The sequence below is a fragment of the Streptosporangium sp. NPDC049248 genome, assembly GCF_040678965.1.
Taxonomy (GTDB): domain Bacteria; phylum Actinomycetota; class Actinomycetes; order Streptosporangiales; family Streptosporangiaceae; genus Streptosporangium; species Streptosporangium fukuiense.
This window is the reverse complement of sequence record NZ_JBFAQY010000025.1, coordinates 1-57,671: the sequence shown is the minus strand read 5'-3', so window position 1 is coordinate 57,671 and position 57,671 is coordinate 1. Positions and strand designations below refer to the sequence as shown.

General features: G+C 71.8%; 43 protein-coding genes (1 of these 43 running past the window's edge). 21 read left to right on the top strand and 22 right to left on the bottom strand.

All coding sequences use genetic code 11. From position 1 onward, the window contains the following. On the top strand, positions 1 to 734 hold the 3' portion of the coding sequence (locus tag AB0K21_RS33510) for a hypothetical protein (protein WP_364155662.1). 292 nt of this gene lie to the left of the window's left edge; the window shows 734 of its 1,026 coding nt (coding positions 293-1,026); the start codon falls outside the window, past its left edge; it ends in the stop codon at positions 732 to 734. A gap of 35 nt (positions 735 to 769) precedes the next feature. On the opposite strand, the gene AB0K21_RS33505 is transcribed toward AB0K21_RS33510, so the two are convergent. The 4 genes from AB0K21_RS33505 to AB0K21_RS33490 form a co-directional block, all read right to left on the bottom strand. Next, complete coding sequence (locus tag AB0K21_RS33505; protein ID WP_364155759.1) at positions 770 to 1,114, bottom strand: VOC family protein; 345 nt, start codon at positions 1,112 to 1,114, stop codon at positions 770 to 772. A gap of 63 nt (positions 1,115 to 1,177) precedes the next feature. Continuing rightward, positions 1,178 to 1,654 carry an NUDIX hydrolase gene (locus AB0K21_RS33500; RefSeq protein ID WP_343962065.1) on the bottom strand — a complete coding sequence of 159 codons (477 nt, stop codon included), beginning with the start codon at positions 1,652 to 1,654 and terminating at the stop codon, positions 1,178 to 1,180. A gap of 179 nt (positions 1,655 to 1,833) precedes the next feature. Next, entirely contained in the window at positions 1,834 to 2,379 is a 546-nt protein-coding gene (locus tag AB0K21_RS33495) for a GNAT family N-acetyltransferase (protein ID WP_364155660.1), read from the bottom strand. 82 nt (positions 2,380 to 2,461) lie between these two features. Next, positions 2,462 to 4,285, bottom strand: a complete 1,824-nt coding sequence (locus AB0K21_RS33490) for an ABC transporter ATP-binding protein (protein ID WP_343962070.1) — start codon at positions 4,283 to 4,285, stop codon at positions 2,462 to 2,464. A gap of 342 nt (positions 4,286 to 4,627) precedes the next feature. Here AB0K21_RS33490 and AB0K21_RS33485 point away from each other — a divergent pair, with 342 nt between their 5' ends. After that, positions 4,628 to 6,676, top strand: a complete 2,049-nt coding sequence (locus AB0K21_RS33485; RefSeq protein ID WP_364155658.1) for a M6 family metalloprotease domain-containing protein — start codon at positions 4,628 to 4,630, stop codon at positions 6,674 to 6,676. Positions 6,677 to 6,847: 171 nt separating this feature from the next. After that, positions 6,848 to 9,412: a tetratricopeptide repeat protein gene (locus tag AB0K21_RS33480; RefSeq protein WP_364155656.1), complete on the top strand. Its 2,565-nt coding sequence runs from the start codon at positions 6,848 to 6,850 to the stop codon at positions 9,410 to 9,412. A gap of 92 nt (positions 9,413 to 9,504) precedes the next feature. Here the strand turns inward: AB0K21_RS33480 and AB0K21_RS33475 are convergent, their stop codons facing one another. Beyond that, positions 9,505 to 10,377, bottom strand: coding sequence for a hypothetical protein (locus AB0K21_RS33475; protein WP_364155654.1), 873 nt, complete (start codon positions 10,375 to 10,377; stop codon positions 9,505 to 9,507). A gap of 160 nt (positions 10,378 to 10,537) precedes the next feature. Between AB0K21_RS33475 and AB0K21_RS33470 the strand changes: the two genes are divergently transcribed. Then, positions 10,538 to 11,335 (top strand): tyrosine-protein phosphatase, encoded by a 798-nt coding sequence (locus tag AB0K21_RS33470; protein ID WP_343962078.1) that lies wholly within the window; start codon positions 10,538 to 10,540, stop codon positions 11,333 to 11,335. A 90-nt stretch (positions 11,336 to 11,425) separates the two neighbouring features. Here the strand turns inward: AB0K21_RS33470 and AB0K21_RS33465 are convergent, their stop codons facing one another. Together AB0K21_RS33465 and AB0K21_RS33460 are read right to left on the bottom strand one after the other, a co-directional pair. Then, complete coding sequence (locus AB0K21_RS33465) at positions 11,426 to 12,472, bottom strand: Gfo/Idh/MocA family oxidoreductase (RefSeq protein ID WP_364155652.1); 1,047 nt, start codon at positions 12,470 to 12,472, stop codon at positions 11,426 to 11,428. Further along, the gene (locus tag AB0K21_RS33460; protein ID WP_364155650.1) at positions 12,465 to 13,373 is read right to left on the bottom strand and encodes a PAC2 family protein; all 909 of its coding nucleotides are present in this window, start codon (positions 13,371 to 13,373) and stop codon (positions 12,465 to 12,467) included. Before AB0K21_RS33460 ends, AB0K21_RS33465 begins: the two co-directional genes overlap by 8 nt. A gap of 372 nt (positions 13,374 to 13,745) precedes the next feature. Here AB0K21_RS33460 and AB0K21_RS33455 point away from each other — a divergent pair, with 372 nt between their 5' ends. After that, complete coding sequence (locus AB0K21_RS33455; protein ID WP_364155648.1) at positions 13,746 to 14,735, top strand: 4-epi-cubebol synthase; 990 nt, start codon at positions 13,746 to 13,748, stop codon at positions 14,733 to 14,735. Position 14,736: 1 nt separating this feature from the next. On the opposite strand, the gene AB0K21_RS33450 is transcribed toward AB0K21_RS33455, so the two are convergent. Beyond that, entirely contained in the window at positions 14,737 to 16,851 is a 2,115-nt protein-coding gene (locus AB0K21_RS33450; RefSeq protein WP_343962086.1) for an ATPase, read from the bottom strand. After that, positions 16,851 to 18,206 (bottom strand): RNA-guided endonuclease IscB, encoded by a 1,356-nt coding sequence (iscB, locus tag AB0K21_RS33445; protein WP_364155645.1) that lies wholly within the window; start codon positions 18,204 to 18,206, stop codon positions 16,851 to 16,853. Before iscB ends, AB0K21_RS33450 begins: the two co-directional genes overlap by 1 nt. 506 nt (positions 18,207 to 18,712) lie before the next feature. Here iscB and AB0K21_RS33440 point away from each other — a divergent pair. Continuing rightward, positions 18,713 to 18,895 (top strand): hypothetical protein, encoded by a 183-nt coding sequence (locus AB0K21_RS33440; RefSeq protein ID WP_030918684.1) that lies wholly within the window; start codon positions 18,713 to 18,715, stop codon positions 18,893 to 18,895. Positions 18,896 to 18,981: 86 nt separating this feature from the next. On the opposite strand, the gene AB0K21_RS33435 is transcribed toward AB0K21_RS33440, so the two are convergent. Together AB0K21_RS33435 and AB0K21_RS33430 are read right to left on the bottom strand one after the other, a co-directional pair. Then, on the bottom strand, positions 18,982 to 19,890 hold the full coding sequence (locus tag AB0K21_RS33435; RefSeq protein WP_364155643.1) for an ABC transporter permease subunit: 909 nt from the start codon (positions 19,888 to 19,890) through the stop codon (positions 18,982 to 18,984). Continuing rightward, positions 19,887 to 22,493 (bottom strand): alpha/beta fold hydrolase, encoded by a 2,607-nt coding sequence (locus tag AB0K21_RS33430; protein ID WP_364155641.1) that lies wholly within the window; start codon positions 22,491 to 22,493, stop codon positions 19,887 to 19,889. Before AB0K21_RS33430 ends, AB0K21_RS33435 begins: the two co-directional genes overlap by 4 nt. Before the next feature lie 227 nt (positions 22,494 to 22,720). On the opposite strand from AB0K21_RS33430, the gene AB0K21_RS33425 reads away from it, so the two are divergent. Next, positions 22,721 to 23,881: a hypothetical protein gene (locus AB0K21_RS33425; protein ID WP_364155639.1), complete on the top strand. Its 1,161-nt coding sequence runs from the start codon at positions 22,721 to 22,723 to the stop codon at positions 23,879 to 23,881. Here the strand turns inward: AB0K21_RS33425 and AB0K21_RS33420 are convergent. The 5 genes from AB0K21_RS33420 to AB0K21_RS33400 form a co-directional block, all read right to left on the bottom strand. Beyond that, positions 23,839 to 24,870, bottom strand: coding sequence for a CopD family protein (locus AB0K21_RS33420; protein ID WP_364155637.1), 1,032 nt, complete (start codon positions 24,868 to 24,870; stop codon positions 23,839 to 23,841). The genes AB0K21_RS33425 and AB0K21_RS33420 overlap by 43 nt on opposite strands. Then, positions 24,867 to 25,466: a copper resistance CopC family protein gene (locus tag AB0K21_RS33415; RefSeq protein WP_364155635.1), complete on the bottom strand. Its 600-nt coding sequence runs from the start codon at positions 25,464 to 25,466 to the stop codon at positions 24,867 to 24,869. The genes AB0K21_RS33420 and AB0K21_RS33415 overlap by 4 nt, the downstream gene beginning before the upstream one ends. Before the next feature lie 98 nt (positions 25,467 to 25,564). Beyond that, positions 25,565 to 26,752 (bottom strand): 2-oxo acid dehydrogenase subunit E2, encoded by a 1,188-nt coding sequence (locus AB0K21_RS33410; RefSeq protein WP_343962107.1) that lies wholly within the window; start codon positions 26,750 to 26,752, stop codon positions 25,565 to 25,567. Then, the gene (locus AB0K21_RS33405; RefSeq protein ID WP_343962109.1) at positions 26,749 to 27,735 is read right to left on the bottom strand and encodes a transketolase C-terminal domain-containing protein; all 987 of its coding nucleotides are present in this window, start codon (positions 27,733 to 27,735) and stop codon (positions 26,749 to 26,751) included. Before AB0K21_RS33405 ends, AB0K21_RS33410 begins: the two co-directional genes overlap by 4 nt. Continuing rightward, on the bottom strand, positions 27,732 to 28,661 hold the full coding sequence (locus AB0K21_RS33400; RefSeq protein WP_343962111.1) for a thiamine pyrophosphate-dependent dehydrogenase E1 component subunit alpha: 930 nt from the start codon (positions 28,659 to 28,661) through the stop codon (positions 27,732 to 27,734). Before AB0K21_RS33400 ends, AB0K21_RS33405 begins: the two co-directional genes overlap by 4 nt. A 493-nt stretch (positions 28,662 to 29,154) precedes the next feature. Between AB0K21_RS33400 and AB0K21_RS33395 the strand changes: the two genes are divergently transcribed. From AB0K21_RS33395 to AB0K21_RS33350, 10 genes are all read left to right on the top strand, one after another. After that, positions 29,155 to 34,761, top strand: coding sequence for an amino acid adenylation domain-containing protein (locus tag AB0K21_RS33395; RefSeq protein ID WP_364155632.1), 5,607 nt, complete (start codon positions 29,155 to 29,157; stop codon positions 34,759 to 34,761). Next, positions 34,758 to 34,937, top strand: a complete 180-nt coding sequence (locus AB0K21_RS33390) for an MbtH family NRPS accessory protein (RefSeq protein ID WP_030918650.1) — start codon at positions 34,758 to 34,760, stop codon at positions 34,935 to 34,937. Before AB0K21_RS33395 ends, AB0K21_RS33390 begins: the two co-directional genes overlap by 4 nt. After that, positions 34,934 to 35,182 carry an acyl carrier protein gene (locus AB0K21_RS33385; protein WP_343962116.1) on the top strand — a complete coding sequence of 83 codons (249 nt, stop codon included), beginning with the start codon at positions 34,934 to 34,936 and terminating at the stop codon, positions 35,180 to 35,182. Before AB0K21_RS33390 ends, AB0K21_RS33385 begins: the two co-directional genes overlap by 4 nt. After that, complete coding sequence (locus AB0K21_RS33380) at positions 35,179 to 36,672, top strand: class I adenylate-forming enzyme family protein (RefSeq protein WP_364155629.1); 1,494 nt, start codon at positions 35,179 to 35,181, stop codon at positions 36,670 to 36,672. The genes AB0K21_RS33385 and AB0K21_RS33380 overlap by 4 nt, the downstream gene beginning before the upstream one ends. An 8-nt stretch (positions 36,673 to 36,680) precedes the next feature. After that, positions 36,681 to 38,279 (top strand): condensation domain-containing protein, encoded by a 1,599-nt coding sequence (locus AB0K21_RS33375; protein WP_364155627.1) that lies wholly within the window; start codon positions 36,681 to 36,683, stop codon positions 38,277 to 38,279. After that, positions 38,276 to 39,790, top strand: a complete 1,515-nt coding sequence (locus tag AB0K21_RS33370; protein WP_364155625.1) for a condensation domain-containing protein — start codon at positions 38,276 to 38,278, stop codon at positions 39,788 to 39,790. Before AB0K21_RS33375 ends, AB0K21_RS33370 begins: the two co-directional genes overlap by 4 nt. Further along, positions 39,777 to 41,273 (top strand): condensation domain-containing protein, encoded by a 1,497-nt coding sequence (locus AB0K21_RS33365; RefSeq protein WP_364155623.1) that lies wholly within the window; start codon positions 39,777 to 39,779, stop codon positions 41,271 to 41,273. The genes AB0K21_RS33370 and AB0K21_RS33365 overlap by 14 nt, the downstream gene beginning before the upstream one ends. A gap of 59 nt (positions 41,274 to 41,332) precedes the next feature. Then, positions 41,333 to 43,180 carry a non-ribosomal peptide synthetase gene (locus tag AB0K21_RS33360; RefSeq protein WP_364155621.1) on the top strand — a complete coding sequence of 616 codons (1,848 nt, stop codon included), beginning with the start codon at positions 41,333 to 41,335 and terminating at the stop codon, positions 43,178 to 43,180. After that, positions 43,177 to 46,314, top strand: coding sequence for an amino acid adenylation domain-containing protein (locus tag AB0K21_RS33355; RefSeq protein WP_364155619.1), 3,138 nt, complete (start codon positions 43,177 to 43,179; stop codon positions 46,312 to 46,314). Before AB0K21_RS33360 ends, AB0K21_RS33355 begins: the two co-directional genes overlap by 4 nt. Before the next feature lie 152 nt (positions 46,315 to 46,466). Further along, entirely contained in the window at positions 46,467 to 47,738 is a 1,272-nt protein-coding gene (locus tag AB0K21_RS33350) for an MFS transporter (protein ID WP_343962132.1), read from the top strand. Positions 47,739 to 47,815: 77 nt separating this feature from the next. On the opposite strand, the gene AB0K21_RS33345 is transcribed toward AB0K21_RS33350, so the two are convergent. Together AB0K21_RS33345 and AB0K21_RS33340 are read right to left on the bottom strand one after the other, a co-directional pair. Further along, positions 47,816 to 48,613, bottom strand: a complete 798-nt coding sequence (locus AB0K21_RS33345; RefSeq protein ID WP_364155617.1) for an SDR family oxidoreductase — start codon at positions 48,611 to 48,613, stop codon at positions 47,816 to 47,818. Continuing rightward, positions 48,610 to 49,617: a diiron oxygenase gene (locus AB0K21_RS33340; RefSeq protein ID WP_343962136.1), complete on the bottom strand. Its 1,008-nt coding sequence runs from the start codon at positions 49,615 to 49,617 to the stop codon at positions 48,610 to 48,612. The genes AB0K21_RS33345 and AB0K21_RS33340 overlap by 4 nt, the downstream gene beginning before the upstream one ends. A gap of 180 nt (positions 49,618 to 49,797) precedes the next feature. Here AB0K21_RS33340 and AB0K21_RS33335 point away from each other — a divergent pair, with 180 nt between their 5' ends. After that, positions 49,798 to 50,730 (top strand): DMT family transporter, encoded by a 933-nt coding sequence (locus AB0K21_RS33335; RefSeq protein ID WP_343962139.1) that lies wholly within the window; start codon positions 49,798 to 49,800, stop codon positions 50,728 to 50,730. On the opposite strand, the gene AB0K21_RS33330 is transcribed toward AB0K21_RS33335, so the two are convergent. After that, positions 50,675 to 51,277 (bottom strand): TetR/AcrR family transcriptional regulator, encoded by a 603-nt coding sequence (locus AB0K21_RS33330; protein ID WP_343962141.1) that lies wholly within the window; start codon positions 51,275 to 51,277, stop codon positions 50,675 to 50,677. The genes AB0K21_RS33335 and AB0K21_RS33330 overlap by 56 nt on opposite strands. Before the next feature lie 17 nt (positions 51,278 to 51,294). Next, positions 51,295 to 52,122, bottom strand: a complete 828-nt coding sequence (locus AB0K21_RS33325) for a HAMP domain-containing sensor histidine kinase (RefSeq protein ID WP_364155614.1) — start codon at positions 52,120 to 52,122, stop codon at positions 51,295 to 51,297. A 273-nt stretch (positions 52,123 to 52,395) separates the two neighbouring features. Between AB0K21_RS33325 and AB0K21_RS33320 the strand changes: the two genes are divergently transcribed. Genes AB0K21_RS33320 through AB0K21_RS33310 form a run of 3 tightly spaced genes read left to right on the top strand, consistent with a single transcriptional unit; the run spans position 52,396 to position 56,074 of the window. Next, entirely contained in the window at positions 52,396 to 53,574 is a 1,179-nt protein-coding gene (locus AB0K21_RS33320) for an acyl-CoA dehydrogenase family protein (protein ID WP_343962146.1), read from the top strand. A 31-nt stretch (positions 53,575 to 53,605) separates the two neighbouring features. Further along, entirely contained in the window at positions 53,606 to 54,586 is a 981-nt protein-coding gene (locus AB0K21_RS33315) for an acyl-CoA dehydrogenase family protein (RefSeq protein ID WP_364155611.1), read from the top strand. 12 nt (positions 54,587 to 54,598) lie between these two features. Beyond that, positions 54,599 to 56,074, top strand: a complete 1,476-nt coding sequence (locus tag AB0K21_RS33310) for an AMP-binding protein (RefSeq protein WP_364155609.1) — start codon at positions 54,599 to 54,601, stop codon at positions 56,072 to 56,074. 39 nt (positions 56,075 to 56,113) lie between these two features. On the opposite strand, the gene menC is transcribed toward AB0K21_RS33310, so the two are convergent. Beyond that, the gene (gene menC / locus AB0K21_RS33305) at positions 56,114 to 57,214 is read right to left on the bottom strand and encodes an o-succinylbenzoate synthase (RefSeq protein WP_343962157.1); all 1,101 of its coding nucleotides are present in this window, start codon (positions 57,212 to 57,214) and stop codon (positions 56,114 to 56,116) included. A gap of 11 nt (positions 57,215 to 57,225) precedes the next feature. Continuing rightward, on the bottom strand, positions 57,226 to 57,671 hold a 446-nt coding region (locus AB0K21_RS33300; protein ID WP_364155607.1), incomplete at its 5' end, for a membrane dipeptidase.

Genomic DNA, 57,671 nt, shown 5'->3' with positions numbered 1-57,671 from the left:
GTCCGGGCCTGTTCGTCCAGGACGCGGTCACGGTGGGCGAGGAGATCTGGTTCCTGGCCAAGCACGGCCCGTACGACCCGGAAAGCCCTGCCGTGGTCAAGCGCCTGACCGGAGGAATCTGGGTGGACACCAAGGTGCCGATCCCGGCGGAAGGGCTCGACGGACAGGCCCCCGGCGAGGTGTGGGCGGTCGGCCGAGGCCGGGAGCGCGTGGACACCGGCCCGGAAGATCGGCAGCCGACCGCCGCCAGGTGGAACGGCCACAGGTGGGAGACGGTGCCCCTGCCCCCGCTGGAACAGCTACCACAAGATGGCCGCGCGATCTTCTGGGACGTCCTGGTACGCGGCCACGGACAGGTGTGGGCCGCCGGCGGGATCTTCGGCAGCTCGGGCGAGGAGCAACCCGGGTCGCGGGCCCTGCTGGCCCGCTGGGACGGTCGCACCTGGCGGATCGAGGTGGAAGCCGACGGGGTTCTTGAGGGAGCTGGCTTCATGGAGATCGAGGCCGACGGCAGGGGCGGAGCCTGGCTCAGGGACTCCCACGACACCTACCTGCGGCACCTGGACGCGACGGGACGCACCATCCAGAGGCAACGCCTCGACGGCGGCCAGAACTGCAGCCAGAACATCACGGCCATCGCGCGAAAGCCGGAAACGACCATGCTGTGGGGAGCCGGAGCGTATGCGGACTGTTCGGGCGGCGTGTACCGCGCCGCCCTCTATCAGGTCGACTGAACTCGGGGGTCGAGGCGCGCCGTCCTCGGGGCTGGTCACGCTATCGGGGGGGTCAACACACAGAACTCATTGCCATCGGGATCGGCCATCACCACCCGACTGCCCCCACGCTGGTCGATGTCGATTCGAGTCGCTCCGAGGGAGACGAGACGGTTGACCTCCGCTTGCTGATCATCGTGCACAGGTGGAGCGAGGCCGAAGTGCAGCCTGTTCTTCCCTGACTTCGGCATCAGTGGCGGACCGCCCCACGTGATCTTCGGACCGCCGTGCGGCGAGCGGATCGCGGTCTCCTGGTCTTGGTCCCAGACCAACGGCCAGCCCAGCGCTTCGCTCCAGAAGTACCCGACCTCTTGCAAACCGTCGCACGCTAGCGCTCCGATGAATCCGCAGTCAGCAAGGAAGTTGTTGCCCGGCCCGATGACGCAGAACTCATTGCCCGCCGGTCACTCGTCCGACAGGTAGATGGGACGTCCTTCGTGCCGGGCGAGGCGGGCGGTGAGCAGGCGGGTGGTGATGTTCCCCGAAAGGAGGGTGACGGCGGTGTGCCACGGGAGGAACGCCACCTCGTCAAGCTCCTCGGCCTCCGGAGTGATCTGGTCGGCATCGCTCAGCACGCCGCCGTCGAACACGAAGCTGATCAGCGGGCGGGGGCGTTCCCCCGACGGCGGGCTCCAGTGGACCACGAGGAGGTCACCCACCTCGACGGGCACGCCGAGCTCCTCGGTCACCTCGCGCCTCGCGCACTCGTGGGGCGCCTCATCCTCCTCCACGACCCCACCGGGGAAGTCCCAGGTCGGCCGGTAGTTGGGCTTGACCAGCAGCACCCGGCCCTCGGGGTCGGTGATCAGCAGGCAGGCGCAGACGAACACGGTGGGCAGGGTGGCGTACCAGGTGACGGGGTCGAGGTAGGGCTTGCTCACTCTCGCCACGCTACCGCCGAGAGCCGTCCGTCCCCGGCAAGGCCCGCCGAGGCGTCATCGGTCGCTCACATCCGGAAGGCCGGGCGTCACCGCCGCCGCTCGGTCGAGTCTCCCAAGCCGGCGTGCTCCCCTCCTCGGCCCTCCCCAACGGCAGGTGCCCCGGTGGACGATCCTTCTGCTCAGCCGAGCTTCTTGACCAGCACCTCGAACTCCAGGTCGTCCCTGGTCGGCAGGCCGAAGCTCTCGTCGCCGTAGGGGAACGGGGCCGTCTCGCCGGTGCGGACGTAGCCCCGGCGCACGTACCAGGCCAGCAGTTCCTCGCGGAGCGAGATCACCGTCATGTGCATCTCGTCCACCCCCCACTCGTCGCGGGCGAGACGCTCGGCCTCGGCGAGGACCGCCTTGCCGAGGCCACCGCCCTGCAGCGTGGGGCGTACGGCGAACATCCCGAAGTACGCGTGCCCGTCCCGGCGCTCCACCTGGCAGCAGGCGATGATCTCGCCTTCCGACTCCACGACCAGCACCTGGCCGTCCGGGTTCAGCACCGCGGCGGCCACGCCCCCGGCGTCCGTCCGCTGCCCGCCCAGCAGGCTCGCCTCGCTCGTCCAACCGGCCAGGCTCGACTCGCCCCGGTAGGCCGACTCGACCAGGGAGACCAGGGGGACGACGTCCGCGTCGGTGGCGGCGCGGAAGGTCGGTTGGGCGGTCCGCGAGGGGCTGTTCATGCGTGTTGTCCTTCAACAGGGGATGGCGAGGCGTCCGATGCCGTGGAACGAATCTAATCGAGGGGGGCGCCGCTCACCCCGGTCAGGCCGTGGTGAGGGAGCGGTCGCGGTTGACCAGGGCGGCGTAGGGGCCGCCGGCGGCGAGGAGGTCGTCGTGGCCGCCGCGTTCGACGATACGGCCCCGGTCGAGGACCACGATCTGGTCGGCGTCGCGGATAGTGGACAGGCGGTGGGCGATGGTGATGGTGGTCCGGCCGCGCGACAGGGTGTCCAGCGCCTCCTGGACGGCGCGTTCGGTCTGGGTGTCCAGGGCGCTGGTGGCCTCGTCCAGGACCAGCACGGGCGGGTCGCGCAGCAGCGTCCTGGCGATGGCCAGGCGCTGCTTCTCGCCGCCGGAGAAGCGGTAGCCGCGCTCGCCGACCACGGTGTCGTACCCCTCGGGCAGCGAGGCGATGTGGTCGTGGATCCGGGCGGCCCGGGCGGCGGAGACGATCTCCTCGTCGGTGGCCGAGGGGTTGGCGAACCGCAGGTTGTCGGCGATCGAGGAGTGGAACAGGTAGGTCTCCTGGGAGACCACGCCGACCGTCTCGGCCAGGGCCTCGAAGGTCAGCTCGCGCACGTCCACCCCGTCGATGGTGATCCGCCCGCCGGTCACGTCGTACAGCCGGGGCAGCAGGTAGCTCAGCGTGGTCTTGCCCGAGCCGGTCTCACCGACCACGGCCAGGGTGGTGCCCGCGGGAACGACGAGGTCGATGTCCGACAGGGTCGGGGTCTCTCCGTAGGAGAAGTCGACGTGCTCGAAGCGGATCTCGCCGCGTACCGTCTTCGGCGTGTGGGTGCCGGGGTGGATGTCCACGGTCAGGTCCAGGTACTCGAAGATCCGGGCGAACAGCGCCAGGGAGCTCTGCACGTCGACGCCGAGCCGGAGCAGCGACACCGAGGGGCGGAACAGGTTCAGCTGGAGGGTGGTGAAGGCGACGACGGTGCCGATGGAGATCGCCGAGGTCAGTCCGGTGGCCCAGTAGATCATCGCGGGCATGGCCGCCATGATGATCTGGATGGTGGACTGCCGCCAGCGCCCGGCCATGCTGGAGCGGAGCTCCAGGACGGCCAGCTCGTCCGAGGCGGCGGAGAACCGTCTGGCGAGCTCGGGGCCCTGGCCCATCGTCCGGCCCAGCAGGATGCCGCTGATCGACAGCGACTCCTGGATCATCGACGACATGGCGGCCATCTTCCGCTGCCGCTCGGAGGTGATCTTCCTGCGTTCCCGGCCGACCCTGCGGCTGATGCCGACGAAGAGCGGGAGCAGCAGCAGCGACACCACGGTCAGCCGCCAGTCCAGCACGAGCATCGCGATGACCGTCGCGATCACGGTGGTCAGGTTGGAGACGATCGCGGCGGCGGTGGAGGTGACCACCAACTGCATGCCGCCGATGTCGCTGGCGATGCGCGACTGCACCTCGCCGGTCCTGGTGCGGGTGAAGAAGGCCATGGACATGCGCTGCAGGTGGCCGTAGACGGCGGTGCGCAGATCGTGCATGACGCGCTGGCCGACCCCGTTGGAGATCAGCATCTGGATGACGTCGAGCACGCTGGTGACGACGGCGACCGCGACCATGCCGAGTACGAGCAGCGTCAGCAGGCCGGTCCTGCCGTGCGGGATGGCGTCGTCGAGCACCGCGCGGAGCATGAACGGCGAGGCCAGCGAGACGAGCGAGGACAGTCCGATGAGGGCGCCCACGACGACCAGCCGGCCCCGATAGGGGCGGAACAGGCCGACGACGCGCCGCAGGGGCGCGCGGGGCTCGCTGTTCGCGGGGAGTGGTCCGTCTTCGGCAGGTGCCTCATCGCCGGGAGACGCCGTGTCTTTGGAAGGCGCTTCGTCCGCGCGGGGATCGTCGGTCATGTTAGGGGTTTCGTGCCGTTCGGCATTCCTGGTCTGTTCCGTCACGGAACTCCCATCTGAAGTTTGCTCGGACTAGAAGAGATTACTGTGCTGGTCAGACCCCTCCTTGGGCAGTCGGCTCGTCGAGGAGTTCACCCGGCGGGAGAGAACCGGACTCGAAACGGCCGTTCATCCGGGAGGCCCGGCCCGTGCGGGTGGGGATCTCCCGGCTTCGGCGCCGGGGAGGAACCGGCAACTTTCCTGACGGCGGATCGTTGATCTATCCGAAAGTGATCTATAACGTCATTTAGCGTGACTCGTCCCCCCAAGTTGCTTAAAGTACTGATCGCCGCAGTTGTACTGATGCCCATCGGTCTCGCCTCCCTGCCCGCCTCCGCCGACCCCGCCCCGGACCCGGAGCACCCCTGGCGCCTGGAGCAGTGGCCCCAGACCCAGCCCTGGCAGCGGGACGCCCCCGAGGACTCGGCCGCACGGCGCGCCGAGCCCGCCGGCCCGGCACCGATCGACCCGCAGAACTGGAAGAACCCGGACCACATGACGTGGGCCGACTACCGCAAACCACCCGGCACCAACTGGGCCGACCCCGCGGTCAAGGGGTCCAAGCGCACCTTCCGCGGCGCGCTCGTCCTGGCCGACTATCCCAACCAGCCGTTCGTGGTCACCCAGCCCAAGGGCTCGACGGTCTTCAAAAACCCCAGTGCCGAGGCCCACGACATCCCCCGCGACCAGGTCGCCGGCTTCTACCGGGACTTCCTCAACACCCCCAACGACCTCAACCGGGGCCACACCATCCACGAGTACTGGATGGAGGACTCTCAGGGCCGCTACGGCGTGGAGCTGACCGCGTTCGGCCCCTACCAGATGCCGGGCAAGTCACACGAGTACGCCATGGAGTTCCAGGGAGGCACCGCCTGCCCGGCCGGTGACGCCTGCAACCGCAACATCAGGACCGACGCGCGGGCGGCGTGGATCGGCGACGTCGGCCAGGAGGTTCCGGCGGGCTTCGACTTCGTCTTCTACCTGAGCGCGGGACAGGACGAGTCGGCCACCTGGCAGGAGTTCGGCTCGATCAAGTTCCCCACCAAGGAGGCGGTGACCGACGACTTCGGCCCGCCCGACCCGGCCCTGCCCAACTGGGCCAGGACCCGCTACGTGGAGTGGACGTCCTGGGCCTCGGCCGCCTCCATCTGGCCCAACGCCGGGGGCGGGTCCTCCACCCAGGCGGAGAGCTCGGGACAGGGCGTCTACGCCCACGAGCTCAGTCACATCCTCGGCATCGGCGACAACTACAACAACCCGTTCGGGGTACCGCCGCGCCGGGCGTACACCGGGATCTGGGAGATGCTCAGCCGGGGCAGTTTCAACGGCCCGGGTGGCCCGCACAGCCGCTGGCTGATCCCGCCCACCTCGGGTGGCTCCATGGGAGCCCAGCACATGCTCCGAAACAAGATCAAGCTTGAGATGGTGGACGAGAACAACGTGCTGCGCCTGTCCCGTGAGGCGCTGGCCGAGTCCGGGGTCGTCGTGGCGGAGGTGACCGCCCGGGTGATCCAGCCGGGACCGGCCGGCCTGTCCGGGGTCAACATCGCCTTCGGCGACGGCGACCGCAGCCCGGCCTGCGACGTGCGCACCGACCCGCTCTGCGACGGCGGCGGATACCAGAACTACACGCTCGAGGTCGTGGACAGGATGGGCGCCGACTCCTTCACGCCCGACTCGGGGGTGCTGCTGGCCAAGACCAAGAACGCCGACCAGGCGCCCTTCGAGTGGGTGATCGACGCCAACCCGCAGGACATCGGGATGACCGACTACGTCCTGCCGGACGGCACCGCCGTGCCCATCACGATCGGCGACTACCGCCAGCTGTCGGACGCCCTGTTCCACGCGGGCACCGGCTCGGGCTCCGAGTTCGAGTACGTGGACGAGGCCAACCGGCTGCACTTCTACGTCCTGGATCTCAAGCGCGACCGCAAGGGCGTGCTCTCCTACACGGTGGCGATCCGCTCGCTGGACGGCGCCGGCCCGAACAGGCGCGGCGTGAAGGTGCTCCCGTCCGTCGGCCTCCCGTCCGGCGACGGCCTTTCCACCTGCCGCTTCCCGCTGTTCAACACCGGCAGGGCCGCCCAGGCCGCCGGGCGGCACCCCGAGGATGTGAGCGCCTATCTCAAGAGTGACGTCTACCGGCTGTCGGTGAAGGTCGAGGGCCGGGGCTGGACCGCCTCGCTGCCCAACGAGCTCGCCACCGCGGGCTCGGGCAAGAGCACGCTGGTCGCCGTCAACGCCCTGCGGGCGGCGGGTGGCAGCCACCTCGCGAAGGTGACCCTGACCGCCACCTCGGAGAGCGACCCGGCCAAGACCGCCAAGGCGACCTGTCAGGTGCTGGGGCGCTGAGGCCCGGACTGTGTCACCCCGGCGTCACCCCGGCGGGGTGACGCCGGGGTGACACGGAAGTGTCCATCGCGAGGGCGCGCGGAGCGTCCCTTGTGATCGAATGGAGTCGATCGTCCGGCCACCGGACGATCGACTCCAGGGCGTGTCGTGGTCTTCCTGCGAGGAGTGTGAATGGCCGGGCCGTCGAACGTGCCTGATCGGCGTGGCTCCACAGCGCCGAGACGCCGGATCCCACTGGCGGCGCCCGCGGTGGCGGGGATCGCCGCGGCGGTGGCCAGCGTCCTGGCGACCTCGCTGGACGTGTGGGAGCTGCCCACCGAGGCCAAGATCGGTGCCACCGCGGTCGCCGGTCTCCTGGTCGGGCTGCTCACCTGGGCGACGACCGGCAAGCAGGCCGAGGAGCGGGGCGCGACCGCCACGACGGCGTCGCGCCCGCCGGACCAGTGGCCGCCGGTCTCCGCGCACTTCACCGGCCGCACCGAGTCGCTGGCCGAACTGCGCGAGGTCTTCGCCGCGCGCCGCCGCTCCAGGGACCACGCGGAGAACGCCTCGCCGCTGGTCGTCTCGGTGTACGGCAGGGGCGGGGTGGGCAAGTCCGTGCTCACCGCCAGGTTCGGCCACGAGATCGCCGGGAGCTTTCCCGACGGCCGCCTCTACGCGGACCTGCGCGGCGAGGTGGAGGCTCCGGTCGGCCCCGAGGAGGTGCTGATCGGCTTCCTGCGCGCGCTCGGCGTCCGGCTCACCACCGACCCCGGAGGTCTCGCCGAGCTCCGCGCGCTCTGGCTGACCTGGACCAAGGGCAGGCGCATCCTCATCTGCCTGGACAACGCCCACGACGGCGACCAGGTCAAGGACCTGATCCCGGCCGAGCCCGGGTGCGCGGTCCTGATCACCTCCAGGCAGCCGCTGTTCCTGCTCAACACCTACGACAAGCGGCTGTCGGTGTTCAGCGAGGCGCAGGGTGTCGAGCTGCTGGCCCGGCTGGCCGGGGACGACAGGGTCGCCGCCGACCTGGAGTCGGCCCAGGAGATCGTACGGATGTGCGACCACCTGCCGCTGGCCATCAGCATCTGCGGCGGACGCCTGGCCACCCGGGAGAACTGGACGCTGCGCCGGCTCGCCGACCGGCTGCGGGACGAGCGCCGCCGCCTGGACCAGCTTGAGCTCGCCCGCAGGCTGGACAAGAGCGTGCGGGCCTCCCTCCAGCTGAGCTACGACGACTGCACCGGCCTGCAGCGCCGCCTGCTGCGCCTGCTCAGCCTGCTGAGCGCTCCCGACGTGCCCGGCTGGGTGGCGGGGGAACTGCTCGCCACCTCGGAACCCGAGGGCGCCGACCAGCTGGAGGCGCTCATCGACGCCCAGCTCGCCGAGTGCTCGGGTACCGACCTCTCCGGGGTGATGCGCTACCGGCTGCACGACCTCGTCAGGATCTTCGCCCGCGAGCTGGCGTTCTCCGACGACGACGAGAGTCACCGCCGGGCCGCCATCGAGCGGGTCCTGTCCGGCTACCGCCGCCGCGCGGAGGCGGCGGCCGTGGCCCGCTGGCCACAGGACTGGGGCCGCAGGGGCAGGCCCGGTGGGCCGGGAGCGGTGACGCAGGCCCAGGTCTCGGCGGCCGACTGGCTCAACGCCGAGCGGCTGACCCTGGTCGCCGTGATCGGCCAGGCCAGGGGCATGGAGATGTGGGAGCTGGCCTGGGGACTCGGCCGGGCCTTCTGCTCGCTCTGCCACTCGCTGCGGGCCTACTGGTCCGACTGGCGGGCGGTCGCCGAGATCCTGTGCGAGGCCGCGGAGCGGATGGACGACCGGCGGGCACTGGGCATCGCGCTGCTGGACCGGGCGGCGGTGGCGGGCGGCCAGGGCGGCCATCACAGCGCCGCGGCGGACGCCGAACGGGCCCTGGAGATCTTCACCGACCTCGGCGAGTCCTGGTGGGCGGCGCGGGCGATGCGCACGGTCGGCATGACCCTGTTCAACAACGGCAACCTGGACCGGGGACAGGGCTACCTGATCGGCGCGGTCACCGCCTTCAAGGGCGAGGAGGACCGCTGGTGGACGGCCAGGACCCGGCGCAACCTCGCGGAGCTCAGGCTCGCCCAGCGCAGGCCCGAGGAGGCGCGCGAACTGCTGGAGGAGGCCCTGGGGGTGTTCGAGCACGACCGCAACCGCTACTCGGAGGCGCAGACGCTGCGCGCCTACGGAGAGGTGCTCGGCGTGACGGCCAGGGGGCTGCACGCCGCGGGTGATCGCCGGGCCGCCGAGGAGGACTTCGCCAGGGCCGGTTTCAGCCTGGACCGGGCGGCCGAGATGTTCCGGCTCCGCGGCGAGCTGTGGGAGGAGGCCAGGTGCCTGCGCGCGGCGGGGGAGGTCGGCAACCCGGCCAACGCGCTCCGAGAGCTCACCTACGTGCGCCGGGCCACCGAGATGCTGACCGCGCTCGGCGACTCGTGGGGCGTGGCCAGGGCCGAGCTGTCGGCGGGACGCGCCCACGGGCGGCTCGGCCGTACGCGAGAGGCGCAGGAGTCGCTGCTGCGGGCGGTGCGCGACTTCGAGGAGCTGGGTGACCGCTGGTGGATGGCCAGGAGCCTGCGCTACCTGGGGGAGGCGTATCTGGAGGCGGGGGAGCGGCAGCCCGCGGTGGACGCTCTGCGCCAGGCCCAGGACATCTACCGCAGCCTCGGCAACCAGGCGGGGATGGGCCGCACCCTGGAACTCCTGCGCCGCGCGGAGGGCTGAGCGTTCTTTGGGGAAATACGGCGGCTCGGGGTCCGCGCCGGGTTCTTCGGTCACAACGGCCGACGGAGGCTCGGAGCCCGCGTCCGACGAGGTCAGGGGTCGGCGGCCGTCAGCAGGTGCCTGGCGGCGTCGCGGGCCTCGTCGATGCTCCTGTGGAACAACTTTCTGATCTGCTGGGCCTGCTCGGTCAGGCGTTCCAGGTCGGGAACGGCCGGCGCGTCCTCCGCCGTCTCGGCGACCAGGGCCTCGTACTGCGGGGTCCGTTCGGCGAGCACCTGAAGCTGCCGGTGGGCGAGGTAGAGACCGTCGGCCCTGCGGACCTGCCTGGCGTACCCCTCAAGCGCGCGGATCCGCCTGGTCAGCGAGCTCTCGGCGGCCTTCAGCGCCCCGACGTAGGGGGTGAACGCCTCGGCCACCTCCGGCGGGGGCGCGTCCGGTACGAGCCGGTGGTGCTCGGCCCTCAGCTTCGACAACCGCACCAGTCTCGTGGCGATCTGCCAGGTCTGGGCGGGCAGCGTCACCATGTTGTCGATCGTGTCGAGCAGACCTGCCTGGTTGATCCGGGAGTCGAGCACCGTCTTGGTGGCGTCCTGCGCGCGGCGGAGCAGGTCGCCGCAGTCGGCGTCGAGATCCTCGGGCAGGATGAACCGGTCGCCGTGCTCCACGGCCAGCCGGACGCGCCGCCGCTCGCGCAGGCTCCGGGGGTCGTCGCTCAGGCCGCGCAGCACGGCGATGAAGATCAGGATGAGGGCGGCGAGGATGCCTCCCGTGCTGCTCAGCACCGCCATGAGCAGCAGGAGCCCGGCGATCGCGAACGACTTGACGAGATCGGGTCTCCTGGCCTCGGGGACCTGCCCCAGCCGGGCCGCGCGCAGTGCCTGCGGGTCGGCGCGCAGGACCGAGGAGATCGAGTCGGGCAGAGCCGGATCGATCAGTGGATGCGGGGGGCGTCTCCTCGGGTCCACGCGACCTCCTCGCGTCGGGACACAGGCGGGCACCTTCACTCTTACTCATCGAGAAAAATGTGGTGCATTTACGGACGCGGTACATGGACATCGGCAATTACGGAAATAGGTCCTATGTGTTAACTGGCCATACGTAAAGGGGCGTATAAACTTGGCGGCGATGAACGACTTCACGCGTTGGATTGATCTTGAAGGTGCCGTCAACGTACGCGACCTCGGCGGGCTCGCCACGGTGGACGGCGGGACCACACGCTTCGGCCGCATCTACCGGGCCGACAACCTGCAGGGGCTGACCGAGCGGGACATTCAGCTGCTCGTCGCCGACCTGAAGCTCCGCAACGTCGTCGACCTGCGCTCCGGTCCCGAGGTGCGCCTGGAGGGGCCGGGACCGCTCACCGGGGTGCCGGAGGTGAACATCCACCACCTCACCCTGTTCGCCGAGGGCGGCAGGTACACCGACGTCGAGGCCGACACCATCGAGGGCGACAGGGTGCTGCCCTGGACGGCGCGGGACGAGGAGGACCTCGCCGAGTTGCGGGTGACCGGCTACTACTACGCCTACCTCCGCGACCGTCCCGATTCGGTCCTGGCGGCCCTGCGCGCCATGGCCCGCGACGACGGCGCGGCCCTCGTGCACTGCGCGGCGGGCAAGGACCGCACCGGTGTCGTCAGCGCCCTCGCGCTGGAGGTCGCCGGTGCCACCCGTGAGGCGATCGTCGCCGACTACGTCGCCACGGGCGACCGCCTGGAGGGCATCCTGGCCCGGTTGCGTTCCAGCGCCACCTACCGTGACGACCTCGACAACCGGCCGGCCGACGACCACCGGCCGAGGCCCGAGTACATCGAGCAGTTCCTGCACGTCCTGGACAACCGGTTCGGCGGCCCGCTCGAATGGCTCGCCTCACACGGCTGGAGCGAGAACGACTCCGGCCTCCTCCGCGCCCGCCTGCGCGACTGAGGTCCCCTGTCAGGTCGTGCGACCGGCCCGCGCCTCCGGTACGGAGGCGCGGCACCCGGATGCCGAGCGGTGCCGCGTCATGAGGTCTCGTCAGAGGGTGACGACCCGGCGCTCGGCGGCCGAGCACCGGGCCGCCTCCAGCACGGTGAGAGCCTCGACGACCTCCTCGGGGTCGACCGGCGGCGGAGCGCCCTGGCGCAGACAGGCGGCCACGGCCGGGTAGAACCCGGCGTAGGCGCCGGGTTCGGTGGGGACGACGCGATTGTCATCGTCGGTGCCGAGGGTGCCCCACCGCTCCGGAGGCTCCGCACCGAAGCCGGGAGAGGCGGGGGTGAGACCGGCGCGCAACTGCTCCTCCTGCACGTCCAGCCCGTACTTCAGGTAGCCCGCCCGCGAGCCGAGCACCCGGAATCGAGGGCCCAGCCGGGGAGTGACCGCGCCGGCCCACAGGTGGGAACGGGCCCCGCCCGAGTGGGAGAGGGCGACGAAGGTGTCGTCGTCGGCGTTCACCCCCGGGCGCCGCACATCCGACTCGGCGTAGACGGCGACGACCGGGCCGAGCAGGCGCAGAGCCTGGTCCACCAGGTGGCTGCCGAGGTCGTAGAGCAGTCCGGCGACCTCGTCGGTGCCGCCCGTCTCGCGCCAGCCGCCCTTCGGCACCGGCCGCCAGCGCTCGAAACGCGACTCCAGCCGGGTGACCTCGCCGAGCTCGCCCGCTGAGACCAGCCGCCCGAGCGTCAGGAAGTCCCCGTCCCAGCGCCGGTTCTGGAACACGGTCAGCATCAGGCCCCTCGCGCGCGCCAGCTCCACCAGGCCGCGCGCCTGCCCGGCGGTCGCGGCCAGCGGCTTGTCCACCACGACCGGCAGGCCGGCCCTCAGGGCGGCCTCCGCCAGCGGAACGTGTGTGCGGTTGGGGGAGGCGATCACCACCAGGTCGACCGGGTCGGCGCCGTTCCACAGGTCGGCGGCGTCGCCGACCACCCGCGCGCCGTACTTCCCCGAGACCTCGGCGGCCCGGCCGGGGTCACCGGTGACCACCGCGGACAGCCGCATACCGGGGGTCGCGGCGATCAGCGGGGCATGGAAGAACGCCCCCGCCACCCCGTACCCGACGAGGCCGACGCGCAGCTCAGTCACCGCGACGTTCGTCGCGTTCGGCGAGGAACGCCTCGAACTGGGCGGCGAGCTCGTCGCCGGTCGGCATCTCCGCGGACTCGGCCATCAGGCTCTCGCGCTCGGCGCCCGCGGCGAACGCGTCGTACTGCTGTTCCAGGCCGGTGATGGCGGTGGACAGCTCCTGGGACGCCTCGATCTGCTCGGCGATCTCGGCGTCGGTCTTTCCGGCGGCCTCGCGCAGGACCTCCAGCGGGAACACCAGCCCGGTGCTCTTGGTGACCGCCTCCAGCGCGGTCACCGCGGCCGAGGGGTATTCGGCCTGCGCCAGGTAGTGCGGAACGTGCACGGCGTAGCCGAGGGCGTCGTGCCCCTTGGCGCCGAGCCGGAGCTCGATCAGCGCGGCCACGCTGCCGGGCACCTGGACCTTGCCGAAGGCGCTGGTCTGCCCGGCGACGAGCTCGGACCGGCTGGCATGTCCGGTGACGCCCAGCGGGCGGGTGTGCGGGACGGCCATCGGGATGCCGTGGAAGGTCACCAGCCTGCCGATACCCAGCCGGGTGGCCAGCGTTTCGACGGCGGAGGTGAACAGCTCCCACTCGCGGTCCGGCTCGGGGCCGCTGAGCAGCAGGAACGGTGTTTCCGTGCGGTCATGGACGAGGTGCAGCGTGATCTCGGGGCTCTCCACGGACACCCAGCGGTCGCTGTCGAAGGTCATGGTGGGTCGCCGGGAGCGGTAGTCGAGCAGGCGGTCCACGTCAAAGGTCGCCACAACCCGGTGCTCCAGCTCGTCGAGCAGATGGGTGATGGCGAGCCGTCCGGCGCCACCGGCGTCCACGAACCCGTCGAAGTGGTAGAGCAGCACCGGATCGGTCAGCTCAGGGACGTCTCCGCTGAGCCGGTAGAGATCCGTCGGGTCGAACACCGTTTTCCAGCCTTTCGTCGATCGTCTCTTCAGCTCAACCCGCGGGGGGTCCGCTGAATTCCGGATGCCCTCGGCGGTCACAGGCACCCTATCGGGGCACAACGGGTCACACGCAGCCTGACCCTGAGCCTGGGGAGTCCGCAACCCGTCTGTTCGACCTGGCGGGAGCCGGTGAGACGGAGACGCTCCGCGCCTGTGCCGGGTCGGCCGGTGCCGCGGCCCGGATGCCGGAACTCCCTCGGCGACGGACGTGGCCCGGCTGTTCGGCCAGGACGAATACCGGAAATGGTTCGGTCGTTAACCTGAAAATTGCGATATCCAGGTGTTTACCGATGTATAGGAAAACTATCGCCCTTCAGCCATCCTTGAGGAGTGGGAACTACTACTACGCGTAGGTCAGGCCTACCTCTTCGCGTCCCCCCGTTACCCTGCCCCTTTCCCAGCGAGGTCAGCCCACACGTCGAAAGGGTCAACGCCGAGACCCTCGACTGGCTGGTGGACACCGGCATCCTGGAGGACGCCGAGACCGTGGAGCGCTATCGGCGAGCCAAGTACGGCTGGCTGGGGGCCCGTACGTACCCTTACGCCGAGCACCACACGCTCCGCCTGGTGACCGACTGGTGCGTGTGGCTGTTCGCCTTCGACGACGCCTTCTGCGAGTCGGGCCGCGGCGCGGGCGAGATAACCCGCGCCCTGCCCCGGCTGTTCACCGTCCTCGACGACCTGGAGGCCGGCCAGGAGGTCGACGACGTCTTCGCCAGGACGCTCCTGGAGATCAAGGGCAGGATCGCCAGGTACGGAGACGACGACCAGCTCGACCGCTGGTGCTCCGTCACCAAGGACTACCTCTTCGCCCAGGTGTGGGAGGCCGCCAACTGCGAGGCCAACGTGGTTCCGCAGGTGGAGGACTACCTCTTCATGCGGCGGCGCACCGGTGCCATGCTCACCGTCTTCGCCCTCATCGACATCGCGAGCGGACGCGCCCTCACCCCCGAGGAGTGGCGCCACCCCGACGTCAAGGCGATCACCGAGAGTGCCAACGACGTCGTGGTCTGGGACAACGACCTCATCTCCTACGCCAAGGAGAGCGAGGGGGTCAACTCCCGCAACAACCTGGTGAGCGTGCTCGCCAGGCACCGGGGCTACTCCCGGCAGCAGGCGATGGAGGCGATTGGCGCCATGCGCAACCGGGCCATCGCCGACATGGTGGCGCTGCGCCCCTCCCTGGAGAGGCTCGGCTCCGAGGCGGTGCTCGCCTACGTGCGCGGCCTTGAGTTCTGGATCAGCGGCAGCGTCGACTACTCGCTGACCAGCTCCCGCTACACGACGGCCTGGCAGCGGGAGGAACAGTCCGCCGGGTGACTCACCCGGAGAGCACCTGACCGTCCTCGTGGTCTCCGAGCGCGAGGACGATCAGCTCCTCCAGGTTCAGCTTCCTGCCCCGGGAGAAGGCCTCCTCGTGCGCCTCGTCGCCGAGGATGCGCCTGCACTCCTTGACACAGCGGTCGTGCTCGGAGTTGAAGAACGGGGAGCCCATCTGCGGCATCCCGAAGGTCCGCCAGTTGGCCTGACCGCCGCCCATCAGCATGGAGGCGAGCACCGGCTGGCCGTCCTCCAGCGCCTGCCTGGCGACCACCTCGATCGCCAGGCCGATGCCGAGCACGTCGTGGAAGTAGCGTTTGAGGCGGAGCGCCTCGCGGGCGTTCGAGGTGGCCTCGGGCGAGCGGCCCATCGCCTGGCACACGCTGGCGAGCGCGTAGATGGCGTACGAGCGCAGCCACAGCTCGCCACGCTGGGTGCAGACCGCGATGCAGTCGCGCAGCAGCACCTCGGCCTCGGCCGGCTCGTTCTGGATGAGCAGCACCATGGACAGCTCGACGATCGAGGGAAGCAGACCCGGGTTGAGCTCCCGCCCGCTCTTGTGGAACTCGATCGCCACGCCCAGCAGCGCGCTCGCCTTCTGCAGGTCGTTCTGGAGGAAGGCGGCGGTGCCGAGCATCTTGGTGGCCAGGATGACCGCGCCCGAGTCGCCGACCCTGACGGCGTCCGAGCTGCACTGCTCCGCGGCCTCGATGGCACCGCTGATGTTGCCCTGCGCGCTGTTGATGTAGGACAGCACCCAGAGCGCCTTGCACCGCTCGACGCTCGGCTGGCGGGCCAGCTCCAGGGTCTTCTCCAGATAGAGCCTGCCCTCGCGGGCCAGCCCGCAGGCGACCCACATGAACCACAGGGAGGACAGCAGCTTCAGCCCGGACTGCACCTCGCCGGGGGTGCGCAGGCAGTAGTCGAGCGCGACGCGGATGTTGTCGTGCTCGTGGCGCATCCTGACGTACCAGTAGACCTGGCGGGCGCCCGACCAGGCGTCCTCGCTCCTTGAGGCCAGCTGCAGGTAGTAGTCGCGGTGCCTCTCCCTGATCCGGTCGCGCTCGCCGAGCTTGTCCAGCCACTCCTCGCCGTACTGCCGCAGGGTGTCGATCAGCTGGTAGCGGTGCCCGGACGGCGTGCCGTCGCTCAGCAGGATCGACTTCTCCACCAGGCTGGAGATGAGGTCCATGATGTCCTCCGCGGGGAGGCTGTCCCCTGAGCAGACGTAGCGGGCGGCATCGAGCTCGAAGTCTCCCGCGAAGACCGACAGCCGTGCCCACAGGAGCCGCTCGGCCGGCTCGCACAGCTCGTGGCTCCAGCCGATCGCGGCCCGCAGCGTCTGGTGCCTGGGCAGTGCGGTGCGGCTGGCCCCCGCGAGCAGGCTGAACCGGTCGGCCAGCAGGCCGAGGATCTGCTCCACGGAGAGCGCGCGCATCCGGACCGCGGCCAGCTCGATGGCGAGCGGGATGCCGTCGAGACGTCGGCAGAGCTCGGCCACCGGGCCGATGTTCTCCTCGTCCAGCATGAAGTTGGGCACCACCGCACCGGCCCGCGCGGCGAAGAGCTGAACCGCCTCGTTGGTGAAGACGTCCTCGCCCGGGGAGTCACCGGGGACGGTCAGCGGCGGGATGGTGACCGTGTACTCGCCCCTGGCGTTCAGCGACTGGCGGCTGGTCGCCAGGATGGTCAGGCCCCTGGCGTTGCGGAGCAGGTCCTCGAAGAGCGCGGCGCACGCGTCGACCAGATGCTCGCAGGTGTCGATGATCAGGAGGATCTCACGGTCGCCGAGCCACTCGATCAGCGTCTCGTCCGCCGAGCGGGCGGACTGGTCGGCGATCCCGAGGGCCGAGGTGATCGTGTGGCGCACCATCCCCGAGTCCTGGAGGCGGGCCAGATCGGCGAACCAGACGCCGTCCTTGAACTGGCTGCGCATCAGATGCGCGATCCGCAGCGCGGTGCGCGATTTGCCGACCCCTCCGATGCCGGTCACCGTGACCAGGCGGTGCTCGCCCAACCGCTGCCTGAGCGTGGTGAGCAACCTGGTGCGCCCCACGAAGCTGGTCAGCTCGTTGGGGAGATTGCCGTCTCGCCGCCATCCTGCTGGCGTTGTCATCAGATACCTCCAGCGTGGAGACCCCCGCCTTCGGGCGGGGGAGGAGAGGCGGCACGGTGCCGCGTTTCTGGGTGGGTGGTGTAGCCGTAGCCGTCGGCTCGCTGGAGCAGGTTAACGTGGCGGTGGCCGATGCCCTGCACGGTGCCGTGCCGGGTGGTGATGTTGAAGCTGCCGGTGCTGCGGACCGCGACCCGTCCGGTGTGGACCCCGGTCTTCTTGCCGCTCGGTACGACGGCGCGGACCAGGTCGCCGGTGGCGAACCCCTTGACCCGCTTGGTCCGGGGCAGCCGTAGCCGGGGAAAGCCGTAGCGGTCGGTGCGGGTACGGGCGTAGGCGCCGCGCCCGGTCGCTGTGACCACCAGGACCGTCGAGGGCCAGGCGGTGACGCCTTCCAGATGGCCGACGTGCAGCGCGTCCAACGTGTGCGACTTGGCGGCACCGGTGCGCGACCGGTTCCACTTCGTGCGGCCACCGGAGGCGGTGGACACGGGCAGACCCGTCGCCTCCAGGACCCGCCACAGCGCCCACCGGGTGGCGTTGACCGCCGCCGCGTCCCGCAGCGGAGCCTTCGCCTGCTTGAGGATCCTCGCCAGCAATGCGGGCCTGGCCTTGAGGAACACCTCTACCGGTATGGCGTTCTTGGCCTGGTTACACCGGACGCAGGCCAGGGCGAGGTTGCTGATCCGGTTGGAGCCGCCCCGGCTGCGCGGGTGGAGGTGGTCGAGGTTGAGCGGCACACCACTGGCGCCGCAGTACGTGCATGCCCGGCCCCATTTGGCCAGCAGGTATTCGCGGACCTCGTACCCGGCCAGGGTGCCCTGCTGGTATTCCACGCCTTCCAACGGCTTGCCCGCCGAGAGGGCGTGAGTGTCGAAGGAGACCCTTTCCACGTGGACGGCGGCCACGGGCGCCCACCGGGTCAGCCGCGCCACCCACGACATGGTGCCCTCGACGCGGTGGCGCAGCGACGGCGCCAGCCACCCCTGCGGCTTGGTGCGGTTGAGGAACCGGGGGGCGCGGTGCCGCAGGTTGCGTGACCTGCGGCCCCGACGTAGCGCGGCCCGCGCGCTGAGCCTGTCGCGGATCGCCGCGCCTCGATGGTCGAGCTGAATCGCATACCTCCCGCTCCGGTTTCCGCCGTGGTCGGTGAACACCGCCAGGCCGGTGTGCTTGCTGCCGGGGTCGATACCGACCTGCACGTCTGCCACGGTGGAGTCGGCAACCGACCGGTCCTTGAGACGGATGACGAACGGTGTGTGGCGGTGAACCACCGCCCGCCCGGCCGCCAGCAGACGGCGGGCACGGGCGGGATGGCAGGGGTCGAGCGGGTGGCCGCGGCGGTCCAGGACGAACACGGCCGGGTGAACCTCACGGTTCGCTCCTTCCGGCGCCGAGGCGCCCTCGGGGTGACGCCGGTCCGGTGGTGCGGCCGGACCGGTCTCCCCTCGCCCAGGTTGAACACCAGATACCGCCGCCAGGCGGTGTCCGTGAGCCGTTTCGTGCCCATCCCCGGGCGTGTCTGCTCCCACGGATTCGAGAGCTTGGAGCTGAGGAAGCACCCCAAGGTCGGTCTGCGCTCTTGTGTTCAACGTAGCCATCTGGATCGCACTTCCAGTTCATGACGGCCAGGGCTGGTCAACGCGGGGCTTGTGAAGCGCATTACCGCGCCTCAAGCCCTCTCCTTCAGGAGGGGGTCGTTGACGGGGGTTGCGGAAACCTGCCCTCGCATCGTACCCGCTGGGCTTTCGGCTGTCCCCGGCGTCGCGCCAAGCCCCGCCGTTCCTGGCCGCGGAGGGACAGGCCGGGCCTGTCTTCTCCGCGGAGCGGGAAGAGGGGCGGGGCGGATGGCTAGCATGGGCGTGTGACAGTGCTCGAACCCGATGACCTGCGTCCCGATGACCTGCGTCCCGTCGACCTCGCCGACGACGGCCTGCCGGTCCTGCCCGACCAGACCGCCGACGACACCGACGTCGGCTGGAGCGAGTGGCGCGAGGCCGACGACGACGCCCGCCTGATCGAGGAGCGTCCCCCGCACTGGGGCTGAATCCTGTCCCCTTTGCCCACCGCGGTCGGTCAGACGGCGCCTCGCCGCGGCTCCCCGCCCCGACTACGGCAGGCGCGGGACAGGGCTCAGGAGACCACGTCCTTGCTCCGGAAGCGGCGGAAGGCGAACGCGACCAGGATCGCCGAGTAGGTGACCGCGACGGCCACCCCCTTGAGCATGCCCTCGTACGAGGGCTGGGGTGCCAGGGCGTCCAGCCACGCGTTGTTCCAGAAGGTCGGCAGGAACTCCCTGAGCGAGCCGAGCGCCTCGACCGCCTGCAGGATGTTGCCGACGATCACCAGGCCGACCGCGCCGCCGACCGCGCCCAGCGGGGAGTCGGTGCTGACGGAGAGCAGGAAGGCCAGGGCCGCGACCACGAACTGGCTGACCAGGGCATAGCCGATCACCACGCCGAACCGGGGCAGCACGTCCAGCGCGGCGATCGTCTCGCCGGTCCCCGGTACCCGGACGTCGTTCCAGCCGAAGGCGAGGGTGCCGGCCAGCAACGCCATCACCGGCAGGCAGATCACCGCCGCCGCGGAGTAGCCCATCGCGACGACCAGCTTCTGCCGCAGCAGCCGGTCGCGCGGGATCGGGGAGGCCAGCAGGTAGCGCAGCGACGACCAGCTGGCCTCGCTGGCCACGCTGTCGCCGCAGAACAGGGCCACCGCGACGACCAGCAGGAAGCTCGCGGACACCGACAGGGCGAACGCGGCGAAGTTCAGGCCGCCCTCGACGGCCAGGTCGGAGATGCGCAGCGAGGTGCCGGGCTGCCCCGACCCGGCACCGACCTTGAAGGCGATCACCAGGATCCACGGCAGCGCGAGCAGCAGGCCGAACATCACCAGCGTGCGGCGCCGCTTGAACTGGCGGACGATCTCCACGGTGAGCGGCAACGTGCGGCCCGGCGCGTACCCGCGCGCCGAGCCGTTCTCCGCGAGGCCGCCGGCCGTCGAGCCGGGCGGGGTGGTGAGGGCGGCGGTGGAGTCGCTCATGCCTTGTTTCCGATCAGGTCCAGGAAGACGTCCTCCAGGCGGGTGCCCGAGCCGTTGACCGGGGTGCGGCTGGCCAGCAGCTCGCTCACGGTCCCGGCCGTGACCAGGCGCCCGCGGTGCATGACCACCGCGTGGCTGCAGGTCTGCTCGACCTCCGACAGCAGGTGGCTGGAGACGATGACGGTGCGGCCCGCCTCCGCGTAGCGGATCAGGACCTCGCGCATCTCGCGGATCTGGGGCGGGTCGAGCCCGTTGGTGGGCTCGTCCAGTACCAGCAGATCGGGCAGGCCGAGCATGGCCTGGGCGATGGCCAGGCGCTGGCGCATGCCCTGGGAGTAGGTGCGGACGGCGCGGTCCAGGGCCTTGCCGAGCCCGGCGATCTCCAGGGCCTCGGCGAACCTCGCGTCCTCGGCGGGCCGCCCGGTCGCCTTCCAGTACAGCTCCAGGTTCTCGCGGCCGTTGAGATGCGGCAGGAAACCCGGGCCCTCGACGAACGAACCGAGCCTGGACAGGACCGGGGCGCCGGGCACCACCCGGTGGCCGAAGATCCGGATCTCGCCGCCGTCGGGCCGGATCAGGCCCATCAGCATGCGCAGGGTGGTGGTCTTGCCCGCCCCGTTGGGGCCGAGCAGGCCGAGCACCTGGCCGTGCTCCACGGTGAACGACAGGTCGTCCACCGCGCGCTCGCCGTTCCGGTACGCCTTGGTCAGCCCGCTGATTCGCAGCGGTACGGAGGCCAGTTCGGGATCGCGGCTGTCGGTGCTGCGGCGGCGCCCGGCGAGCAGCAGGACGGTCGCGACGACGAGGGAGAGCAGCGGCAGCGCCCAGATCCACCAGGCGGGGTTGGTCGAGGGGGTGCGCAGGGCGGCGTGGGTGGGGACGGTCACGGCTGGCGAGGCCAGGGCGACCCGGTAGACGGCCGGGGCCGCCGGGGTGCTGTAGCCCAGGTCGGTGGTGGTGAACGCGACCCGCAGCCGGTGTCCGACGTCGAATCTGTGGTCGATGGCGGGCAGGGTCACCGTGGCCTCGCCCGAGCCGTTCGCACCGATCGCGATCCTGAGCGGGGCGACGAGCCCTTCGGGCAGGACCGGCGCCTGGGTCGTGCCCGCGACGTCGTAGAGCTTGGCGAACAGGGTGACCTCGCCCGCCGTGCTCTTCGCCTGGTCGCTCCCGGCCGGCACGTCGGGCGCGGGTTCCGAGGTCACCCGGACCCGTACCGTCGAGCTGCCGGTGACCTGGAGCGGGGCGGTCAGCGGTGCGGAGTCGAAGGTGGCGCTCTGCCCCGCCATGTCGAGGGACAGGTTCACGCCTGAGCCACCGGCGAGGCCGCCGAAGCCGGGCACCGCGGAGATCGAGGAGGGCGAGCCGCCGGGCGGGTTGGCCACCGGCTGGTCGGGACCGCCGAGCGGTACGGAGGTCTGGCCGCTGCCCGACAGCCCGGGGTAGCCGTCGGCCGTGGCGTGCAGCTGGACCGGGCGGCGGGTGCCGGGATCGCGGCCGCCGTCGCGGGTGACCGTGAAGGCGCCGCCGGCCTGAGCCGCGTCGCCGGTCTCCTTCAGGTGGCGGTCGAACCAGCCGAGCGTTTTCTCGTGCAGCCAGTCGACCTCGCCGTTGCCGCCGTCGTGGCCGCCGTCGAACCAGGCGACCTGCACCGGGGCGCCGGTGGCGGCGATGGCCTTGGCGTTGGCGTCCGCGTGGCCCAGCGGGAACAGCGAGTCGCGCTGCCCCTGCAGCAGCAGCGTCGGAATCCTGATCTTCCCGGGCACCGAGATCGGGCTCGACCTGCGCAGCGTCTCCACCGCGCTCGCCGTCGCCCGGCCGCTCTGGGCCACCTGCTGGTACATGTCGCAGATCTCCGGGAGGAACCGGCCGCAGCGCACCTCCTCGGCGGTGAGCGGCCGCTCCTCGCCCGCACCGTTCCCCTGGCCGGTGCCGAGGGCGGCCGGGCCGGCGGCGGCCGGTGCGGGGCCGCCTCTGCTGAAGAAGAGCCCGGCCCACATGCGCTTGAACACCCCGTTCAAGGGCCCCTGCCCGGTGGCGTCGGGGAACAGCGCGTCGGCCAGGTCGTACCAGGTGATCTGCGGGACGATCGCGTCGATCCTGGGGTCGTGGGCGGCGGCCATCAGCGCGATGGCCCCGCCGTACGAGCCGCCCGCGATGCCCACCCGCGGGTCGCCCGCCGCGTCGAGCCGGACCTCGGGCCGCTTCGCGACCCAGTCGACCAACTGGCGCACGTCCTTGACCTCGTAGTCGGGGGAGTTCAGCGCGATCTGCCCCGAGGAGCGGCCGAAGCCCCGCGCCGACCAGGTAAGCACGGCGTAACCGTCCTGGGCCAGCCGCACCGCGGCGTCCCTGACGCTCTGCTTGCTGCCGCCGAAGCCGTGCGCGAGCAGCACCGCCGGAGCCCGGCCGCCTCCGGCGGGCGGGAAGAAACTCGCGTCCAGTGTGACCCGCTGGTCATCGCCCGGCCCGTCGAGCACTGTGATCATCTGCTCCTGGGCCCGTACGTCCGGTGCGGACGGCCAGACCAGCCAGGCCACGACGCCGACGGCCAGCACGGTGACCACCGCGATCCAGGTGGCCCACCTTGCCCCACGTTTCACCGGTTCTCCTTGAGCGTGGGAATCCCCTCCCTGAGAAAGAGGGAGGGATGTCACGGCGTGAGCTTACTGATCCAAGCTGAAATGCTCCTGAGACGACTCTCAGGAGCATCCCGGCCGGTCATCCGGGCAGGGGTGATCAGCCGTGTCGGAAGGGTGACGGTCGCCCCGATGGCTCGGGGATGTCCCTGATTGCGGACCGAGGTGAAGGGGCGGCATCATTTCGACACGTGAAGCCAGTAGAAAGCCTCCGAAGAAGAGCCACTCCGGTCATCGAGTGGGCTCTGCCGTATTGGACGCGAGGAAAGGCCGGCAGGGAGACCCCGGAGGACCTGTTCAGGCTCCTCTACTTCGGGTGGCTGGTGGCTTTTTCCTTCAAGGTGCTCGGGGCGTCCTGGGACGTCTCCTGGCACTTCAAGTGGCTCCGTGACGACCTGGCCCCGCCGCACCTGCTCAACAGTGTCGGCACCGCCATCGCCCTGGCGCTCACGATCATCCACATCTACACCGGTTACGGCGTCGACAAGCTCGCGCAGCGCCTCATCGCCTGGGGTACGGGGATCTTCCTGGTCGCGGTACCGCTCGACCTGATCAACCACCGGGTCAACGGGCTCGACATCACCTCGTGGAGCCCGTCCCACATGATGCTCTACATCGGCACGCTCCTCATGCTCTGCGGCGTGACCTGGGGCTGGTTCATCCGGGCGGCTCCCGGCCGGACGCGCACGCTGGTCCTCGGCGGGCTCTTCGTCTTCCTCTTCGAGAACGTCTGGTTCCCGGAACAGCACCAGGAGTACGGGGTCTACGGCCTGGCCGCCTGGGACAGGGGCGAGCCGGACGCGGAGCCGATCCTGATCAGGTTCGCCGCCGACCAGATCGGCCTGCCGGTGGACGACAGGGCGGTGGCGTTGCACTTCACGCTGCCCGTTCCCGACCAGCTCTACCCGCTCTACGCCGTGATCGCCGCCATGCTGGTGGCCGTCTGCGCCCGGGTGATGATCGGCCGGATGTTCTCCGCCACCGCGGTGGTCGGCGCCTACGTGGCCTACCGCACCCTGATCTGGCCCCTGCTCGCGGTCGCCGACTTCCCGCGCTCGGCGGTGCCGGTCTTCCTGATCGCCGGGGCACTCGCCGTCGACCTGGCGTTCCTGATCAGGATGCCCGTGGTCAGGGCGCTGGTCGGCGCACTCGGCGTCACCCTCGTCGTCGACCAGGCGCTCCGCTTCCAGCACGCGATGTTCATGGCGCCCCCGCTGGTGACCCCCGCGACCATGCTGATCGGGGGGGCGGGGCTGGCCGCCCTGTGGCTGACGGTCGAATGGGCGTGTGGCCGTTACCCGCTCCGGGCTCAGGACAGGGAGGCCGTGGTCAGCGCCACCGCCACCCCGTAGGCGAGTCCCATCACGGTGATCTCGGCCGCCGCCCATGCGACGACCGCCGTCGCCCGCCGCTCCGCGATGTGCGGCAGCAGGCGGAAGCGGATGTGGGCGGCGAACGGGATCAGCAGGGCCACACTGGCGACCTTGGCCACCACCAGCGGGCCGTACTCACCGCGCAGCAGCGCCCCCGGCAGCTCCACCCCGGGGGTGAGGGCCATTGTGGCGAGCCCGGTCACCAGCCCGGAGACGCTGACCAGGACCAGTGCCAGGGTGGCCAGCCTGGAGAACTTCGGCAGCACCCGCGCCAGCAGTTCCCGGTCCGCGGCGACCAGCAGGATGATCGTGAGCAGGCCGCCGGTCCAGGCCGCCGCGCCCATCACGTGCAGTTCCATCGAGATCATGATGGGGTCGTGCCAGACCGAGTCGACGGCGTGGCCGGTGACCGGGATCGGCAGCAGCCCGAAGAAGGCGATCACGATCCGCAGTTCGGCGGGGACCTTCTCGCCGTACCGCACGGCCAGCAGTCCGATCCCGGCGTAGGAGAGCGCGCAGGCGGCGGTGAAGAGCATGCCCTGCCCGGCACCGACGCCGTCGACGTACGCGGCGATCATCGACGGGGTGGGGATCAGGCCGGGGTTCAGCTCGGCCGTCTGGAAGACGATGATGAGCAGTGCCAGCAGCGCCCACGCCCAGGCGAAGGTCACCGCCATCGGCCGCGCCCGGCGCATCACCGGTTCGGTCCGCTCGGGGTCGTCGAACCCGAGCATCTTCGGCAGCAGGCTCAGCCCGACCACCGCCACCGTCGCCAGGTCCAGCAGCACCCGCAGCACCGGCAGGCCGTACTCCACCAGTGGCCCGGGGATGACGATCCCCGGCACCGCCTCCTGCGCGGTGAACGCGGTCGCGGCCAGCACGGCCAGCACGCCCCCGGACACGAACCCGCCAGCCACCAGCCTCCTGGCGGTGCCGGCCTCGGGGACCCGCTCGACGGTCACGGTCATCTCGCGCCCCCCTCCTTCGTACGGCGCATCGCCACGACGGTGGCTCCGCCGAGCAGGACGATGGAGGCGGCGATCCACAGCACCGCCATCCCGGCCCCGCCGTTCTGCGCGGCCTCGGCGGCCTGGGCGCCCAGATCGGGGCCCTGGTCCGCGGGGGCCGGGCCCGCGGGGACCGGCTCCGCGGTCGCCTGCTCGGTGGCCTGCTCGGTGGCCTGCGCCGAGGAGGCCGGGCCGGGTGCGGTCAGGGTGAAGGTGATCTTGCTGGAGACCGGGTGTCCGTCGGCGGAGAGGATCCGGTAGCCCACCACGTACTCCCCGGCGGGGCCGAGGGCCTTCACCCGGACGCTGGCCTTCGCCCTGTTCACCGCCGTCTTGCCGTCCTCCCACCGCGTGCCGTCGGGACCGGTCACGCTGATCTGCGCGAAGCCCTGCCGGACAGGCTGGTCGAAGGTGAGCGTGATCGTCTCGGGGCCGGTGGCCAGCTCGGCACCGTCCTTGGGGTCGCTGTCGATCAGCACGTTGTGGGCCTGAGCCGGGGTGACCGCGCAGAGCAGCGCGACGCACGCGAGCAACAGGACCGTGAGTAGCCGCCTCACCGGTCATGGCCTTCCGTTGGGTACTTCATGACCTCGACATGTTCCCACCTTCACCTCGCGCTGGGGAATCGCGCCCGGAGGCAGGGACGGCCGGGGCGTCAGACGTCGCCGTTTCCCGGTTTCTCCAGGGCGGACCTGAGCGCGCCGAGGAACTCCGCCGCGTCGCGGCCGTTGACGAAGCGGTGGTCGTAGGCGAGGCCGAGGGAGATCACCTTCCTGGTGACGAAGGCGCCTTCGCGGGTCTCCACCACCTCGGGGCGCGGGGCGCCGAGGGAGAGCGCGCAGATCTGGCCGGGGAAGACGATCGGGATCGCGGTGATCACCGAGGTGTCGGTGTGCAGGGTGAGCATGATGTTGCCGCCCACCAGGTCACGCTCCCTGAAGGTGCCGCCCAGCGCGGTCTTACGGAAGCCTGCCAGGTCGCGGGCGATCTCGTCGAGCGGGCGGCGGCCCGCGTCGCGCACCACCGGTACGTACATGCCGCCTCCGACGTCGACGGTCACCCCCACCTCCGCCGTCGTGGCGCGGCGGGCGCGGCGGCCGTCGACGGGTGTGGCGAAGAAGAGGGGGAAGCGGTCGAGCAGCCGCCCGGTCGCCTGGACGAGCAGCTCGGGCAGGCCGATGAGAGCACGTAGCCGCTTCGTCTCCGCTCGGGCGAACGGCAGCGCGTCCGTCACGTCCACCCGCATGACCGTGAAGGAGGCGGGGATCTCCCGGTGCGACCGCTCGACCACCTCGGCGGTGCGTCGCTGCGCCCTGGACGGCTCGATCAGGTGGGAGTCGTCCAGGTCCGGCGGGGTGAGCGGAACGGTGCCTCTCATCGGTTCGATCGGCGGAAGGGTGACGCTCACCGCGCCGCCCGTTCCGCCGTGCGGGGTGTGCGGCGGGACCAGGTCGGCCCGCCTGACCACCTTCCTGCCGAGGGCCCGGACCTGGTCCATGGAGATGCCGTACTCCGCCATGGCCCGCCGGGCGGGGGCGGTGATGACGAGCTCCTCCTGCCCAGCGCCCGTCTCGGCGGGGGAGGGGGCGGGGTCGGCCGCGGGGTCCTCACCGGCGGACAGCAGGCGGGCGATCACCTGGCCGGGAGAGCACTCGGCGCCCACCTGAAGCAGGTGCCGCAGCGTCCCGTCCCGTTCGGCGGTCAGCTCCTCGGCCGCCTTGGAGGTCTCCAGCACCGCGAGCGGCTCCCCGGCCCGTACGGCCTGGCCGTCCTTCGCCTCCCACTCCACCAGCAGGTACGAGGCGTCGTTGTTGTTGAGCTTGGGTACCCGGACCTCGGTCACAACAGGGCCTCCGCGACGGCGTGCCGGATCCGGCCGGACTGGACGAGGATCTCGCGCTCCAGGTGGGGGGCGGCCGGGATGACGCTGTCGGCCGCGCTGATGAGGCTGATGGGGCGGCGCAGGGTGGACCAGAGCCGGGGGTGGAGCACCCGCGCCACCTCGGCGCCCCAGGTGCCGCCCTCCGAGCCGTCCTCGACGACGCACACGTGCCGGGCACGGTCGAGCCCGGGGAGCGTGGGCAGCGGATAGAGCCGCGCGGGAACCAGCAGCTCGCAGGCCACGTCCTCCTCCATCAGCAGGGCGCGCATGGCGTCAAGCGCCCGGTGTGTCATGCCGCCGTGGACGATCAGCGTGCAGTCGGGCTCGGTCACGCCGTCCACGAAGACCCGGGCGACGCCGCCGGTCAGTTCGTAGCGGAACAGGTCGTCCACGACACCGCCCTCGTACCTGCGCCGGGTGTAGAGGACCTTGTCCTCGAAGAACAGGCAGGGCTGTTCCAGGGCGAACATCAGGGCGAACAGCTCGCCCGCGTCGTGGAAGGGGGTCATCTCGAACAGCGAGAGGCCGGGCACACCGATGAAGTGCTTCTGCGGGCTCTGGCTGTGGGTGGGGCCGTAGCCGCGGTTGCCGCCCGACGGGCAGCGGACGACCAGCGGGACGGGGACCCTCCTGCCGTACATGGAGGTGGACTTGGCGGCGAAGTTCACCAGCTGGTCGAAGGCGAGCGCGGCGAAGTCGGCGAACATGATCTCGACGATCGCGCGGTCCCCGGCCAGCGCCAGGCCCGCGCCGATCCCGGCGATCGCCCCCTCGCTCAGCGGGGTGGACCGGACGCGGTGGCCGAACCGGGTGGACAGGCCCTTGGTGACCTTGAAGGCCCCGCCGTACGGATCACCGACGTCCTCACCGAGCAGGTGCACCCGCGGGTCGGCCTCCATCAGGTCGTGCAGTGCCCGGTTGAGGTGTTCGGAGACGCGGGTCACGGGCGCTCCCAGACCGACGGGGGGCGGGCGGCGACCTCGGCGGCGATCCGCTCGACCCGCTCGCGGGCCGCCAGGTCCAGGGCGGCGAAGTGCTCGGGGAAGTCCCGCGCGTAGCGGGCGTACCAGTCGTGGCCGGCGGCCAGGGCGATCTCCTCGGGGGTGCGTGTGTCGTCGCCCTTGCTGTGCGGGCCGATCCGGTGGGTGACGAACTCGACCACCAGCGGGCGCGACTCGCCGCGGACCGCGCCGAGCAGAGGTGCCAGCTCGGCGCGGATCTCGCCGACCTCGGTCGAGGTCACCCGGTGGTGGCCGACGTCGAACGCGGCGGCGCGGGCCGCGACGCTCCCGGCCATCTGCGCAGACGTCGGGGTGGACTGGGCGATGCCGTTGTTCTCGACGACGACCAGCAGCGGGACCCGCCAGAGCCGTGCCATGTTGAGCGCCTCGTAGACCGCCCCCTCGCCCCAGGTGCCGTCGCCGACGTAGGCGCAGGCGAGCGCGCCCGTCTCCCTGAGCTTCAGGGCCACGCCGACCGCGACGGGCAGGCTCTCGCCCTGGACACCGGTGGACAGGAAGCGGCGGTGGTAGACGTGCTGGCTGCCGCCGACCCCGGCGCAGAGTGCGCCCTCGCGACCCATGATCTCGGCGAGCAGCCCGTGCGGCTCGGCGTACCTGGCCAGGAAGTGCCCGTGGCCGCGGTGGTTGCTGAGGACGAAGTCGTCGTCGTGGAGCAGCGGCGAGAGCGCGACCGGGATGTACTCCTGGCCCAGACAGGTGTGGGTGGTCCCGCTCAGCTCACCCGCCTCGAAGAGCCTGAGCAGGGTCAGCTCGAAGTGCCGGATGAGCAGGAGGAGTTCCAGGTCCTCTCTCGGCGGCGGGGACGGCGGCTGCCGCAGGCACGGGGGGATTGGGGCGGTGACGACCACGTGTGCGCTCCTGGCATCGAACGATCTTGGGGAACACGCTCGGCCACTGGGGCGGAGGCGGCATGGGAGCGCTCCCATCCGGAGCGTAGGAGGCGCACGAATGAGAGTCAATGACTGTGCGGATGACAGATATTCAAGGAATGAAGAATAGGTGCATTCATCTGCAAAAAGGGCCTAAAAGGTGGTTTGTTTCGATTTATGGGGCTCGAAAACAACGCTGTAACCTTGACGAATTCGGCGGGAGATCTCTAGCCTCCTCCGTGGGAGCGTTCCCACGACACCGTGCAGCCGCGCGGTGACATGAGGCGCCCGGTCGGGCGCCTCCATCTCGCCCGAACGCTCACATCTTTCGGCGCCGGGGTCACTCCGCGCCGCGCAGGTCCTCTGGTCCGCGCCGATCCGGCCGGCCGACATGGGATCGCACACTCGGGCGATCCCGTTCCCCGCCGCGGGGGAACGCTCACGGGTTCCTCTTCGCCAGTACGGAGGTGTCTTGACGCGAACCGGCCTCTCACCGGCCAAGAAAGCACTGCTCGCCCAGCGACTGGGCGGCCGCGTCGTCGCGGCGGCGATTCCGCCGCGCCCTTCCGGGGCGGTGCCCCCGCTCTCCCCGGCGCAGGAACGGCTCTGGTTCCTGGAGCAGTACGCCCCCGGCACCTCCGCCTACACCGTGGCCTTCGCGGCCACGCTGGAGGGGGAGATCGACGCCGAGGCACTCGCCCGAGCACTGACCGAGGTGGCCCTCCGGCACGAGAGCCTGCGCACCCGGCTGGTCACCACCCCCGACGGCGGTCCCGCGGTCGTCGTCGACGACGCGCCCGCGGCCGTGCTGCGGACCAGCGGCGACCTCGCGGAGATCGACGAGGAGCTGGCCAGGCCCTTCGACCTCGCCGCGGGCCCGCCGCTGCGGGCGCTCCTGGTCCGGCTTGGACCGGTCGAGCACGTACTGCTGCTCACCATGCACCACGCGATGACCGACGGCTGGTCGTGCGACATCGTCATGGAGGAGCTCCTCACCCTGCACGCCGCGTACCGTGAGGACCGCGACCCGGAGCTGCCGCCGGTGCCGGTGAGCTACGGCGACTACGCGCACTGGCAGCGGGAGCGCGACCACGCCGAGGAGATCCGCTACTGGCGGCGGCGGCTGGACGGGCTGCCCCCGCTGGAGCTCCCCGCCGACCGCCCGCGTCCCGCCGAGCAGAGCTGGGAGGGCGCCGCCTGCGGTGTGGCCCTGGACGCCGAACTCAGTGCGGCGGTCGCCGCGCTGGGCCGCGCCCACGGCGCCACCCCGTACATGATCCTGCTCGCCGCCTTCGAGGTGCTGCTCTCGCGCTACTCGCGGCAGTACGACTTCGCGGTCGGCTCGCCCGTCTCCGGGCGGGACCTGCCCGAGCTGGAGCGGGTGGTCGGCGTGTTCGTCAACTCGCTGCCGATGCGCGCGGACCTGTCCGGCGACCCCACGTTCGCCGAACTGCTGGCCAGGGTCAGGGAGACGGCGCTGGACGCCTACGCCCACCAGGAACTCCCCTTCGACCGGCTCGTCAGCGAGCTGGGCGTGGAGAGGGACGTCAGCAGGTCACCGGTGTTCCAGGTGATGTTCGCCCTGCAGAACTACCGCTCCAGCCCGCTGGAAACCCCGGGCCTGACCATGACCCCCTACCCGGTGAAGGCCACGGCCAGCCGGTTCGACCTGGCCCTCTACCTGTTCGAGACCGCCCACGGGCTCACCGGCCACCTCACCTACAGCACCGCGCTGTTCGACCCCGGCACCGCCGAGCGGATGGCCGCGTGCTTCGAGAACCTGATGAGGTCGGTCGTCGCCGACCCCGGCGCGCCGATCTCCGAGCTTGAGATCCTCCCGTCGGACGAGCGCCGCCGGGTCCTGGCACTCGGCGAGTCCACCCCCGTGACCCCCTTCGGCACCGGGCTGCTGCACGAGGCCGTGTCCGAGCAGGCCAGGCTCACCCCGGACGCCGTCGCGGTCGTGGCGGGCGACACCTCGCTCGGCTACGCGGAGCTCCTGGGGCGGGCGGAGCGGCTCGCGCGCCTGCTGCGGCGGGCCGGCGTGGGCCGCGGCGACCGGGTCGCCGTCTTCCTGGAGCAGTCGGCGGACACGGCCGTCGCGGTGCTCGGCGTGCTCAAGGCGGGCGCCGCCTATCTCCCGCTGGAGCCCGACCATCCCGGTGATCGGATCGCCTACGTGCTCTCCGACGCCGGGGCGCGGGCGGCCGTGACCGCGTCCGACCTCCGCGACCGCCTGCCCGAGGGACTGCCCACGGTCCTGGTCCCCGCCCCGGGCGACCAGGAAGGCGACCCGGAAGGCGCCGAGGACTCCGGCGGGCCGGACATCGGGCCGGACGCCGGGCCGGTGGAGAGCGGCGTGACCCCCGACGACCTGGCGTACGTCATCTACACTTCGGGGACCACCGGGCGGCCCAAGGGCGTGGCCGTGCAGCACCGGCAGGTCATGGTCTATCTCGCCGGGGTGCGGGAGCGGCTGGAGATCGAGCCGGGCGGGGTGTTCGGACTGCTCCAGTCGCTCGCCTTCGACTTCGGGGTGACGATCTTCTACCTGTGCCTGATGACCGGGGGCGCGCTGCACCTCATCCCCCCGCGCACGGCCGCACCGGAACTGGCGGCCTACTTCCGCAGGCACGGCGTCGACCATCTCAAGATCACCCCATCCCACCTGGCGGCGCTGCTCGCCGACGCGACCCCGGACGAGCTGCTCCCCGGCAAGCTGCTGATCCTCGGCGGCGAGGCGGCACCGCGCGCCTGGGCCGCGGAGCTCGCGGCGGCCGGGCGGTGCCGGGTGATCAATCACTACGGCCCCACCGAGGCCACCGTCGGCGTCACCACCTACCCCGTCGAGCCCGGAGCCGCTTCCGGAGCCGCTTCCGGAGCCGCGGTGGACGGCGCCGCCCTCGCCTTCCGGGCCGCCTCGGGGGCCGCTCCGGGGGCGGGGACGGCGCTGCCCATCGGATCGCCCATGCCCGGGGCGCTGGTACACGTGCTCGACGACAACCTGCGGCCGGTCCCGGCCGGGGTTCCCGGCGAGCTCTACCTGGGCGGCGACCGGCTGGCCCGGGGCTACCTGGGCCGTCCCGGGCTGACCGCCGACCGCTTCCTGCCCGACCCGTACGGCGCCCCCGGTGCCCGGATGTACCGCAGCGGCGACCTCGGCCGCTGGCTGCCCGGCGGGGAGCTGGAGTTCCTCGGCCGGCGTGACCTGCAGGTGAAGGTCCGCGGCTACCGGGTGGAGCCGGCGGAGGTGGAGGCGGTGCTCTCCGGGCATCCGGGGGTGACGGGCGCCGTCGTGGACCTGAGAGGCGGGCGCCTGGTCGCCTACCTGGTCGGGCAGGCCGGCCCGGAGGCCGCCGAGATGCGGTCCTGGCTGGCCGAGCGGCTCCCCGACTACATGATCCCGGCTCGCTACGTGTGGCTGGACGAGCTGCCGCTGAAATCCCACGGCAAGGTCGACAGGTCGAAGCTGCCGGATCCCGCGACCGAGGTCTCGGCCGCGGGGTTCGTGCCGCCGGAGACCGCGCTGGAGGAGACGGTCGCCGGGATCTGGGCCGAGATCCTGGAGGTGGAGCGGGTCGGCGCGCTCGACGACTTCTTCGACCTGGGCGGCCACTCGCTGCTCGCCATGCGGGTGATCGCCCGGCTGCGCGCGCGGGTCCCCGAGCGGGCGGTGACCGTGCTGGAGCTGTTCAAGAACCGCACGGTCAGGGAACTGGCCCGGCTGCTGGAGACCGGCGGCGACGGCGGGCGGGAGCTGCTGCACCGGCTCACCCCGCCCCGCGCCGCCACGGCCACCATGGTCTGCGTGCCGTTCGGCGGCGGCAGCGCCGTCGTCTACCAGCCGCTGGCCGACGCGCTGCCCGCCGACTGGGCGCTGTACTCGGTCGCGGTCCCGGGACACGAGCTCGGCGAGCGGTCGCGGCCGTTCGACGAGGTCGCCCGGGAGTGCGCGGAGGAGATCCTCGCCGGGGTGCGCGGGCCGCTGGTGCTCTACGGGCACTGCGGGCTCGGCGTCATGCTGATCGTGGAGATCGCCCGGCACCTGGAGGCGGCGGGCCGCCCGGTCGACGCGATCTACCTCGGTGGCGTGTTCCCCTTCGCCCGGCCTGGGCGCGGCCTGGGCTGGCTCGGCACCCTGATGGACCGGATGACCAGCGACCAGGGCAGGATCAACGCGCTCTCCGCGGCGGGGCTGGACGTCGAGGAGTTCGAGCGCGACCAGCTCAGGCTGATCATCGAGAACCGCCGCCAGGGCACCCGCATGGCGGAGCGCTACTTCACCAGGCTGTTCGAGGAGGAGGACGCCCGGCCCTTCGCGGCACCGGTCATCGCGGTGGTGGGGGAGCGGGACCCGGCGACCGAGTTCTACCAGGAGCGCTACCGCGAGTGGCTGCGGCTGTCCGGCACCGCCGCCTGCGTGGTGCTGGACGAGGCCGGGCACTTCTTCGTGAAGTACCGGGCGCGGGAACTGGCCGACATCCTCACCGGCACCCACCTGGCCCTGGCCCGAGGACAGACCGCGCCACTGGAGCGCACCGAGGACTCCACCTGGTGGCTTCAGGGCGTCTCCGGCTCGTCCCCGGCCCCCGCCCGCCCCCTCGTCCTGGTGCCCGAGTCCGGCGCCGCGCAGGGCTCCGACGGCGCCACGCGGACCGGCGACCGGGCCGACCTGCGGGTGGTCGGCCCCGGCGAACCCGGCCCCGTCACCGCCCCCGCCACCGGCGGGCCTCCACCCGGCATGCGGCGGTTCCTGCTGGTCTCGGTAGGGCAGCTGGTCTCGATCACTGGGTCCGCGCTGACCGAGTTCGCCATCCCGATCTGGATCTACCTGACCACCGGGTCGCTGGCCAGGTTCGCGCTGTTCGCGGTGCTGGGACTGGTGCCCGGGATGCTGGTGGCGCCGCTCGCGGGAGCGATCGTGGACCGTTACGACCGGCGCAGGGTCATGCTGTGCGGGGACATCGGCGCCGGGAGCACGCAGCTCGCGCTGGGCGTGCTGCTCTGGACCGGAAACCTGGAGATCTGGCACATATATCCGCTGCTCGTCTGCCTGTCGATCGCGCTGACCTTCCAGCGGTTCGCCTACGGCTCGGCGATACCGCAGCTGGTCCCCAAGCGCTTCCTCGGCCACGCCAACGGTGTCGTCCAGATGGCCACGGGCACCGCCCAGCTCGTCGTGCCGCTGATCGCGACCGGGCTGATGGCCACGATCGGGCTGGAGGGCATCCTCGTCATCGACGTCGCCAGCTACGTGGTCGCCACGCTGGTCCTGCTGTTCGTCCGCTTCCCGACCGCCATGCCCTGGCGGCGCAGGGAGAGCGTCCTGGCCGAGATGGCGAACGGCATCCGCCACTCGTGGGGCAACCCCGGCTTCCGCGGCATGCTCGTGTTCTTCGCGGTGCTCAACGTCTTCCTGTCGCCGCTCTTCCTGATGATCTCCCCGCTGGTCCTGTCGTTCGCGACGCTCGACGACGTCGGCAGGGTGGCGTTCGCGGGAGGGCTCGGGGTCTTCCTCGGCGGCCTGCTGATGACCGTCTGGGGCGGGCCCCGCAGGCGGCGCCTGTACGGGGTGCTGCTGGCCACGCTCGCCCTGGCGGTGTTCTGCGTGCTCACCGGATTCCAGCAGAACCTCGCCCTGATCGCGGTCGGCTCGTTCGGCATGTCGTTCTGCCTGACCCTGCTCAACGGCGTCTACGCCACGATCATCCAGGTCAAGGTGGCACAGCGGTTCCACGGCCGGGTCATCGCGCTCAACACGCTCATCGCCTGGTCCACGCTGCCGATCGGGTTCGGCCTGGTCGCGCCGTACGGCAGTGCCCTGTTCGAGCCGCTGCTCGCCCCCGACGGGCCGCTGGCCGGCACCGTCGGCCTGCTGATCGGCACCGGCGAGGGCCGCGGCATCGGCTTCATGTACGCCTGCTTCGGGCTGGCCATCGCCGCCATCGCGCTCGCCGCCATGCGCGTGCGGGTGCTGGCCCGCTTCGACGCCGACGTACCCGACGCGCTCCCCGACGACCTGGTCGGTTTCGAGGCTCTGCGGAGCCGCACCCGCGAGAAAGAGGAGGTTGGGTCATGAGTTTCCTGGTGGTGCTCAACGACGAGGAGCAGTACTCGATCTGGCCGGCGGGCAGGGAGCTGCCCGCCGGATGGCGGGCCGAGGGTTTCGAGGGGGACAGGGAGGACTGCCTCGCCCACATCGACGAGGTGTGGACGGACATGCGCCCGCTCAGCGCGCGCGGGGAGGGGGCATGACCGACCCGCTGGCCTCCAGGATCGCCGGAATGATCTCCGTTGCCTGCGACGGGCGGCTCACCGCCGACGAGATCGTCGGCTCCGACATCTCCCTGTCCGCGCTGGGCGTCACCTCGCTGGCGCTGCTCCGGCTCATCGACGCCGTCGAGGACGAGTTCGACGTCGCCCTCGACCTCGGCGGGGGCGCCGCCTACCTCGACAGCTTCCCGCTGCTGGTCGGTTACCTGAGCGAGCGGACCTCGTGAGCCCGGGGACCGTGCCGCAGATGCTCGCGCTCCGCGCCGAGCAGGACCCCGGGAAGGAGGCGGTGATCGTCGAGGGCGTCGCGTCGATGACGTTCGGCGAGTGGGACCGGCGCTCGGACGACGTCGCGCACGGGCTGCTCGACCGCGGCGTGCGGCGGGGCGACCGGATCGGGCTGCTCTTCGGGAGCCGGGACTGGGTCGACTTCGCCGTCGCCTACTGCGCGGCGCAGAAGGCCGGCGCCGTCGCCGTGCCGCTCTCCGACCGGCTCGCGCCCGCCGAGGTACGGCACATGCTGGAACACTGCTCGGCCTCGGGGCTGCTGTGCGGGCGCGACCTCACCCCGCCGGAGGGCGACCGCTGGAGCGCGGCCGTCGCGGACCTGGAGGGTGGGACGGCGGGGCCGCCCGGGGTGCGGGTCGAGCCCGGGGACCTGGCCCAGATCCTCTACACCTCGGGCACCACGGGGCTGCCCAAGGGGGTGGGCGCCAGCCACGCCAACCTGGCCTTCGGCTGCGAGACCCGCCCCAACCGCCGCAGGTTCGGCCACTCGCGCCACCTGCTGCACGCCTTCCCGATCGGTACCAACGCCGGTCAGACGATGCTGATGAACGCGCTGGACGCCCGTCCGGCCATGCTCACCCTCGGGCGTTTCACCCCCGGCCGTCTCGCCCGGCTGATCGAGTCGCGCCGGGTCGGCACCGTGTTCGTGGTACCCGCCATGGCCATCGAGTTCCTGAACGCGGGACTGCACGAGCGCCACGACATGTCGAGCGTCCTGCTGCTCGGCTCGGCCGCCTCGGCCCTGCCGCCCGCGGTGGCCGCGCGGCTGGCCGGCGCCTTCCCCAACGCGACGATCGCCAACTACTACACCTCCACCGAGGCCGCTCCCGCCCAGACCATCATGATCTTCGATCCGTCCAGGCCGGGGGCGCTGGGGCGGCCCGCGTTCGGCGGGGCCCTGCGCATCACCGACGCGCACGGCGACCCGCTGCCCCCGGGAGAGACCGGCGAGGTCTGGATGCGCTCACCCACCGCCACCCGCTTCTACTACCGGGACGAGCAGGCGGGCGCCGAGGCGTTCCGGGGCGGCTGGGTGCGGATGGGGGACATCGGCCGCCTGGACGCCGAGGGCTACCTCCACCTCGTCGACCGGGAGAGCGACGTGGTCAAGTCGGGCGCGTTCAAGGTCTCCACGCTCCAGGTGGAGGCGGCGCTCCACGAGCACGAGGCCGTCGCGGAGGCCGCGGTGCTCGGCGTCCCGCACCCGGTACTCGGCAGCGTGCTCGCCGCGGCGGTGGTGCTGCGGTCCGCCGGGACCTCCGGCGGGGATCTACGGGTCTTCCTGATGGACCGCCTGGCCGGGCACGAGCTCCCCGAACGGGTGCTCGTCGTCGACGCCCTGCCCAGGAACCAGTCGGGAAAGGTCGTCAAAAGGGAGCTGCGGGGCCTGTTCGAGGCCGCCGCGACAGGTCAGACGGAAGGCACGTGAAAATGTCGATGTCGCTCACAGCGGGATGGGGCCGGGCGACCTTCGCCCAGCACGGGATGTGGATCACCGAGCGGATGGGCGCCGGCGGCCGGGTCTACGCGATGCCGCTCACCCTGCGGCTCGACGGCCCGCTCGACACCGGCGCGATGCTCGCCGCCTGTGCCGCGGCCGTCGAGCGACATCCCGTGCTCGCCGCGGTCCTGGCGGAGCGGGACGGCGAGGTCCGCCTGCTCCCCGGCAAGGTGCCCCCGTCGATCCGCTTCGAGGAGACCCCGCCCGAGCCCGGCCGGCTTGAGGACGAGGTGGCCCGCCCCTTCGACCTGGAGTCGGGCCCGCCGGCCAGGTTCACCCTCTTCAGGCTGGGGGCCGAGCGGCACCTGCTGCAGATCGTCGCCCACCACGCCGTCTTCGACGGCGTCTCCAAGGACCTGCTGCTCCGTGACATCGCCGCCGCCTACGGGGGCTCCGCCCTGGCCCCCCTGACGCCCTCCTGCGACGAGATCGCCCGCGCCGAGCAGGGCCGGGTCGCCGCCGCGCTGGAGGAGGCGGCGGAGTTCTGGCGGCCGAGATGGCAGGACGGGCAGGACCTGCTGCTGCCCGGCCTCACCCGCACCTCGCTGCGCGCCGCGCCCGGCGACACCGTGGAGTTCCGCCTCGGCGGCGAGGTCGCCGCCATCGCCGCCCACCTGGGCCTGACCCGCTTCGAGGTGGTGCTGGCCGCACTGCACACGCTCCTGTACGGGTACGGCAACACCCGCGTCACGGTGGCGGTGGACCTGTCCACCAGGACCGAGGAGACGCGCGAGCACGTGGGGGCGTTCGTCAACGAGCTGCCCGTGGTGTCCGGCCCGGCCGGGACGTTCGCCGAGTTCGCCCTGTCGATCAGGGAGGAGCTGCGGGCGATCTACCGCTATCGCGAGGTCCCCCTGGCCAGGGCACTGGGCGGGATCAGTCCGCGCTCCGCGCTCACCCCCGTCTCGGTCAGCTACCGCAAACGCCCGGCCGGCGACCCCTCCTTCGCGGGGCTGGACGCCTCGGTGGACTGGATGGCGGCCAACGGCGCGGTCCGCAACACCCTGCACCTGCAGGTCGTCGACGGGGCCGACGGCACGGAAGGGGCGGAGGCCCGTCTGCGGTTCAACCCCGAGATCCTGGACCGCGCCGCCTGCGAGGACGTCGCCGAGCAGCTGCGGATCCTGCTCGCCGGCATCGCGGCCCGCCCCGGCGCCCCGCTCGACGAGCTGCCCCTGCCTCCCCGGGTCGTCCCCGCCGGCCGGGTCGTTCCCGCCGGTCAGGCCGATCACGGCGCCGTCATCGCTCCGGTCTCCGGCGGCGAAGGCGCGAGCGGCGAAGGTGCCGGCGGCGAAGGTTTCGGGGGAGAGGACGCCGAGCTCCTCGGGCAGGTCACGGCGATCTGGTGCGAGGTGCTCGGCGTGGACACGGTCCAGCCGGACGACGACCTGTTCGACCTCGGCGGTCACTCGCTGACGATCACCCAGATCATCGCCCGCGTCCGGGACGGGATGGGCGTCGAGCTCTCCTTCGAGGTGTTCATCGACTCCCCGACCGTCGAGGGCGTCGCCGAAGAGATAGCCAGGGCCCGATGACGGCCCGATCCGGACGGTCGTCGACGGTGACCGTCGAGTTCTCCGGGGCGCGGGGCGGTGAGTCGCCGCTCACCTGGGGCCAGCTGGCCATCTGGAGGATCACCCGGTGGCTTGAGGACGGCGACCCGTACTTCAACATGCCCTGGGTGCTGCCCGTCTACGGCAGGCACACCCTTGAGGCCGTCATCGGCGCCCTGCGCGGCCTCGTCGAGCGGTACGAGACCCTCAGGACCACCTGCGAGGAGATCGCCGACGGACCGGTCCAGCGGGTGGCGAGCCGGGGCCGGTTCGACGTCGAGGTGGTCGACGCCGGGGAGGACAGGCCACTCGCCGCCGCCAAGAAGGTGTCCGCCGAGCTGGCCGCCAGGGGCTTCGACTACGCGGTCGAGTTGCCGTTCCGCTGCGCCGTCGTGACCGTCGGCGGCCGCCCGCGCGCGGTGGCCTTCGCACTGTCCCACCTGGCGGTGGACGGCTGGGCGCTGGACGTGCTAGCGGGTGACTGGCGGGCGCTGCTGGCCGGGGACGAGCTGTCCGCTCCCGAATGGCAGCCGCTGGACCAGGCCGCCTTCGAGCGTGAGGGGACGGGAGCGGCCCGCGGCGAGCGGGCGCTCCGCCACTGCCGCGCCGAGCTTTCGAGGGCGCCGGAGACCATGTTCGACTTCCCCCGCGTCACGGCGGAGGAACCGAGGTTCGTCCGGGTCGGCATGGAGTCGGCGGCGGTCGCCGCCGCCGCCGAGATCCTGGCCGAGCGGTGGTCGGTCAGCACGGCCAGCGTGCTGACCACGGCGAGCGCGGTGCTGCTGGGCGTGCTCACCGGGCACCGCCGGGTGGTCATGCAGCTGATCGTGGCCAACCGGCACGACCCCAGGACCGCGGCCATGGCCGGCACCGCGGTGCAGGACGGGCTCCTCGTCCTCGACCTGCCGGACGGGACGTTCGCCGACGTGGTCCGTGCCGGGCACCGGCGGGCGCTGACGGCCTACCGCAACGCGCACTACGACCCGTACCGGATGATGGCGCTGCGCGAGGAGATCGGAAGGGAGCGCGGCGCTCCCGTCGATCTGTCCGCCTACTTCAACGACACGCGGACCGCCGCCCACTGGCCCAACCTGCCCAGGGTGGAACCCGCGGGCGACCCGGCCGCGGTCGCCGCCCTCACCGAGCGGACCAGGTTCTTCCTGGTCGGTGCCTGGGACGCGGTGGACGCCACGGTCTTCTTCGCCACCGGTCCCGCCACGAACACCTGCCAGCTCTACCTGCTGACGGACACCGCCTGCCTGCCGCGCTCCACCGCCTACGCGCTGCTGGGCGGGGTGGAGAGGCTGCTGGTCAGGGCCGTGGCCGAGGAGGTGGCGCTGGACGAGGTCGCCGAACTGTGCGGCATCGTCCCGATCGAGCGCCCAGCCGTCCGGGAGGCGGCCTTTCCCGGTACGCCGGAGGGCGGCCCGGTGCGGACCGGGCAGAGCCCGCCGACGGTGAGATCCAGGGAGGTGGCCGGTGACCACGCCTGACCCCCGCGTCGCCGCGGAGACGGACCTCGCGGTGCGGGAGCCCGCGCCGGACCCCGCCACACCGGAGCAGCCGGCGCAGGACCGGCGCGAGGAACTGCTCGGACGGCTGGCGCGGCTGTCGCCGGAACGGCGCGCGGCGCTGCTGGCGGAGGCGCGGGAGCGGGACGGAGGCAGGCGGTGGCCCCTGTCGTTCGGGCAGGAGCGCCTCTGGTTCCTCAGCAGGTTCGACCCCGACGACACCACCTACCACACCCCCTGGTGCGTGCGGCTGCGCGGCCGGGTCGACGTGCGGGCGCTCGCCGCCGCCTTCACCCGCGTCGCCGAGCGGCACCACGTGCTGCGCACCCGGTTCCGGCTGGCCGGTGACCGTCCCGTCCAGATCGTCGTGCCCGTCGCGCCGGTGCCGGTGGAGCGGGCGGACGTCACCGGCGACCCGGCCCCGGCCGTCGTGGAGTTCGTGAACCGGCCGTTCGACCTCGAAGGCGGCCCGCCGCTGCGCGTGGCGCTGCTGCGGCTGGGCGAGGAGCACTTCCTGCTCTGCGTCGTCCTGCACCACATCGTCGTCGACGGCTGGTCGCTGGACGTCCTCATGCGGGAGGTGACCGAGTGCTACGCCGCGCACCGCGAGGGCAGGCCGCCGGCGCTGGCGGAGCTCCCGGCGCAGTACCCCCAGCTCGCCGAGGAGGACAGGCGCCGCGCCGAACGGGACGAGGACGCCTCCCACCTCGACCACTGGACCCGCACGCTCGCCGGGGTGCCGGCGCTCGACCTCCCCGCCGACCATCCTCGTCCCGCCCGCTGGAGCGGGCGCGGCGGGCAGGAGAGCCTGCTCGTGCCCGACGAGGTGGTCACCCGGCTGGAGGACGTCGCCAGGGGCGCGCGCTGCACGCTCTTCATGGCGCTGCTCGCCGCCTACCAGGCGACCCTCTCACTCGCCTCCGGGCAGCGGGATCTGTGCGTGGGGGTGCCGGTCTCCGGCCGGAACCGCACCGAGATCGAGCCGCTGATCGGCTACTTCGCCGGCACGCTCGTGCTCCGCGCCGACCTGTCGGGCGACCCCACCTTCCTCGAACTGATGAAACGCGCCCGGCTGACGCTCTTCCGGGGACTCCAGCACGCCGGTACGCCGTTCGAGCGGATCCTCGCCTCGTTGCGCCTGCCCCGTGACCTGAGCAGGCCGCCGCTCTTCCAGGCCATGTTCAACCTGCACAACCTGCCCAAGGACGACCTGCTGCGGACCACGATGGGCGACCTGTCGGCCGAGGTCTACCCCGTCCCCGCGACGGGCCGTACCAAGGCCGAGGTGTCCGTGGACGCCTGGCGGGGCCCCGAGGGCCTCGGCGGCGTCCTCGACTACAGCAGTGACCTGTTCTCCGCCGGAACCGCGCGGCGCCTGGCCCGCACCTTCACCGAGGTGGTGGAGCGGGCCGGGGCCGACCCGGGCCTCCGGCTGTCCGACCTGAGAGGTGTACGACCGTGGTGATGTCCTCCCCGGCGCGAAAGCCGGGACTCACGGCACCAGACCCGCTCCGGGAGGGCACGGTGACGGTGCCGGAGCTGATACGCGACCGGCTGGAGACGACGCCCGACGCGGTGGCGGTCAGCGGGCAGGGAGGCGAGCTGACCTACCGGGAGCTGCACCGGCGGGTCGACGACCTCGCCGCGCTGCTGCGCGAGTGGGGCGTGGGCCCCGAGGTCCCGGTCGGGCTGTGCATGGAGCGCACCACGGGAATGGTCGTCGCGGTCCTGGCGGTCTGGGCCGCCGGAGGCGCGTACGTCCCGCTCGACCCCGCCTTCCCCGAGGACAGGCTGCGGCTCATGCGCGAGGACGCCGGGATCGGCCTGGTGCTGACCCAGGCCGGCGTGGACCGGCGCCTGCTGGCCGGAGTCCCCCGGATCCTCGTGCTCGCCCCGGACGGCACCGCCCCCACCGCCCGCCGCGGCACGCCGCGGGGACCGCGGGGCGACCTGGCGTACGTGATGTACACCTCGGGCTCCACCGGGCGGCCCAAGGGGGTGGAGGTCCCGAGGCGCGCCGTGCAGAACCTGCTCGGCGCGTTCGCCGAACGGCTGAAGCTCACGCCCGAGGACCGCTGGCTCGCCGTCACCACCCTGTCGTTCGACATCTCCGTCCTGGAACTGCTGCTCCCCCTGGCGTGCGGGGCGCGGGTCGTCGTGGCCTCGGCGAGCCAGGCGGCCGACGGCCGGGAGTTGCGGGCGCTGGCGGTCGCCGAGCGGATCACGGCGCTGCAGGCCACCCCGGCCACCTGGCGTATCCTGCTGGAGGCCGGCGGGGTGCCGGAGACGATCCGCACCCGGCTCTGCGGGGGAGAGGCGTTGCCGCGCGACCTCGCCGACGCGCTCCTCGCCCCGGGGACGAGCCTGTGGAACGTGTACGGGCCGACCGAGACGACCGTGTGGTCCACCGCGGGGATCGTGGCGCCCGCGCCGGCCCGGGTCGTGCTGGGAGAGCCGATCTCCGAGACGTCCCTGTACATCCTGGCCGACGACGGCCTGCCGGTCGCGGACGGCGAGGCCGGGGAACTGCACATCGGCGGGGCCGGGGTGGCCCGCGGCTACCGGGGCATGCCCGCCCTGACCGCCGCCCGCTTCCTGCCCGACCCCTTCGCGGCCGGCTCCGGGACGCGCATGTACGCGACCGGCGACCTCGTCCGGCGCACCCCGGACGGCCGCCTGGAGTACCTGGGCAGGGCCGACGGCCAGGTCAAGGTGCGGGGGTTCCGCATCGAGCTGGAGGAGATCGAGACGGTCCTGCGCTCGGTGGAGTGGGTGCGCCAGGCCGCCGTCGGCGTCCATCGGGGAGCGGACGGTCTGCCCACGCTGGTGGCGTACCTGGCCGGTACGGAGGGAGCGGCACCGGAAGGGGCGTGGGAGGCGCTGCGCACCCGGCTCGGGGCGAGCCTGCCCGAGTACATGGTGCCCGCGCACCTCGTCACCCTCGACGCCCTGCCGCTCACCCCCAACGGCAAGCTCGACCGCGCGGCGCTGCCGGCCCCCGACAGGGCACGGGCGTCGACGACCCCCTACCGGGCGCCGTCGAGTGCGGCGGAGGACGAGCTCGCCGCGATGTGGGAGGAGGTGCTGGGAATCGAGCGGCCGGTCGGGGTCGACGACGACTTCTTCGAGCTCGGCGGGCACTCGCTGACGGCCGCCCAGATCATCGCCAGGGTCTGGTCGCGCTTCGGCGTCGCCGTGCCGCTGGTGGCGTTCTTCGAGCATCCGACCGTCGCCGGGCTCGCCCGGCAGCTGGACCGCCTGGACGACGACGACCTGGACCTCGTCGAGATCGCCGCGCTGCGCGAGCGGCTCGACGGCCTCGGTGCCGAGGAGCTCGCGGCGCTCTTCGACGAGCTGGGGCCGGGCGCATGAGGGCGCCCCTGTCCCCGGCGCAGGAGCGGCTCTGGATCCTGCAGCGCGTCGATCCGGACGACGCCTCCTACAACATGTATCTGGTACGCCTGCTTCGCGGCCCCCTCGACCAGGCCGCGCTGATCTGGGCGCTCACCGACGTGCTGGCCCGCCACGAGAGCCTGCGCACCAGGTTCACCGAGGAGGACGGCGTCCCCTGGGCCGTGGTGGAGGCCGGGGCGCCCGGCATCGAGTGGCTGCGCTCCGGGAGCCGCGAGGACGCGGAACGCCTGGTGGCCGAGCAGACCAACGAGCCGTTCGACCTGGAGGCCGGGCCTCCGCTGCGGGTGGCGGTGATCCGGATGACCGACGACCGGCACGTGCTCTGCGTCACGATGCACCACATCATCTCGGACGGCTGGTCGCTCAACGTCATCCTGGACGACCTGGCCGACTGCTACACCGCGCGCCTCGCCGGGGCCGAACCCCGGCTCCGCCCGTTGCCGGTCCAGGCGGGCGACTACGCGCGCTGGCAGCGGCGCAGGGCCGAGCGGGCCGTGCCGTACTGGCGGGAGAGGCTCGCCGCGCCGCCCCCGGTCGAGCTGCCGTTCCGCCGGGAGGGGGCGGGGAGCGGGCGGGGCGAGTTCCAGAGCGTCCGGTTGTCGCCCGAGACGGCGCGGAGGCTGGAACGGCTGGCCGCCGAGCAGCGCACCACCCTGTTCACCGTGCTGGTCGCCGCCTACCAGACGTTGCTGCTGCGGCACACCGGGCAGACCGACGTCCTGGTCGGCACCGTCGTCGCGGGCCGGGACCGGGTCGAGCTGGAACCGATGGTCGGATACGTCTCCCAGACGGTGATCCTCCGCGGGGACCTGTCGGGAGACCCGCCGTTCACCGACCTGATCGGCCGCAGCCGTGGCGAGGTCCTCGCCGCGCTGGGCAACTTCTCGGTCCCCTTCGAGCAACTCGGCCACCCGGCGGAGTCGCTGCTGTCCTCCATGCTCATCCTGCACAACCAGGACGCCGGTCCCCGGCGGGCGTTCGGCGAGCTGACCGTGACCGACATCGACGCCGGGTTCCGGCAGGCCAAGGTGGACCTCCTCGTCGAGGTGTGGTCCGACGAGAACGGGCTCGGGCTCTCCCTCTGCCACGACACGGGCCTGTTCGAGGCGGCGGAGGTCGGCCGCCTGGCCGCCAGGTTCGCCCTGCTCCTGGAATCCGTCGCGGCCCGCCCCGACACCCCGCTCTCCGCGCTGCCGATCTGGACCGACGCCGACCGCGCCGACATCCGCACCCTGTCGGCCGGGCCGTCCCGCTCCGGCGGCCGCGAGCCGTCCGATCCCCGCGCCCTGCCCGCCGGGGCAGCCGGGAGCGCCGGGGACGTCCTGGTTCCCGAGATGATCCGCCGGGCCGCGCGGCGGACGCCCGAGGCCGTCGCCGTGGTCTGCGGGCGGGAGAGCGTCACGTACGGCGAGCTGCTGGCCCGCGCGGGCGCGCTCGCCGGGGTCCTCCGCGAGGGCGGGGTCGGGCGTGGCGACGTCGTCGGGGTCTGCCTGCCCCGCTCGATCGAGGCGATCACCGCGCTGCTCGCCGTCTGGTGGGCGGGTGCCGCCTACCTGCCGTTCGACCCCGACGTCCCGGACGAGCGGCTGGCCTTCTCGATGGCGGACAGCTCGGCCACCCACCTGATCACCCTGCGCGAACCGCCGCCGGGCCGCGTCGCCGTCGCTCCCACGACCCCCGCGCTCGCCGGGGGTGCCCGCGCCCCCCTCCGGGGCGAGACCGTGCCGCTGGACGCCGCGTACGTCATCACCACCTCGGGCTCCACCGGCGTGCCCAAGGGCGTGCTGGTGGAGCACGGCGCGGTGGCCGCGCGGGTGCGGTGGATGCGCGCGGACTACGGCCTGACCTCCGGCGACCGGGTCGTCCAGTTCGCCTCGCTCAGTTTCGACGCCCATGTCGAGGAGGTCTTCCCGGCGCTGGCCGCGGGGGCCACGCTGGTGCTCCTGCCCGACGGGGCGACGAGTCTGCCCGATCTGCTGGCCTCGCCGGAGGGCGAGGCGGTCACCGTGCTCGACCTGCCGACCGCGTACTGGCACTCGCTGGCCGAGGAACCGGGCGAGATCGCCTGGCCCGCCTCGCTCCGCCTGATGATCCTCGGTGGCGAGCAGGTCTCCGCGGCGGCGGTGGAGCGCTGGCGAGGCCTGTTCGGCGACCGGGTCCGGCTGGTCAACACCTACGGCCCGACCGAGGGGACGGTGATCGCCACCGCCGCCGACCTCGGGGCGCGCGACGTCGTGGGCCGCCCGCCGATCGGCGGCCCGATCGCGGAGACCACCGTCCGGGTGCTCGACGACCGGGGAGAGCCCCTGCCACCCGGCGCGGCCGGGGAACTGGTCATCGGCGGGGCCGGGGTGGCCCGCGGCTACCTCGGCAGGCCGGCGCTCACCGCCGGCGCCTTCGTCCCCGACCCGTACGGTGCCCCCGGGGCACGCCGCTACCGGACGGGGGACCGGGCGCGGTGGCGCTCCGACGGGCGGCTGGAGTTCCTGGGGCGGCTGGACGCGCAGTTGAAGATCCGAGGTTTCCGGATCGAGCCGGGGGAGGTGGAGAGCCGCCTGCTCGCCCATCCGCAGGTGGGGCAGGCCTTCGTGACCGGCCGGGGCGAGGAGCTCGTCGCCTACGTCACCGGGACCGCGGATCCGGCGGACCTCAGGGAACACCTGGGGCACTCGCTGCCACGCCAGCTCGTCCCCACCGCCTGGGTGAGCCTGGAGGCGTTCCCCCTCACCCCGGGCGGCAAGATCGACCGCGCGGCGCTCCCCGAACCGGTCACCGCCTCCTCCGCGGAGCGGGTCGCGCCGCGCACGGACGCGGAGCGGCTGGTGGCCGGGATCTGGGACGAGTTGCTCGGCGCGGGGGCGGTCGGCGTCTTCGACGACTTCTTCGCACTCGGCGGGCACTCCCTGCTGGCGACCAGGGTGGCGGCGCGGATCAGGCGGGCCACCGGCATCGAGGTCCCGATCCGGACCGTCTTCGCCATGAGCACCGTCGCCTCGCTCGCCGAGGCGCTGGAGGAACTGCTGATCAGGGAACTGGACGCGCTGACCGACGAGGAGGCCATGGATCTGCTCGCCGGCACCGACCACTCCTGATCTCGCCGGTGGTGTTCTCGGGCGCGCTCCCGGTGGGAATCCGGTGTCGTCCGGGGGCTGTTGATAAGGGAGTGAGGCGGCGTAACATCCGGGCACGCCTCGTGTTGTCGGGCGCTTGTTCGGAGTCGTGAGTCACGAAGATGCGAGGGCCCATGAGCGTTGTCCAGCCCGTTCCCGACCCGAGGGCGGCGCTCGCGGAGCCGACACGCAGGGTGGGCCCCTGGTGGGTGGCCGGCATCTCGCTGGCCAATCTGGCGCTCTGGATGGGGTACTTCGGGCCACTCCAGGTCCTGCTTCCCTCGCAGGTGGCGGCGATCGACCCGGCGGGCAAGGAGGGGGCGCTGGCGCTGGTGACCGGGCTGGGGGCCGCCGTCGCGATGCTGTTCAACCCCGTCGCGGGGGCGCTGTCCGACCGCACGGCGGGCCGGTTCGGGCGCAGGCACCCGTGGTCGCTGGCCGGGGCGCTGGTCAGCGCGGGAGCGCTGGCCCTGCTGGCGGGGCAGGGGTCGATCGCCGGTATGGCGGTCGGCTGGTGCCTCGCGCAGGCCGGGCTCAACGCGATGCAGGCCGCGCTCAACGCCGGGGTGCCGGACCACGTGCCGGTGAGCCAGCGGGGTGAGGTGTCGGGCTGGATCGGGATTCCCCAGTCGCTGGGGGTGGTGCTCGCGGTGGTCCTGGTCACCATGGTCGCCACCACCACCGAATCCGGATATTTCCTGATAGCGGTGCTGATCCCGCTCTGTGTGCTCCCCTTTGTTCTCACCACCTCCGACCCCCGCCTGCCGGCCAGGCCGCCCTTCGAGCTCGGGGCCTTCCTGAGAGGTTTCTGGATCAGTCCCCGCGCTCACCCCGACTTCTTCTGGGCCTGGCTGACCCGCTTCCTGATGCAGCTCGGCAACGCCATCGCCACGCTCTACCTGCTGTACTTCCTCAGCGACGAGGTCGGCTACGAGCGGCTCTTCCCCGGTGAGAGGGCCGAGGACGGCCTGCTCACGCTGATCCTGATCTACACCGCGACGGTCGTGCTCACCACCGTCGTCGCGGGCGTCGTCTCCGACCGGCTCGGCCGCCGCAGGGCGCTCGTCACGGCCTCCGGCCTGATCAGCGTGGTTCCCGCGGTGATGCTCGCGTTCTGGCCGCAGTGGCCGGTGGCGACGGCCGGTGCCGCGATCATGGGGATCGGCTTCGGCATCTACCTCTCGGTGGACAACGCCCTGGTCACCCAGGTCCTGCCGGCCGCCGAGGGACGCGCCAAAGACCTTGGTGTCATCAACATCGCCAACTCGGGACCCCAGGTGCTCGGCCCGGTCATCGCCGGTCCCATCGTGGCCGGTCTCGGCGGCTATCCGGTCCTCTACCTGACCTCCGCGGCCCTCGCCCTGCTCGGCGCCGTCCTGGTCTGGAAGATCCGCTCGGTGCCCTGACCGTACGGGCGCCTCCTTTCGCCGGGAGCCGTGCCGCGCGCGTGCGCGGCACGGGCCTTCACCGCGGCGCGCCGGGTTCAGCGCCCGCTCAGGCGGCGGACGGCGAGGGAGGCCACCCGGACGGCGGCCGAGGGGGAGAGGCGGGCACCGCGCCAGGCGAGGCGGCCGGTGGCGGGTGCCACGATGAGGGCGCGATCGCGGGCCATGCCCCTGATGACGTCGGCGGCCAGCGCGTCGACGGAGTAGAGACGGCCCGTGGTCCGGCTCGCCGACTCGCGGGCGCCGGCGCCGGTCGGGGTCTGCGGCAGGCCGGGGTTGGCGTTGTCGAGCAGCGGGGTGTCGGTGAACCCGGGGCAGACCACGCTCACCCGGACACCGTGGGCGGCGGCCTCGGCGCGCAGGGCGAGCGAGAGCCCGACCACCGCGTGCTTGGTCGCCGTGTAGGGCGCCATCAGCGGCGCGGGGACCAGTCCGGCAAGGGACGCGGTGTTCACGATGTGCCCGAAGCCCTGCCGCTTCATGATCGGGTAGGCCGCGTGGACGCCGTGGACGACGCCGCGCAGGTTCACGTCGATCGTCCGGTTCCAGTGGTCGAGGGTGAGCTCGTCGACGGTGCCGCCGACCGCGATTCCGGCGTTGTTGAAGACGACGTCGAGCCGTCCCCGCTCGGCCGCCACCCGCTCGACGAGGTCGGTCACGGCCCGCGCGTCGGAGACGTCGAGCGTCGCGGCCGAGCCGTTGAGCTCCTTGGCGGCGCGTTCGGCCCCGGCGCCGTCCAGGTCGGCGATGACGACGTGCGCGCCGCGCCTGGCGAACTCGCGGGAGACGGCCAGGCCGATGCCGGAGGCGCCCCCCGTCACGATCGCCGTTCTCACGCGCCCGCCTTTCCGGTCCGTGCCGTGCCGGGCGCCGGGGGCGCCCAGATGCCCATCGCCTTCCACACCCGGCGCTGGAGAGGGTTCGTCAGGCCCAGTTCGGCGCAGAGCTCGCGGGTCTTGCCGATCGAGTCGCGGATCTCCGCGGCCATCTCGGGGTTGCCGGTGTAGACCTCCCTGACGACGTCCTCGGGGATGCCGAACGCCCTGATCATCGAGCTTGGCGGGGAGAGCATGATCCGGGCCATGATGCCCAGGATGACAGGGGAGACGAGGCCCAGGGCGAAGCGCCGGTAGCGGGGCATCCGGGGCACCCGGCGGCGCAGGTAGTGGCGGGCGAAGGAGATGTGCCTGGCCTCCTCGGCGATGTGGATCCGTATGATCGTCTCCTCCAGCGGATGCCGGGTCCTGCCCGACTTGATCATCTTGCGCTGCACGTGGTCGATCGGGTCCTCGCCGCCGAGGACGAAGACGAAGAAGAGCTCGGTGGAGATCAGCGGGATCCACGGGGTGATCTGCGCGAGCAGGCTCAGCGGCCCCGGCATGCCTTTTATCGGAAGTTTCGTGCGGTTCACGAACTCTTGGAACATCATCCCGTGATGTCCCTCTTCGATGGTCTCGTGGTAGACGTAACGGAACTCGGGGGAACCGTTCGGCAGCCGGTAGGCGTAGTTCAGCAGTCCGCGCTTGAGCAGATTCTCGAACTGCAGGCCGATCTTCATGGCGGTCGCCACCCGCCACAGCCCGATCTTGGCGCGGATCTCGGGGGGCTGTGCCCGGTACCAGGTGTGGCCGCCCAGCCTGTCGACCTCGGGCAGCTCCCAGCGCGGGTCGTCGGCGAAGACGAGGAACTCCTTCTCGTCCCAGGGGATGTCGACGTACGGCTCCCAGTGCTTGTCGACGGATGCCTTCGAGAGGCGCTCTATGACCGCCTCGTACGCGCGTCTCTCGGTGACCTGCTGGTCGCCCTCTCTGTCCGCGGCGGTCTCTGGGGCCGGTGTCATCGCTGCCCTCCCATCGGATGTCTGCGCTAATTGTACGAAGCATCCAATAAGACGGAAAGTCCCGCGGGGGTATGAGGTCCCTCACGCCGGTGTGACGTCCTTCACTCAGCGTGGTATCAGGGCCACTCCCGCTCCGGTCGGTGACCTGTCCGTCGCTGCAGGTGATGTAACCCTTCGACTATGGCAGTGCTCGCAGCCCCCCGGCCCCTCCTGGGAATCGCGCTCCTGGCCTTCGTCAGCGCCGCCTGGGGGTCGGCCTTCCCGCTGATGAAGGACCTCATCGTCCGCATGCCCGTGGCGGACCTCCTCGCCGAGCGGTACGGCATCGCCGCGGTCGTGCTGGTCGCGCTCCGCCCGGGTAGCCTGCGGGGGCTCTCCGAGAACACCTGGCTGGTCGGCATCCTGCTCGGCCTGCTGTTCGGCGTCGGCCAGACCGTCCAGGCGGTCTCGCTGCACGACCTGCCCTCGTCGGTCTCGGGGTTCACGGTCGGCTCGTACGTGGTGATCACTCCGGTCCTCGGGCTGGTCCTGCTCGGCGCCAGGACCTCGGCCAGGATCTGGGTCGCGGTGGCGCTGGCGACCGTCGCGATGACCGTGTTCACCCTGCTGAAGGGCGTGGAGGGCGACGTCTCCCCGCCCGCGCTGGTCGCCACCCTGGTGTCGGCCGTCCTGTACGCGGCCCACACGCTGGTGCTCGGCAACTCCGCCGAGGCGCGACGACACGCCTACGCGGTCACGGTCATCCAGCTCGGCGCCATCGCCGTGATGACGGGTGTCCTCGCCGTGCCGGACGGCCTGACCCTGCCCGCCACGCCGGGAGACTGGGCACTCCTCGGCCACCTGTCGATCGTGGCCTGCGCCCTGGGCTTCCTGGCCCGCTCGTGGGGCCAGGTCCACGTGCCGCCGGTGCCCGCCGCGGTGATCCTGTCGACACAGCCGCTCTGGGTGACCGTCCTGGCCGTCGCGCTGTACGGGGAGTCGCTCACCCCGGGCTTCTTCCTCGGTGGAGGGCTGATCGCCCTCGCCATGCTCCTCGTCGTGCTGCCCAGGGGACTGTTCAGGTCAGTTCGGCGGGGGAGAGGCCCAGTTCCGCCGCGGCGGCCGTCTGGATGAACTCGGTCATGCGCGCCCGGGAGAGCAGCCGCCTGTGCACCGTCACCTGGGTGGCCAGGCCGTCGATGAGAGACATGATCCGCCAGGTCGAGCCCTCGGGGTCCGCGCAGACGAAGGTTCCCGCCTCGACGCCGTCATCGATGATCGCGTGGAGCGCCTCCTTCCACCGCATGTCGATCCTGCGGGACGTCTCCTCAAGCTCGGAGTTGCGCATCGACTCGGCCCAGGCGTCGATCCACAGAGCCCACGACTTGGTCTTCCCGCCGGGGGGATAGAACCTGAGCAGGGCCCGCAGCCGGTCAAGAGGTGAGCCACCCGACCCCTCCACCTTGGTGAGCGCGTCCAGATGGAGTTGGGCCGCGTAGGAGAAGGCCTGGGCGAACAGCTTCTCCTTGGTCTCGAAATGGTAGAAGAGCAGTGCCTGACTGACGCCGGCCGCCTGCGCGATGTCCGCGGTTCGGGTATGACCGAACCCCTGGGCCGCGATGACCTCGCAGGCGGTTCGGAGCAGATCTTCACGACGTAATCGCCCAAATCCCCTTGCCACAAGGGAACACTAGCGGGTCAGAGATCGCCGTCCTGGTCGGGGTGCAGGGGGATCCGCAGGACGAACCGTGCGCCCCAGACGCTGTCCTCCAGCCTCAGGATGCCGCCGTGGGTACGGGCGATCTCCCTGGCGATGGGGAGTCCCAGTCCGGTGCCTCCGGCGTCCCTGTTACGGGAGGCGTCCAGCCGGGTGAACCGCTGGAAGACCAGTTCCCGCTGCTCGGGTGCGATCCCGGCGCCGTCGTCGAGCACCTCCACGACGGCCGTCCCGTCCTCCCTGGCCACGCTCACCGAGACCTTGGAGTCGGCGTGCCGTTCCGCGTTGTCCAGCAGGTTCGTCAGCAGCCGGGCCAGCCGGAGCCGGTCGCCGGTGACCGCCACCCCCGGCTGCACCTCCCTGTCGATCGGGACATTGCGCCTGCGCCGGTCCAGCTCACTGCAGACCAGCGCGCCCAGGTCGATCCGCTCGTAGTGGGCGGGAACCCCGGAGTCGAGCTTGGCCAGTATCAACAGGTCCGAGACGATCGCCTGGAGCCGGTCCAGGCTGGCGAGCATCGCGTGGGCCTTGGTCTTCCAGTCGACGTCGTCGGGGTAGCGCAATGCCTCCTCCACCTGGGCGCGCATGGCGGTGAGCGGGCTGCGCAGGTCGTGCGAGGCGTCGGAGGCGAACCTGCGCTGCTGCTCGGCCGCGGCCTCCAGCCTGTCCAGCGTCTGGTTGATCGTCTCGGCCAGTTGCCTGATCTCGCTCCGGGCGGCCGGTACCGGCACCCGGCGGCCGATGTCGGTCGCGGTGATCTCCTCCAGTTCGTGCCTGATCGCCTTGACCTGCACAAGCGCCGCTTTCACGGCCCTGAGTGTCGCAATCGTGAAGATGGCGCCCCCGGTCACGATGGCTGTTGTGACGGCGGTGAGCGTCAGCCGATGCCGTACCGACCACGCGTTCCCCGAGAACACTTCACTCCTCGGCGCTAAATAGGACCATTAGACGGATTAATTGCCGTTTCCTGGTGTTTGATGGCCAAGAAGGGGCAAATATCCCTTCACCGTTCCCCGTAGAGCATTGCTCTGTACGGCTGATCGGGTGCTGGCTAGAGTAAGTGAGCACTGATTGGAGCGGACATGAATCTTCAGGAGTACCGGCGGCGTGCCAGGACCTGGCTGGAGGCCAACGCCCAGGACACCGAGGCCGAGGGCACCCCGGACGCCGGCGGCGTCGCCGCCGCGAAGGCCTTCATGGCGCGCATGTACGACGCGGGCTATTCGGGGATCAGCTGGCCGGGCGAGTGGGGCGGCCAGGGGCTGACCCAGGCGGAGGAGCGGGCCTTCGCCGAGGAGGCCGCGGGCTTCACGCTGCCGACCTACGTCTTCTCCATAGGACTCGGGATGTGCGGGCCGACCCTCGTCGACCTCGGCACCCCCGAGCAGAAGGCCAGACACCTGCGCCCGCTGCTGCGCGGCGAGGAGATCTGGTGCCAGCTCTTCTCCGAGCCCGGCGCCGGCAGCGACGTAGCAGCCCTGCAGACCCGGGCCACCCCGACCGAGGACGGCTGGACGGTCACCGGTCAGAAGGTCTGGACCTCGGTCGCCCAGCACGCCTCCTACGGGCTGCTGCTCACCCGCACCGACGTGGACGCGCCCAAGCACAAGGGCCTGTCGATGTTCATCGTGGACATGCGCGCCCCCGGCGTCACGGTCCGCCCGCTGCGGGACATGACAGGCCGCGCCCACTTCAACGAGATCTTCTTCGACGACGTGCACATCCCCGCGGAGAACCTGGTCGGCCAGGTCAACGACGGGTGGAGCTGCGCGGTCACCACGCTCCTGCACGAGCGCCTGTCCATCTCCAGCGGCGTCGGCATGGGCGGCCGCAGGGACAACCCGGTCGCCTTCGAGGCGCTGCGCCACACCGCCGACACCGCCGACCCGGTGGTCCGGGACCAGCTCGTCGAGCTGCACATCCGCTCCCGCGCGCTCGCCCTGTTCAACGAGCGCCTCTCCCAGGAGACCAAGGCCGGCGTCTTTCCCGGTGCCAGGGGCAGCGCCGCCAAACTGCTGCTGGCCGAGCTGACCATGTTCCAGGCCGACCTCGCCACCTCGCTGGCCGGACCGGAGGCCGTCGCCTACGAGGAGGGCGGCGGGCGGCTGGCCGAGGCCGTCTCGCTCGCTCCGGCCATGGCCCTCGGCGGCGGCACCAACGAGATCATGCGCAACATCATCGGCGACCGGGTGCTCAACCTGCCGCCCGAGCCGCGCGTGGACAAGAACGTGCCGTTCAAGGACCTCAAGGTGAACGGGTGACCTCCGGGCTCGCGCAGAAAGGCCGAAACATATGAAGCTCGTGCTTACCGAGGAGCAGCGGGAACTGCGCGGCGCGGTCCGCGCCTTCCTCGCCTCCGCCTCGCCGCTGCCCGAGGTCCGGCGGGCCGCCGAATCGGAGACCGGCCACGACCCCGAGGTCTACCGCAGGCTCAACGGCGAGCTCGGGCTCGCCGGCCTCGTCGTCGGCGAGGAACACGGCGGCGCGGGAGCCGGGTACGCCGAGCTCGCGCTGGTCCTGGAGGAGACCGGCGCGGCGCTGCTGCCGGGCCCCTTCCTGGCCACCACCCTCGCCACGATCCTGCTGACCGAGGTGGGCGACAAGGAACTGCTGCCCGGCATCGCCGCGGGGACCACGCTCGCGACCGTCGCCCTCGACGGCGGCCGCGCGTTCAACGGTGCCGAGGCCGACGTGGTCCTGGCGATCGAGGGGCCGCGGGTCCTGGCGGTCAGGGGCGGTGACCGCACCCCGCTGACCACCCTGGACATCACCCGCAGGCAGGCGAAGGTGGATCTGGGCGCGGGCGAGGAGATCGCCTCGTCGACAGAGGGCGTGGCGAGGGCCAGGGACCTGTTCGCGGTCGCGGTGGCCGCCGAGCAGCTCGGCGTGCTGCGCGCCTCGCTGGACGCCATCGTCGGCTACGCCAAGCTCCGGGTGACCTTCGGCCGCCTCATCGGTTCCTACCAGGGCGTCAAGCACCGGCTCGCCGACATGCACTGCAAGCTGGAGCAGGCCGAGTCGATAGTCCGCTACGCGGCCTGGGCCGCGGACGAGGCGCCCGACGAGCTCTCCTCGGCCGCCGCGCTCGCCCAGGCCTACGTGGGCAGGGCCTGCTTCGAGGTGGCCAGGGACAACCTCCTGCTGCACGGCGGCATCGGTTTCACCTGGGAGCACGACGCGCATCTCTACTACAAGCGCGCCAAGGCCGACGAGGTGCTGCTGGGCCCGCCCCGCGCGCACCGGACCCGCCTCGCCGAACTGCTGGAGCTCTGAAGGAGGAAACCCATGGCCGACATCAGCGGGCTGCCCGGTTTCTACCGGATCGCCGAGGCCGACCCCGGCCGCTGCGCCCTGATCGACACCGACGGCACCGTGACGACCTACGGCGAGCTGCTCGCCACGGTCAACCAGGTCTCACACGGCCTGCGGGCCCGCGGGCTCGGCCACGGCGACGTGGTCGCCGGGGTGCTGCCCAACGGCAGCGACCAGGTGGTCATGCTGATGGCCACCGGGCAGGTGGGGCTGTACTACGTACCGGTCAACTGGCACCTCACGGCGGCCGAGATCGACTACATCCTGACCGACTGCGACGCCCGGGTCGTGGTCGCCGACCCGTCGTACTCCGTCGAGAAGGCCGTCGGCGTGGCCGAGCTGGCCGAGGGGCAGCCCACGACCGCCCCCGAGGACCGCTCCGGCGGTGCCGTCATGTGGTACACCTCGGGCACCACCGGGTTCCCCAAGGGCGTGCAGCGCCCGCTCACCGGCCACGAGCCGGAGGCGACCCTTCCGCTCTTCACCTGGTTCCTGGGCGAGGTCTGCGACCTGCGGACCGGCGACGGGATCCACCTGGTGACCTCGCCGATGTACCACTCCGCGCCGTGCGCGCACACCATGTTCGCCCTCCACTTCGGGCACACCCTGGTGATCGCGCCCAGGTTCGAGCCGGAGACCGTCCTGGAACTGGTCGACAGGTACCGGGTCGACAACGCGCTGATGGTGCCGACCATGTTCCACCGGATGCTGCAGCTTCCGGCGGAGGTCAGGGCACGCTACGACGTGTCGTCGCTGCGGCAGGTGGTGCACACCGGCGCGGCCTGCCCGGTGGCGGTCAAGAAGGGCATCATGGACTGGTGGGGGCCGGTCCTGTACGAGTACTACGGCTCCACCGAGTCGACCATCGCCTTCTCCGTCAAGCCGCACGACTGGCTGGAGCGTCCCGGCACGGTCGGCCGCCCGGCCCCGACCTTCGAGGCGAAGATCCTCGGCACCGACGGGGAGGAGCTCCCCGCGGGCGAGCCCGGCATGATCTACGTCAGGTCGGGCACCGGCGGTTTCGAGTACCGCAAGGACCCGGAGAAGACCGCCGCCAGCATGCGCGGTGACTGGTACGCCCCCGGTGACATCGGCTTCATGGACGCGGACGGCTTCCTGTTCCTCTGCGACCGCCGCACCGACCTGATCATCTCCGGCGGGGTGAACATCTACCCCGCGGAGATCGAGGCGGCGATCCTGGAGCATCCGGCGGTCGCCGACGTCGCGGTGATCGGGGTGCCCGACGAGGAGTGGGGCCACAAGGTGGTCGCCCTGATCCAGCCGATGCCCGGCCCCCGTCCCTCCCCGGAGGAACTGCTGGAACACCTCGGCCCGCGGATCGCCCGCTTCAAGCACCCCAGGGTCGTCGAGTTCCGCGACGAGCTGCCCCGCACACCCACCGGGAAGCTCTCCCGCTCCAAGGTCAGGGAGGAGTACCTGGCCTCCTGATCGCGGGTGCGGCTCCGGCCGCTGCGCGGGAGCCCGGGGTCAGCGGGCGATCCACTCGGTGGAGGTGGTGACCTCCCGCAGCACGTCGGGGATCGGCTCGACGCCGATGCCGGGCCCGCCGGGGACGTCCAGATGGCCGTCACTCAGCTCGAAGGGCGGCGTGACGTCCGTCGTGTAGTAGCGGCGGGAGGCGGAGATGTCACCGGGCAGCGTGAAGCCGGGCAGGGCGGCCAGGGCGACGTTGGCGGCGCGGCCGATGCCCGTCTCCAGCATGCCGCCGCACCAGACGGCGACGCCGTGGGCGCGGCACAGGTCGTGGATGCGCCGGGCCTCCAGGTAGCCGCCGACCCGGCCGGGCTTGACGTTGACCACGGAGCAGGCGCCCAGGGAGATGGCGGCGGCCGCGTCGGCGGCCGACTCGATGGACTCGTCCAGGCAGATCGGGGTGGCGATCCTGCCGGCCAGCCGGGCGTGCTGGACGATGTCGTCGTGGGCCAGCGGCTGCTCGATGAGCAGCAGCCCGAAGGGATCCAGCCCGGCCAGGTGGGGCGCGTCGGTGAGGGTGTAGGCGGCGTTGGCGTCGACCTGGAGGAGCAGGTCGTCGCCGAAGCGCTCCCGTACCGCGCGGACCGGTGCCAGGTCCCAGCCGGGCTCGATCTTGAGCTTGATCCGGACGTATCCCTCGTCGAGATAGCCCGCGACGGTGTCCAGGAGTTCGGGGACGGAGTTCGTGATCCCGATCGACACCCCGGCGGGGACGCGGTCGGCGGCGGCGCCGAGGAAGGAGGCGAGGGACTGACCGGACGCGCGCAGCCGGGCGTCCAGGACCGCGCTCTCCAGGGCCGCCTTCGCCATCCGGTGGCCCTTGAAGGGCTGTAGCGCGCGGCCCACGCCATGGACGTCGAGGTGGGCGGGCAGGGCCGGGATGAGGAAACGGCGCAGCACGTCGGCGGCGGCGTCGACGTACTCGGGGGAGTAGAGCGGGTCGGACATGGCCACGCACTCGCCCCAGCCCTCCGCCTCGGGGGTGACCACGCGGAGCAGGAGCACGTCGCGTTCGGTCTCCGTGCCGTAGGAGGTACGGAACGGCGTGACCAGCGGCATCGCGACCCGCCTCAACTCGATCCCGGTGATCTTCAAGCTTCCTTCTCTCATTCGTCGCACCGGGCGGGCCTGCCCAGCTCGGCGCGGAACAGCCGGTGCACGTTCCCGCCGATGATCTTCACGATCTCCTCGTCGGCGAAGCCGTGCTTGAGCAGGGCGTCGGTGACCAGGGGCAGGCCGCTCGGGCCGGACAGTCCGGGCAGGGTCGCGCCGACGTCGACGCCGCTGTAGCCGGGCTCCTCGCAGCACGGGGGAGTGACGTCGTGCATGACCTCGCGGATGAAGTCCGGACCGAGCCCCACGTGGTCGATCCCGCCGACGCTCACCACGTGCTCGATGTGGTCGACCAGCCGGTCCACCGTGTACTCGGTGATGTCCTCCGTCAGGAAGGCGGGCAGGAAGTTGACGCAGACCACGCCGCCGGTGGCGGCGACCGCGCGGATCTGCTCGTCGGTCAGGTTGCGGTGGTGGTCGCGCAGCGCGCGGGCCGAGG

What these genes read in the sequence shown, in the direction of transcription:
- AB0K21_RS33495 (WP_364155660.1), bottom strand. Translation starts at nt 2,379, where the DNA reads ATGAACAGCCCCTCGCGGACCGCCCAACCGACCTTCCGCGCCGCCACC.
- AB0K21_RS33490 (WP_343962070.1), bottom strand. Translation starts at nt 4,285, where the DNA reads ATGACCGACGATCCCCGCGCGGACGAAGCGCCTTCCAAAGACACGGCG.
- AB0K21_RS33485 (WP_364155658.1), top strand. Translation starts at nt 4,628, where the DNA reads ATGCCCATCGGTCTCGCCTCCCTGCCCGCCTCCGCCGACCCCGCCCCG.
- AB0K21_RS33480 (WP_364155656.1), top strand. Translation starts at nt 6,848, where the DNA reads ATGGCCGGGCCGTCGAACGTGCCTGATCGGCGTGGCTCCACAGCGCCG.
- AB0K21_RS33470 (WP_343962078.1), top strand. Translation starts at nt 10,538, where the DNA reads ATGAACGACTTCACGCGTTGGATTGATCTTGAAGGTGCCGTCAACGTA.
- AB0K21_RS33450 (WP_343962086.1), bottom strand. Translation starts at nt 16,851, where the DNA reads ATGACAACGCCAGCAGGATGGCGGCGAGACGGCAATCTCCCCAACGAG.
- AB0K21_RS33435 (WP_364155643.1), bottom strand. Translation starts at nt 19,890, where the DNA reads ATGAGCGACTCCACCGCCGCCCTCACCACCCCGCCCGGCTCGACGGCC.
- AB0K21_RS33420 (WP_364155637.1), bottom strand. Translation starts at nt 24,870, where the DNA reads ATGACCGTGACCGTCGAGCGGGTCCCCGAGGCCGGCACCGCCAGGAGG.
- AB0K21_RS33390 (WP_030918650.1), top strand. Translation starts at nt 34,758, where the DNA reads ATGAGTTTCCTGGTGGTGCTCAACGACGAGGAGCAGTACTCGATCTGG.
- AB0K21_RS33385 (WP_343962116.1), top strand. Translation starts at nt 34,934, where the DNA reads ATGACCGACCCGCTGGCCTCCAGGATCGCCGGAATGATCTCCGTTGCC.
- AB0K21_RS33375 (WP_364155627.1), top strand. Translation starts at nt 36,681, where the DNA reads ATGTCGCTCACAGCGGGATGGGGCCGGGCGACCTTCGCCCAGCACGGG.
- AB0K21_RS33370 (WP_364155625.1), top strand. Translation starts at nt 38,276, where the DNA reads ATGACGGCCCGATCCGGACGGTCGTCGACGGTGACCGTCGAGTTCTCC.
- AB0K21_RS33355 (WP_364155619.1), top strand. Translation starts at nt 43,177, where the DNA reads ATGAGGGCGCCCCTGTCCCCGGCGCAGGAGCGGCTCTGGATCCTGCAG.
- AB0K21_RS33350 (WP_343962132.1), top strand. Translation starts at nt 46,467, where the DNA reads ATGAGCGTTGTCCAGCCCGTTCCCGACCCGAGGGCGGCGCTCGCGGAG.
- AB0K21_RS33340 (WP_343962136.1), bottom strand. Translation starts at nt 49,617, where the DNA reads ATGACACCGGCCCCAGAGACCGCCGCGGACAGAGAGGGCGACCAGCAG.
- AB0K21_RS33335 (WP_343962139.1), top strand. Translation starts at nt 49,798, where the DNA reads ATGGCAGTGCTCGCAGCCCCCCGGCCCCTCCTGGGAATCGCGCTCCTG.
- AB0K21_RS33320 (WP_343962146.1), top strand. Translation starts at nt 52,396, where the DNA reads ATGAATCTTCAGGAGTACCGGCGGCGTGCCAGGACCTGGCTGGAGGCC.
- AB0K21_RS33315 (WP_364155611.1), top strand. Translation starts at nt 53,606, where the DNA reads ATGAAGCTCGTGCTTACCGAGGAGCAGCGGGAACTGCGCGGCGCGGTC.
- AB0K21_RS33310 (WP_364155609.1), top strand. Translation starts at nt 54,599, where the DNA reads ATGGCCGACATCAGCGGGCTGCCCGGTTTCTACCGGATCGCCGAGGCC.